The sequence below is a fragment of the Salinisphaera sp. T5B8 genome (assembly GCF_040361255.1).
GTDB lineage: Bacteria > Pseudomonadota > Gammaproteobacteria > Nevskiales > Salinisphaeraceae > Salinisphaera.
Window position 1 is genome coordinate 228,719 of record NZ_APNG01000001.1, and the last position, 57,671, is coordinate 286,389.

Here is a 57,671-nt window from a genome sequence, read left to right on the forward strand (position 1 = left end):
ACAGCTGGCACAGGTCTGGGTGGTCTGCGATACCCAGTCGTTACCGGCCGGCTTGTCGCCGCCCTGGTTTTCTTCGGCGAAGCCGCTGACTGCAAAAACGCACAGCGCCAGACAGATCAACCCGCGTGAAACCGTATGTTTCATCGTTCTATGCCCCCGTGCTTAGCGCTGCAACTGCGACAGGTATGCCGCAATGTCCTTGATGTCCTGATCGCTCAGGCTCGACGCCTGGGCATGCATGGTCGAATGCTTGCGCGCGCCACTGCGATAGGCCTTGAGCGCGGATTCGATATAGGCAGCATGCTGACCAGCCAGCTTGGGCACGTGATAGGTCGGATAGGCATTGTTGTAATCGGGAATGCCGTGACAACCCTCGCAGGTGTAGAAGCGTTCCTTGCCGGCCGCCGCGTCGCCGGCCGTATCGCCGCCCTCGGCCTGGGCGAACGCAGGGCCATACACGAAGGCGCAACAAACCAAGACCGCAAGGGCCTTACGCCAACTTTGAATCATCGAAATCTCCCGAAAACAGCCTGCGCCATGGAGCCCGGCGCAGCGCTATGCTCTTGTAAAACCGCGCGCGAGTCAATTCGCCGGCGGTGTTCAGTCCTGTGAGTCGCCCCGGGTCAGCGGCTCGACCACCTGCGCGATACTGGCGTTGAGATTGAACGCAGAACGCTCACCTTCGCCTTTAGCGCGCCCGAGATCGTGTTCGTCGAGCTGAAGCAGTACCAGCTGGGCCATACCCCCCGCACGCCCCCCAGCCGGCCCCGACCAGACGCCGATACGCGGCTCACCGGTGCCACTACGCGGCAAACCGCCCCCATAGATGCCGCGTAACGGTTCGGGCATGAGCGCCTGCGCGCCACCATCGAGCGGCGAGGTGCTCAATTGCACATCCAGCCAGGTGCGCCAGCGGCGCGTTGCAAGCTGTTCCAGCGGCTGTGCAGGCAAGCGCTCTACCACGCCCCGCGCGAGCGCGGCGGCTGCGTTGCGTGAATAGCGGATCAATCCGCCGCGGTCGTCGCTATCGAGCACCAGACGCTGACGCTCGGCACCCGCGCCCGGCAGGCGCAGCGCCCCATCGACATGGGCGCGCAGACGAAGCGACTGGCCCTGACCACGCGGCGTACGGCTGATCGCCACGGTCGCGGTCAGCCAGGGCGCGCCGCCGTAGGGGTTGGGTAGACGCAATTGCACGGTGGTATCGCGCGGTGAAGCGGCCACGGCGTGGTTCGGTTCGATCAAACGACGCACGCGCCGGCGGATGCGGTTGAACATGATTCGAAGCGCGCCAAATAAATATGGAAGCTATATAATGACGCATTAGGACATCGCCATGAACAACGCACGTCAATTCCTTGTAAGCGGCCGCGTGCAGGGCGTGGGCTTTAGAGCCGCCACGCGCGAACGCGCCAACGAACTCGGCCTGGGCGGCTGGGTTCACAACCTGGCCGACGGCCGGGTCGAAGTACAGGCGGCTGGAAACGACGAAGCGCTCGATGCCCTGGCCCACTGGCTCGCCGACGGCCCGTCCGCGGCGAAAGTGGACCATATCGATGCCCAATCCATCGAATCATCGGATGCGCCCACACCATTCGCCATCCGTTGATTCGGGGCCGCCCGCCGGCCCTTACAAACCGTTGTTGCCGACATGACCATCCGATCGACCGATGCCGTGCTGCCCCGCTGGGCCTGGCTTGGCGTGCCCCTGGGCCTTTATCTGGCCCATTTTATGGCCCGCGCGCTGCTCAGCGAGCCGGTCTACGACGCCTGGCTGCGCCACGAATCGGGACTGACCGAAATCGGTACCGTGGCAACCCTCGCGCTTGCCTTTGTCGCCGGCGTGTCGGTGACGGTCTGGGCCTTTCGCCGCGGCGATCGTGCGCTGACGGTGTTTTTTGCCCTGTTCAGCCTGGGCTGTCTGTATTTCGGGGGCGAAGAAGCCAGCTGGGGCCAGCACTGGTTCGGCTGGAGCACGCCCGAACAGTGGCGCTCGCTCAACAACCAGGGCGAAACCAACCTGCACAATTCGAATTCGGTGGCCGGCTCGCTGCTCGATCAGCTACCGCGTAACTTGCTGGGCGCGGCCATGCTCATTGGCGGCGCGATTCTGCCGATTGCGCGGCGCCTGCGCGGGCGCTTTTATGCGCGTGGCACGTTCGGCTACTGGGTCATGCCGGGCTTCGACTGCGTGGCGATCGGCCTGCTCGCGCCCTTGGCCTCGGTGCCGGAAAAGCTGCTCGAATCCACGCTGGGCGACGTGCCGTTTCCTTTCGATATCGAGGCCGGCGAAGTCAAGGAACTGATGTTCGCGGTGTTTTTGTGTCTGTATATCGTTACGGTATGCCTGCGCATCCGTCGCGACCCGGGCGCCGGCGGACGGACCAGCGCCTGACGCCAGACAAAAGAAAGGCCCGAATCGGGAGGGCAGCCGATCCGGGCCTTGAAGAGCGGCGCCGCTCGGGGGGAAGCGACGCCACCATCACAACGTCATCGCTCGGGTAGGATAGACGCTGCGTTGGCGCAAAAACCGGTGAAGGGGGAACACCGATTCTGCGAAGAGCGGCGAGGTATTGCGCCCCGCCGGCTTCGAAACGAATTATAGGCAATGCACATCGCTATTCATAATTGCATTTCTTAGTACTATGAATAGCGTTGCACTATACACATATTTTTGCCAATCCATACAGCCTTTTATAGTGACCGGGAGCCACCGATGAGCGCGTCACCCGCCCTCGACAACACGCCGACCGCGCGCGAAGCGACCAAGCGTCGGACCTTTGCCATCATCTCGCACCCCGACGCGGGCAAGACCACACTCACCGAAAAGCTGCTGCTGTTCGGCGGTGCCATCCAGCTCGCCGGTACGGTCAAGGGGCGCAAGGCGTCGCGTCATGCCACCTCCGACTGGATGGCGATGGAGCAGTCGCGCGGTATTTCCGTGACCACCTCGGTGATGCAGTTCCCCTATAACGAACGCATCGTCAATCTGCTCGACACCCCGGGCCACGAGGACTTCTCCGAAGACACCTATCGCACGCTCACCGCGGTCGACAGCGCGCTCATGGTCATCGACATCGCCAAGGGCGTCGAGCCGCGTACGATCAAGCTCATGGAGGTCTGTCGGCTGCGTACCACGCCGATTTTCACCTTCATCAACAAGATGGACCGCGAGGGCCGCCCGCCGCTGGAAGTGCTCGACGAGGTCGAAGAAGTGCTCGGCATCGCCTGTGCGCCGATCACCTGGCCCATTGGCATGGGCAGCCAGTTCAAGGGCGTCTATCACCTGCTCGAAGACAAGGTGCATCTCTACGAAGGCACTGACAACGAGGCCGGCGGCAAGACGATCACCCTCGACGGACTCGACGATCCGCGTCTCAAGGAAATCGCCGGCATCTTCTACGACGATCTGCTCGAAGAGATCGAACTGGTCCGCGAGGCCGGCGACGGCTTCGATCTGGACATGTATCTGGCCGGCGAACTCACCCCGGTATTCTTCGGCTCGGCAGTCAACAACTTCGGCATCCGCCCGCTGCTGGATTCCTTCGTGGAATGGGCGCCGGCGCCGCAGCCACGCGAAACCACCTCGCGCGAGGTAGCCCCCGCCGAGGACGGCCTGTCCGGCTTCGTATTCAAGATCCAGGCGAATATGGACCCGCAGCATCGCGACCGGATCGCCTTCATGCGCGTGTGCTCCGGGCACTATGAAAAAGGCATGAAGATGCAGCACCTGCGCGCCGGCAAGGAGATTCGCGTCAACGACGCCATCACCTTCATGGCCAATCGCCGCGAGGCCGCGGAAACCGCCTGGCCGGGCGATATCATCGGCATCCACAACCACGGCACGATCGCCATCGGCGACTGCTTCTCACAAGGCGAGGATCTGCAGTTCACCGGCATCCCCAACTTCGCCCCGGAGCTGTTCCAGCGCGTGGTGTTGCGCGACCCGCTCAAGGCCAAGGCGTTGCACAAGGGCCTCGACCAGCTCTGTGAAGAAGGCGCGACCCAGGTGTTTCGCCCGATCAACAACAACGACGTGATTCTGGGCGCGGTCGGCGTACTGCAGTTCGACGTGGTGGCCGAACGGCTCAAGAACGAATACGGCGTAAAAGCCACCTTCGAACCCATCAACGTGCATACCGCGCGCTGGATCTATGGCGACGAGCGCGAGATCCGGCGCTTTCGCGACCGTATGGACGATGGCGTGGCCGAAGACCACGGCGGCGCGCTGGTATATCTGGCGCCCACCCGGGTCAAACTCCAGCTCACCGAGGAACGCTGGCCGGACATCACCTTCGCGGCTACCCGCGAATACAACGCCAACTAGGGTAGTCCTGACAGATCGACCGCCGCGAGCACGATGTCGTGCTCGCGCGGTTTATCGCGGCTGCGCTGACCGCTTACGCCTCGTCGGCGACGGTATGCAGGGTGATATCGGCGCGGGCGAGCAGTTCCGACTCACGGGCCAGATCGGCCTGGGTGAGCGGACGCTCGTCCAGCCAGTCGGCATCGCAGTGCAGACTCAGCGCGTTCTTTTCGACCGCCAGCCAGGCCGGCGGCGTGATATCCGGATCGCGACCGCGGTGCAGAATCACCGCCAGACGCAACACCAGCGCCAACCGATAGGCCAGCGCGCGCCAGTCCGCGGGTAGCGCATCCACCAGATCGGCCCGAAAACGCCCGCGATGCAGGCGCACGAGCGTGGCCAGCACGGCCTGGTCGGTACGCGAAAACCCCTGCAGATCGGCATTCCGCAGAATGTATTCGCCGTGCTTGTGATAGCCCTTGTGGGAAATGGCCAGCCCGATTTCGTGCAACAACGCCGCCCAGCGCAGCAGCCGGGGTGCCATGCCGGTGGCGCGTTCGTCGTCGTAGTCGCCCAGCAGGGCGATGGCGGTCGCGGCCACCCGCTCGGCCTGGGCATGGTCGACGTCATAGCGTTGACTGGCCGCGAGCACGCCATCCTCGCGGGCATCGTGGTCGTGCAGACGCCCGAGCAGGTCGGCAACCACGCCTTCGCGCAGGGCCTTGTCGGATACCCGCATCGCCTCGATACCCAAGCTTTCGAACAGGCCGGTGAGTACCGCCAGCCCGCCGGGAAAGATCGCGCGCCGCTCATCGGATACGCCGGGCAGGTCCAGCTTGTCGACCTTGCCGGCCTTGAGCAGTGCCCGCGCCAGCGTCTTGAGATCGGCCGGGGTAATGGTTTCGTCGGTCTTTTTGGCGCCGGCGGCCCGCAGAATCGACTTCACACTGCCCGACGCGCCGATAGCCAGATCCCAACCCGCCTTGCGATAGGCGCGTGCGATGGGCTCGACGGTCAACCGCGCATCGGTGACCGCGGCCTGCCAGGCCTTGCGGCTGATCTTGCCGTTGCCGAAAAACCGCTGCATCTGCACGACCGCGCCCAGCGACAGGCTTTCGACCAGTAACGGGCGCGCCAACTCGCCCACGATCACTTCCGTGGAGCCGCCGCCGATATCGATCACCAGCCGCCGCGGGTGATCCGTGCCCAGATCCTGAATCACGCCGCCATAGATCAGACGTGCCTCTTCGGCGCCGTAAATCACTTCCACCGGATGACCGAGTGCGGCGCTGGCTTCGGCCAGAAACGCATCGGAATCGCGCGCACGGCGCAGCGTATTGGTGCCCACCGCGCGTACATGGCCCGCCGGAATACCTTGCAGGCGTTGTCCGAAACGCTCCAGGCAGGCCAGCGCACGCGCGGCGGCATCCGGGTCGAGCCGCCGATCGGCGCTCAGCCCGCCGGCCAGGCGTACCGACTCCTTGAGCCGATCGACCACATGCAACTTGCCGCCATCATCGCGGACCACGATCATGTGAAAACTGTTGGAGCCCAGATCGACCGCCGCAACAGTCTGCGGGCCCGGCGCCGCATCGCCTGTTTCCCTGTTGCGGTTCATTTGTCTATCTTAAGCGGGCCGGCCGGGGCGCCGATAAGGGAATTGATGAACACGGGCAAATACAGGCACGAAGGAATGGCGCAGGCGATTATGTCGCAACAACGCGGGCGCGTGTACCCGCAATGGCTGCTGATGCTGATCGTGGCGGTACTGATCGGCGGCTGTGCGAGCCAACCGAGCTACCGGGGTAGCGCAGGCTATTCGGGCATCGACAAGAGCCGATATCCCGATCACGGCGCGATGGTGGATGCCCTCTACGACTATTATCACCAGTGGCGCGGCGTGCCCTATCGCTATGGCGGCATCGACCGCAACGGCATCGATTGTTCTGCGTTCGTGGCGCGCACCATGAGCGAACTGGAATCGCTGAACCTGCCGCGTACCACCAGCGCCCAGGCCCGGCTGGGCCAGCCGATCAGCGCGGGCGATCTCTCGCCGGGCGATCTGGTGTTCTTCAAGACCGGCTACTCCAGCCGGCATGTCGGCATCTATGTCGGCGCGGGGCGCTTCATGCACGCCTCGACCAGCCAGGGCGTGACCATGTCGCGCCTGGATAATATCTACTGGCGCAGCCATTACTGGCAGTCGCGCCGGCTAACCACGCAGACGTACTGACGCGCTTCGGCGTGATCGCGGCATGAGCGAATCGCAGCCCGCGGATCTGCGCACCCGTGTGCGCGAGATCATCTTCGGTACCGCCACCCCGGCCGGACGCGCCTTCGATATCGCGCTGCTGATCGTCATCGTCGCCAGCGTGCTCAATCTGATGCTGGTATCGGTGGCCGCGATCGAACAACGCATCGGCGGCATTTTGCACGCGTTGGAATGGCTGTTCACCGGCCTGTTCAGTATCGAATACGCCGTGCGTATCTATGCCGCGCGCCGACGCTGGGCCTATATCCGCAGTTTCTACGGCATCATCGACCTGTTATCGATACTGCCGCTGTATCTAGCCCTGATGCTGCCCTCGGCGCATTACTTCGTGGCCGTACGCGCCCTCCGGGTCATGCGAATCTTTCGCGTGCTCAAGCTCGTGCGCTATGCCAACGATGCCAATGTACTCACCCGCTCGCTGCGTCACGCCCAACGCAAGATGCAGATCTTTCTGGGCGTGCTGGCACTGGTGACCGTCATCCTTGGCGCGCTGATGTATGTCGTCGAAGGCCCGACCCACGGCTTTACCAGCATTCCGCGCAGCATGTACTGGGCCGTGGTGACCATCACCACCGTGGGCTACGGCGATATCGCGCCCGGCACGCCCATCGGCCAGGCGATCGCCGGGATCGCCATCATGCTGGGCTATGCCTTGCTGGCGGTCACCGGCGGCATCATCACCGCCGAACTCACCAACGAGATCGCCAACGAACGCCAGCTGCGCCAGTGCCCGCACTGTGAACGCAGCGGCCACGAAATCGATGCCCACTACTGCAAGTTCTGTGGCGGCCACCTCGACAAGAACGACGATCAGGACCCGCCCGCCGACAAGGAACAGGCCGCCGACCGCGACAAGCTCGACTAGCGGGCCGGCCCCGATAAGTCGATACCCGCATCCGGCGGCTTCGTTCCTTGAAGAGCCAGTCCGCAAATGCACGCCAAAAGCGCAAATGAAGAATGGCGGTTCGCCCCTCACGACCCACGCAAACGCGGGCATAGGCTGGATTAGCGCAGCTTAATCCAACACCGGACGTAGCCGCCGGTGTCGATTCGACCGGCGTTGTCAAACCCGGCCATGACGGCCATTGCCCGTCTTGATCAAGTACAAAGCTCAGCGTGCCATGAACATCAGATCATCCGGACTCCGAGCGCTTGGTCTGTCGCCTTATTCGCGCACCTTCGCCTTCATTTGCGGACAACCTGCTTGCTTGAGTGCAGCCAACTAAGCTTCATACAAAATCAAGTTGCTCGTTGGTTTTAAGCCGACGGCCCAGCCGCCCCACACGCCCACTCAACGTGACACGCCAGACATAAAAAAGCCCGTCACGAGGACGGGCTTTCAATCAGCAGGCGGTGCCCAGCGGCATCAGGCCGGAGCCGGCTCCGAGCGCGCCTGTTCGATCAGGCGATGCGATACCGATCGGCGCAGCATTTCGTGCGCCCGCTCGATCGCACGATCCAGGCCTTCGTGGCGGATTTTGAACTTCGCATAGGCCCGCGCCTTGAGCTGTTCGACGCTGGGCAGTTCCGGTAGCTCGATTTCGGCCAGATAGGCTTCGGCGGAATCCCATTTGTCGCGCGCATGGGCACGCAGATCGTCGAGGATATGGCTGCCTTCCCAGCGCGCCCGGATGTTGCGGCTGATGCGATCGGCCGAGAAGCCTTCCGCGATATAGACCGCACATTTGTCGATGATCTTCTGGGTGGGCGCCTTCTCGTTGGCGAGAATGGTCTTGGGCGGCTGACGCAGATCCCAAACCAGGCCCAGCTTCTCGAAGCCGAGCAACAGGTAGTAGGTGGTATCGATTTCCCACCAGAAGAAACCGTTGCGCGCGGCCGACGGGTAATAGTGATGGTTGTTGTGCCAACCCTCGCCCATGGTCAGCAGCGCCAGGAACCAGTTGTTACGCGAATCGTCGCCGGTGAGATAGCGCTGCTTGCCGATGACATGGTTGAGCGAGTTGATGGTGAAGGTGGCGTGATAGACCAGCACGGTCGAGAGCACGAAGCCCGACACCAGACCGGCCCAGCCGCCCACGACAAAGCACAGGCTGGCGACGATGATGGCCGGCAGGAACTGATGCCGTTCGATCCAGCGCATTTCCGGATATTTGGAGAAATCCTTGATCAGGTCCATCTCGGCATGGGAGCGCGCTTCACGATAGACCCAGCCCACATGGGCATCCAGAAAGCCGTACTGGCGCGGCGAGTGCGAATCGGCCGGCATATCGGAATCGCGATGGTGCTCGCGGTGCTTGGCCGCCCACCAGAGCGGGCCGCGCTGCAACGCAGCCGAGCCGACAAAGGCCAGCACGAACTGAAACACGCGGCTGGTCTTGTAGCCACGATGGGAAAAATAGCGATGATAGCCGGCCGTAATGGCGAACACGCGCGCAAAATACAGCCCAACGCACAGCGCAATCGAGGTGGCAGTAAAACCGGTCCACCAGATGCCGATCAAGGCCACATGCAACAGCGCGAACGGTATGAATTCAACCCAATTGAACTTGTCGTCCAGGTGGGGGTTGGCGGGATATTTCCTTTCTGCGGACATCGCCTGATTCGCCTCACGATTTGCGGTAATTTCGTTGCAGTGCACAACTGTTCACTGCAGTCAAAGTATGCGGTAGATAGGAACGATTTTCAATAAAACCGTGTTTCGAATACGAGCAAGGAATGTGCCCATTTCCACGCTTCAGCCGGGGCCTGCCCCGAAAACAGACCGCTGGCAACAGCTGGCATGCTTGCCCGTAAACACCCTCGACAAGCACCAACGTGACTTGTCGGCCGACCATACCGAGACAGTGCCGCCGCGCTTTTGTTCTGGATCAATCCAGCGCGGCGAAATCGAACAGCTCGCGATCGGCCATCTGCGAGGGCGCGATGCGCGTCATGGAACGAAAGATACGTTCACTGCGGCCGGGGTCGATGCGCTCCCAGTCGGCCAGCATCGCCTTGATGTTCTGGCGCTGCAGATTGGCCTGCGAACCACACAGATTGCAGGGAATGATCGGGTACTGATTCAGCCGTGCATAGCGTTCGATATCGCGCTCGCTGCAATAGGCCAGCGGGCGGATGACCACATTCTCGCCGTCGTCGGACCTGAGCTTGGGCGGCATCCCGGCCATACGTGCGCCATGGAACATGTTCAGAAACATGGTTTCGACGATGTCGTCGCGATGGTGGCCAAGGGCGATCCGGTTGAAGCCGTTTTCGCGCGCATAACGATAGAGAATGCCGCGGCGCAGCCGCGAGCACAGTCCGCACATGGTCGCGCCTTCGGGCACCTTTTCGGTGACGACACTATAAGTATCACGCTCGAGAATTTCGTAATCCACGCCGAGCCCGTCCAGATAGGCCGGCAGTATATGTTCCGGAAAACCGGGCTGCTTCTGGTCGAGATTGACCGCGCGCAGCTCGAAGCGCACGGGTGCGACTTCCTGCAGATAGCGCAGCATGTCCAACATGGTGTAGCTGTCCTTGCCACCGGACAGGCAAACCATGATGCGATCGCCATCGCGGATCATGTCGTAGTCGGTCACGGCCTGACCAGTCAGACGCTTGAGTCGCTTGGCGAGCTTGTTCGCCGCAACCGAGCCCGGCGTCAGGCCGGCCGGCGGGCGGGTGTCGAGTACCGGAATATCGGACATGGCGGCGTACGCAGGCGTTGGCGTGAATCGAAGACGATGCGCGTCATTGTACGCATGCGCTGAGCGGCGACCAGCATGGCCGCGCTCAGGCGTTGGCCAGCAGCTGCTGCATCACGCGCCGGCTTTCGGCCACGTAATGGCCACCGAACAGCCGGGCATGATTGAGCAGATGATAGAGCTGGTAGAGCGGACGCCGGACATGCCGATAGCCCTCGCTCATCGGCCACGCGCCCCAGTAGGCTTCGAAGAACAACGGCGAAAAGCCGCCGAACAGCTCGGCCATGGCGAGATCGGTTTCGCGATCGCCATAATAGACGGCCGGGTCGAACAATACGGGCGCGCCGTGTTCGTCCATCCCGACATTGCCGCCCCACAGATCGCCATGCACCAGCGACGGCTCGGGACGATGACCGGCCAGCAGCGTATCGAGCACGGCCAGTAGGGCATCGCCATCGCGTGCCAGGCCCGGATGCCGGGGTGCCAGCGCATCGAGCATCACGGCCAGACGATTCTCGCGCCAAAATTCGAGCCACTCGGCATGCCAGGCATTGGGCTGCATGCTCGAACCGATAGTGTTGTCGCGATCGAAGCCGTAGCGTATGGCCACGATACCGTGCATATCGGCCAATCCCTCGCCGAGCCGGGTCATTGCCGCCGGCGTGAGCACATCGAGAGCGATATGTTCGAGCACCAGATACGCATGGGCGTCCGTCTGGCCGAGGGTAATCACCCGCGGTACACGCAGCCCCACCGCCTGGCTCAGCTCGGCCAGCCCGGCGGCTTCAGCGGCGAACATGAGACTGCATTCGCGTCGGTTGAGCTTGACGAAATAAGCCTGCACGGCGTTTTCAATCCGGTAGGCGATATTGATGGAACCGCCGCCCAAGCGGGTACGCCGCTCGGCCACGAACGGCCGCCCGCTTGTACTGGCAATGGCGGTATCGATGGCCGCCCAGTCGATCACGAGGCGACGACCCCGAGGCGCTTGCGCAAGCGCTCGCCCACGCCGAGCCGATCGCAGATCGCGGCCAGCGTCGGATAATCCGGCGCGCGCCGGCGAATATCGCGCTGGTCGGCATCGAGTTCGATATCGGTGACGATAGTGGCCAGCCGATAAGACAGCCGGATCTGGTCCGCGTGGGTTTCGAGCTTCGCCGCCAGCGATTTCGCCCCGCGCAGGCCGCTGGCGGCCACGCCGTCGAGATCGTCCAGCAGCGCCTCGATACCGTCGAAGCGCTGCAAAAGCGATGCCGCGGTCTTGGCGCCGATGCCGGGCACGCCTGGGATGTTGTCGACACTATCGCCCACCAGCGCCAGATAATCGGCGATCCGCGCACAGCGCACGCCGAACTTGGCTTCGATCGCGGCCTCGTCGTAACGGATTTCGCGAGCGTAGTCCCAGAGAATATCGTGCGCGCTCATGATTTGCGCCAGGTCCTTGTCCGAGGTGACGATCTTGACCGGGGTGTCGCTGGCAGCGGCCAGCGTGCCGATCAGATCGTCGGCCTCGTAGACCGGACTGGAGAGCGTGGCCACGCCCAACGCCTCGGTGATTTCGCGACAGGCGCCGATCTGGGCCTCGAGTGCCGCGGGCGGCAGTTCGCGATTGGCCTTGTAATCGGCATAGAATTCGTTGCGAAACGAGCTCGTGAGCGATTCGTCGAACGCCGCCGCGACCTGGCGATCGTCATCGGCTTCGAGCAGTTGCACGAGAAAGGTCGTATAACCATAGACCGCGTTCAGCGGCTGGTCATCGCGTCCGGTCAAACTCGAGGGTAGCGAGTGAAACGCCCGGAATATATAGACACTGGCATCCACGAGCAGCATGACGCTAGTGTACTGCACCCATCATCTGTTGTGCCCGTGTGCCAAGGCACGCGGCATGGCATCGATTCGCCGATCTCTTTGAAAGGACCATGCCCATGATTCGAATCCGCCGTACGGCCGCCGCTTTCGTGCTGGCCGGCCTGAGCGCTGTCGCGGCCATCGCCCACGCCGATACCACCTTGACCTATCAGGGCGCCAGCGGTGCCTTTACCGTGGACATGCGCCCGGGTGCGGTGCGTATCGATGACGCCAGCCCCCAGTGGCAGCTCTATCGCGAAAACGACAAGGCGATCTTCTCGATCGATCCGAAAGAGCGCACCTACACCCGCCTGGACAGCGACTCGGCGAGCGTGATCCGCCAGCGCGTCGATGCGCTGCGCGCCCAGATCGAAAACCGCGTTCAACAGCTACCCGAAGATCAACAGGCCACGGCCCGTGCGGCCATGCTGCAATCCGTGCCCGGCCTGGATACCCGCAATCAGAAGATCGGCCTGGACCGCACCGGCCGCGAAGACCGCGTGGCCGGCGTGAAATGCGAGGTCGTACAGGTGGTACGCGACGGCCAGCCGGCCGAAACCCTGTGTGTGGCCACGCCCAAGGCACTGGGTATTTCCAAGGATACGTTTGCCAGCGTCACCTCCATGTTTTCGCTCATGCAGACGCTGCTCGCCGGCACCGGCTTCGAAACCGCGGGCCTGCCATATCTGAGCCTGTCCGGCATGCCGGTTCGCTTTACCGATACCAACACCGGCGAGCGCCGCCAGCTGGTGGACGTCAGTCACAAACGCGTGTCCGAGCGGCGATTGAGCATCCCCGAGGACTATGTCGAGACGAAAGTGACCCAGCCGGCCAATTGATCGCCTCGACCCCCGTCCATGCTACGAAAGCCTAATAGTTTGGGTTAGACTGATTTCGGGGTTGATCCGGCCTGCGGCCTGACGAGCGCAGCACGCGTCATATCAGTGTGTTCACACGCGCCGATTCGCCGCGCCGGATATTCATTAGAACAAATCAAGGGAAGACATGAGCGTAACTATCGCAGTCCCGAAAGAAACGGCCAGTGGCGAAACCCGTGTCGCCATGGTGCCGAAAGTGGCCGACAAACTGGCCAAGTTGAACGTCGATATCAAGATCGCCAAAGGCGCCGGCGAAGGCAGCCGCATTCCGGACGAATCCTTCAAGGAGCCGGTCCAGATCACCGACAACGCCGACGATGTATTCGGCGCCGATGTGGTGCTGGCGGTCAACGCGCCCGATGCCCAGTCGATCGGCAAGATGAAAAAGGGCGCGGTACTCATCAGCTTCGTCCAGGCCCACAACAACCCGGACACGGTCAAGGCGCTCAACGACGCCGGCGTGACCAGTTTCGCCATGGAACTGGTGCCGCGTATCACCCGTGCCCAGTCGATGGACGCGCTGTCCTCGCAGGCCTCCGCAGCCGGCTACAAGGCCGCGCTCATGGCTGCCAACTCGCTGGAACGCTTCCTGCCGATGCTGACCACCGCGGCCGGCACCATCCGCCCGGCCAAGGTGCTGGTGATCGGCGCGGGCGTGGCCGGCCTGCAGGCCATCGCCACATCCAAGCGTCTGGGCGCCAAGGTATTCGCCTATGACGTGCGTACCGACACCAAGGAACAGGTCGAGTCCCTCGGCGCGGACTTCCTCATGGCCGAAGGCGTGAAAGCCGAAGCCGAAGGCGGCTACGCACGTGAGCTGACCGACGAGGAAAAGAAGAAACAGCAGCAGATGCTGGAAAAGAACATGGCCGATGCGGACGCCGTGATCACCACCGCCGCGGTGCCCGGCAAGCCGGCGCCCAAGATCATCTCCAAGGCGATGGTCGATGCCATGAAGCCCGGCTCGGTGCTCATCGACCTGGGCGCCTCCGGCGGCGGCAACTGCGAGCTCACCCAGCCCGATGAAGTGGTCACCCACGGCAGCGTGACCATCTACGGGCCGTCCAACGTACCGGCGCTGCTGGCCGAGCATGCCAGCGAGATGTATGCCCAGAACCTGTTCAACTTCCTGCAGCTGATCGTGATCGAGGAAGAAGGCCAGGAAGACGCCAAGCCGGCGGACAAGACGCGCAAGCTCGAAATCAACTGGGACGACGAAATCCTGGCCAAGTCCGCGCTCACCCACGACGGCGAAACCGTCAACGAAGCCGCCAAGAAAGCCCTCGAAGGCAACGGCTAGCCCTTCGGCGACCGGCTCATCAATTTCTGGGAGAAAAGACAGTGATTACAGGTTTTGTCGCACTCTATATCTTCATGCTCGCGGCCTTCACCGGCTACGAGATCATCGGCCGTGTACCGGCCATTCTGCATACCCCGCTCATGTCGGGTTCCAACTTCGTGCACGGGATCGTGCTCGTCGGCGCCATGGTCGCTTTGGGCCATGCCGACGGTTTCTGGGAGACGCTGATCGGCTTTATCGGCGTGATTCTGGCGGCCGGCAACGCGGTCGGCGGTTATGTCGTGACCGAGCGCATGCTCGAAATGTTCAAGTCCTCCAAGGACTGATCCTCGCTGATCCCATTACAAGAACGAGCACACGAAAAGGTTACCGAATATGAGTTTCTGGGAATTTACCGTAGACGCGAGTTATTTCATCGCGGCCGTACTGTTCATCATCGGCCTCAAGCGCATGGGCTCGCCCAAGACCGCGAAGAGCGGCATCAAGTGGGCCGGCATCGGCATGGCACTGGCCACCGTGGTCACGCTCTGGCATCCGGCCATGGAAGCGGGCTTCTTCCGCTACGTGCTGATGATCCTCGCGATCGCCATCGGCGGCGCGGGCGCCTGGTATACCGGCAAGAAGGTCGAAATGACCGCCATGCCGCAGATGGTCGCACTCTATAACGGCATGGGCGGCGGCGCGGCCGCGGCCATCGCGCTGGTGGAGATGTATTCCGGCAGCGCCTTCGACCACGGCGCGACCGTGCTCACGCTGGCCGTGATCGGCGCGCTTATTGGTGGCGTGTCCTTCTCCGGTTCGCTGATTGCCTGGGCCAAGCTCGAAGGCAAGATGAAAAAGACCATCCGCCTGCCTGGCCAGCAGCTGATCAACGGCAGCGTTGCCGCGATCACCGTGATCCTGGGCATTGCCATCATTGCCTCCGATGGCAGCGCGCCCGTGCTGGTCACGCTGTTCTTCCTGCTGTCGCTGGCCTTTGGCGTGCTGCTGACCAACCCGATCGGCGGCGCCGACATGCCGGTGGTCATCTCCATGTACAACGCCTTCACCGGCCTGGCCGTGGCGTTCGAAGGCTTCGTGCTCGGCAACGCGGCGATGATCATCGCCGGTACCGTGGTAGGCGCGGCCGGTACGCTGCTCACGCTGCTCATGGCCAACGGCATGAACCGTTCGATCTCGAACGTGCTGTTCGCCGGCTTCGGCGTGGACGACGGCGCCCAGGCCGACGGCCCGGAAGGCGAGATGAAATCGGTCGAGGCTTTCGACGCCGCTGCTTCGTTCGCCTATTCCGACAGCCTGATCATCGTGCCCGGCTACGGTCTCGCCGTGGCCCAGGCCCAGCACAAGCTCTGGGAATTCGTGCAGATGCTGGAAAAAGAGCACGACGTGGACGTGAAGTTCGCCATCCATCCGGTGGCAGGCCGCATGCCCGGCCACATGAACGTGCTGCTGGCCGAGGCCGGCGTGCCCTACGACAAGATCTTCGATCTGGAAGAGATCAACGCCGAGTTCCCGAACGCGGACGCGGCGCTGGTCATCGGCGCCAACGACGTGGTCAACCCGGCCGCGCGTACCGACGAATCCAGCCCGATCTACGGCATGCCGATTCTCGATGTCGACAAGGCCCGCGAGGTCTACGTCGTCAAGCGCGGCAAGGGCACCGGTTTCTCCGGCGTACAGAACGCCCTGTTCTTCGGCGACAACACCCGCATGGTGTTCGGCGACGCAAAGCAGGTCTGTACGGATCTGGCCAACGGCCTCAAGCAGCTCTAGAAGCGCTGCCCGGGTCGCAGGAAAAAGCCGCCTCCGGGCGGCTTTTTTCATGGCCACGATCCGCAGCGGTTAAGCTTGTCGCATGCACGAACTCGCCCCTCTCGCCCACGCACTGGCCGGCTACACGCCACGCCGTCTGCGTTTTCGCCGCCGGCTCAAGCGCGCTGCGGTCGCCGTGATCCTGCGCGAACGCCGGCAGGGTGTGGACGTATTGCTTGCCGTGCGTGCGCAACGCGAAGGCGACCCCTGGTCGGGCGATATGGCTTTTCCCGGTGGACGCGTCGACGGCGTGGACGAAGCCAGCGCCTCGCGCGCGGCCTGTCGCGAAACCGCCGAGGAAGTGGGACTGACCATCGGCCGCGACGACGGAATCGGCCGCCTGAACGACCGCCTCACACTCGATCACCGCCGGCGCGCGCCGATGGTGGTGTCGCCGTTCGTCTACCGGCTGGCCCACCCGGACGAGCCAGTCCTCAACCACGAAATCGCCGCCACGCGCTGGCTCGCGCTCGCCTGGCTCGACGAGCCGTCCAATCGCCAGACGATGCACTGGCCGATCGGACATGTGCGCATCCCCATGCCCTGCTACCACTGCGGCGACGGCCAACGCCTTTGGGGCCTGACCCTGGCCATGCTCGACGAACTGCGCACGCTCACGCGATGAGCGCGATCTTCTCCACAGCCCGCGCCTTGCGCAGCCGGCCCGTGCACGCTGGCCTGGCCGCTGCCGAAAAAGGTTTATCCACATATACACAGGACGCAAAAGATCGCGTAATTGATTTTGCTGCAGCGCACATTGACTCGGAATTTCCCCAAACCACTGATATAGAACGAATTAATATCGAAATCTGGGCCGGAACTCGGTATTTGTATAACCTGCGCGCATCCGTTCGAAAAATTCATCCACGATTTTATCCACAGGCTGTAAACCCTTGATGGCCGGCCAGGAAATCGCGCCGATCCTGCGGGTTGCGGTGCCCGTCCCTTTATACGGGGGCTTCGATTATCTCGATCTCGACGCCGACGCCACGACGCCAGTCGGCAGTCGCGTGCTGGTTCGTTTCGGCCGCCGGCGACTGGTCGGCGTGGTCCTCGAAAGCGGGGTGGACAGCGACCTGCCCCGCGCGCGCCTGCGCCCGATCGACGCCCGCCTGGACGACGCGCCCGTGTTCGATGCGTCATTGTTGGGCCTGCTGCGCTGGGCTGCGCGCTATTACCATCACCCGATCGGCGAAGCCCTGGCGACGGCACTGCCGGTCGCGCTGCGGCGGGCCAGAACCGACCAGACGCCCAACCGTCATCGCGGCTGGCAGGCCCTCGCCGCGACGGATGAAAACGCGCCGCCGGCCCATGCCAGACGCCAGCACGAACTGCTTGCGGTCATCCGTGCCAGCGGGCATCCGGTGGCACATTCGCGTCTGCTCGCGCGCTTCGGCGCGATTCATGCGCCGCTCAAGGCCCTCGAACGCCGCGGACTGATACTCGCCGTGGATCTGCCCGGCGCCCTCGAACAAGGCAGCGCCGGTCCTGCACCGGCATTGACCGCGCTACAGCAGCAGGCCATCGAACGGCTCAACGAACGCAGCCACGGCTTTAATCCGACCCTGCTGGAAGGCGTGACCGGTAGCGGCAAGACCGAAGTCTATTGCCGCCAGATGGCCGATGCCCTGGCTGCCGGCCGGCAGGTGCTGTTTCTTGCCCCCGAGATCGGGCTCACCCCGCAGCTGATCGAGCGCCTGCGCACGCGCTTCGATGCCCGCATTGGCGTGCTGCACTCGCAGCGCAGCGATGGCGAACGCGCCGATGTCTGGCGCGCTGCGCGCGCGGGCGATGCCGATATCGTCATCGGCACGCGCTCGGCGGTATTCACACCCATGCCACGGCTGGGCCTGATCGTGGTCGATGAAGAACACGACGGCTCCTACAAGCAACAGGACGGCTTTCGTTATCACGCCCGCGATGTCGCTCTGCGCCGTGCCCAGCAGGCCGATATTCCGATCGTGCTCGGCAGCGCCACACCCGCGCTGGAAAGCCTGTACAACGCCGATCAGGGCCGGTTCGGCCACGTCACGCTGCCCGAGCGCGCCACCGGCGCGGCGCTACCGCCCGTGCGGGTGATCGATATCCGCTCGCGACCGCTGCTGGGCGGATTGTCCGACCCGATGCTCGCGCATATCGAACGCCACCTCACCGCGGGCAACCAGGTGATGGTGTTCATCAACCGCCGCGGCTATGCGCCGGCGTTGTCCTGCCACGACTGCGGCTGGATTGCGCCCTGTGCGCGCTGCGATGCGCCGCTGACGCTGCATGGCGGCGGCGCGCGCCTGCAATGCCACCACTGCGGTGCCCACGAAAGCACGCCCGCGTGCTGCCCGAGCTGTGGCTCGAAACAGCTGGTCGCGCTCGGCGCGGGTACCGAACGCGTGGCCGGCGCGCTGCGCAGCCGTTTCCCCGACGTGCGCCTGGCCCGCTTCGATCGCGACAGCGTGGCCCGCAAGGGCCAGCTGGAAAGCCAGCTCGCCGACGTTGCCAGTGGCACCACGCAACTGCTGGTGGGCACCCAGATGCTCGCCAAGGGCCACGACTTCGCCCGTCTGACCTGTGTCGCGGTACTCGATGTCGACGGCGGGCTGTTTTCGGCGGATTTCCGAGCCGCCGAGCATATGGCCCAGTTGGTGACCCAGGTCGCCGGGCGCGCCGGACGCGCCGATCTGGCCGGTGAGGTCTGGTTACAGACCCGCCATCCCGAGCATCCGCTGCTGCATCGCCTGCTCACCGACGGTTACGACGGCTTTGCCCGGGCAGCCCTGGCCGAACGCCGCGAAGCCGCGCTGCCGCCATTCGGCCATCTTGCCCTGCTGCGCGCCGAGGCCCACGACATGCAGTCCCCGCAGGCGTTTCTGGAACAGGCCGCGGCCACCATCCGCGTCGACGACCAGATCGCCTGCTGGGGCCCAGTGCCCGCCCCCATGCAACGTCGTGCCGGACGCTTTCGTGCCCACTTGCTACTGCATTCCAGCACCCGTGCACGTTTGCATCCGGCGCTGGACCACTGGCAACGCGTGCTCGCCGAGCTACCCGGGGCGCGGCGCGTGCGCTGGTCGATCGATGTCGATCCGCAGGATCTGCTCTGACCGGCACCGCGGGCGATATGCGAAAGTTCATACGATCGGGCCGATACGACAGCGACATGAACCACGCCAAACACCCCAGCGCCGGCAACCCCCGCGTATCGCTGACCGGCTATGCCACGGCCAGCGCCTGGGCGCATTTCGGCTTCGAATATGCCGACTGGTTCGACAGCCGGCGCGGACGGGCGTTGTTCTTGCCCATGCACTACGGCTGTCGCGCCCTGCGTCCGATCGCGCCGGCCGCAGGAGCGTTCAGCGAAAGCCTGTACTGGCGTCATCGCTGGTTTTCGGCCTGGGCCGAAGCCCAGGCGCCGAATCTGGCGATCGAGATCGGCGCCGGCCTGTCCACACGCGGTATCGCCCACGCACGCAAGCATCCCGACATGCACTGGGTCGACTACGACCTGGCCGATATGGTGGCCGCGCGTCGCGCTCGTCTGGCCAAGCACGACGTGCCGGGCAACTACACACTCGAGGTGGGCGACCTGCTCGGCCCTGGGCTGGGTGGTGCGCTGCGCACGAGCGCCGATGCCCGGGTGATCGCGATGACCGAAGGGGTGACCGATTATCTCGATCACGCCGAAAAACGCCGCGCCTGGCGCGCGATCGCCGAACTGCTTGCGCGCCTGGGCGGCGGACGCTATCTGCTGGAGGTGCATCCGCGCGAGCGCATCGACACATTCGGCATGCCGGGCCGGCTGCTGTTCGATGCGCTACGACGTATCAGCGGGCGCGATCTGCGCGAACAGCTGTGTGCGAATACAGACGAAGCCATCGCCATGCTCGAAGACTGCGGGTTTACCCGCGTACGCGTGCTACCCGAAGACGAGCTGGTGGATGCGGCGCACGCGCCCGCACCCGCGCATCGGGCCTTCGTGCTGATCGAAGCGTGTATCCAACCGGGGCCAGACGTGGCCCGGCGTGAGCGCGCGCGTTAGACTGCGCGGTCATTCTCGCGACCGCTATCGAAAACACCGTGAAACGTCTCGTTCAGGACCTGCTTGCCGACGCCGTTGCCCGCGCCTGGCCCGATATCGACACCCCCGATACGCCCCATGTGGAGCGTACCCGCGACGCCGCCCACGGCGATTTCGCCAGCAATATCGCGATGACGCTCACCAAGACGCTGCGCCGCAACCCGCGCGAGATCGCCCAGACCATCGTCGACACCCTGGCCGATGACGCGCGCATCGCCCAGGTCGAGATCGCCGGCCCCGGGTTCATCAACTTCTTTATTGCCTCGGCGGCGTTTCGGGCGGTCATCGACGACGTACTGGCCGCCGGCGAACACTACGGCCACAGCGAAACCGGCGCCGGCCAGCAGGTATTGCTCGAGTTCGTTTCCGCCAACCCCACCGGGCCGCTGCATGTCGGCCATGGTCGCCAGGCGGCGATCGGCGATTGCCTTGCGCGGCTGTACGAGGCCTCGGGCTGGCAGGTCACGCGCGAGTTCTATTACAACGACGCCGGCAACCAGATCGAAATGCTGGCCCGCTCGGTCGCGGCCCGCTGTGCCGGGCTGAGTCCGGATGATGCCGACTGGCCCGAGGGCGGTTATCGCGGCGAATACCTGGCAGACCTGGCGGCGGCCTATCTGCGCGGCGATACCGTGGTCGCCGACGACCGCGAAGTCACCGGCGCCGCCGACCCGCAGGATATGGCCGCGATGCGCGAATTCGCCGTGGCCTATCTGCGCCGCGAGCAGGATCAGGACCTGCGGGCCTTTGGCGTGGTGTTCGACAACTATGCGCTGGAATCGGCGCTGTATGCCGACGGCCGGGTCGAGGCCACGGTCCAGGCCCTGATCGATGCCGGCCATACCTATGAAGCCGATGGCGCGCTGTGGCTCAAGACCACCGACTACGGTGACGACAAAGACCGCGTGATGCGCAAAAGCGAGGGCGGCTACACGTATTTCGTGCCCGATGTCGCCTATCACCGAGGCAAATGGGAACGCGGCTTTCGGCATGCCATCAATATCCAGGGCGCCGATCACCACGGCACAATCGCACGTGTACGGGCAGGCCTGCAGGCGCTGAATATCGGCATCCCGCAGGGCTGGCCCTCCTATGTGCTGCATCAGATGGTCGCGGTCATGCGCGGCGGCGAAGAGGTCAAACTCTCCAAGCGCGCCGGTTCCTATGTCACGGTCCGCGATCTGATCGACGAAGTCGGCCGTGATGCCACACGCTACTTCCTGGTTGCGCGCAAGCCGGATGCCCAGCAGACCTTCGATATCGACCTGGCCCGCAGCCAGTCCGAAGACAACCCGGTCTACTACATTCAGTACGCCCATGCGCGTATCTGCAGCGTCAACGGCCAGCTGGCCGAGCGCGGCCTGGCCTACCGCCGCGACGAAGCCGACTTTGCACGCCTGGATAGCCCCCACGAACAACGCCTGATCACCGCGATTTCGCGCTTTCCCGAGCTCATCGAAAACGCCGCTGCGGATTTCGCGCCGCAGGCCGTGGCTCATTATCTGCGCGATCTGGCCGATGCCTTTCATAGTTACTACAACGCCCAGCAGTTCCTCGTCGACGACGCGGCCCTGCGCAATGCCCGCCTGGCGCTGGTGTTCGCCACCCGTCAGGTGCTGGTCAACGGGCTCAAGCTGTTGGGCGTGAGCGCTCCGGAGCAGATGTAATGGCACGCGATTATTCCGGCCGCCCCGGCAACTCCTCGTCGAACGGTGGCAAGCGCAAACCCACCCGTCGCAAGCCGGCCGCCCGGCCGACGCCGACCAAGCGCGCCAAAAGCGGTGGGCCGCCCGGCTGGGTGTGGATGATCTGCGGGCTGTGTATCGGCCTGACCGTCGCTGCGGTGTTCTATATCTTCGCCCGCCCCGGCGGCGATCTCGCCCGCGAACAGATCCAGATCGCCACGCCCGAAAAAGCCCGCAACGAAGACGCATCGAAACAGACCAAGGCCGCCGAAGCGGCCGCGAGCGAACCCGAGGCCGAAGAGGAAGAACCGCGGTTTTCCTTCTACAAGATGCTGCCGAACTACGAGGTGGTGATTCCGGAAGAAGAATATCCGGAGAAGAAAAAACACGCGGGCTCCTCGGGCCATGGTTCACATAGCGCGGCCGAGGCCGAACAGCCGGCGTCCAAACCGCAGCCCACCACGCCCAAGGTCGAGGAACCGGGCCGTTACATTATCCAGGCCGGCTCGTTCTCGACGCCGGCCGATGCCGAACGACGCAAGGCCGAGCTGGGCCTGCTGGGGCTGGCCGCCAAGACGGTCGAAGTCGACCTGCCCTCGGGCAAGACGGTCTATCGCGTTCAGAGCAATACCATCAGTTCGTCGAGCGAACTCAACAACATGCTCAAACGCCTGCGCGAAAACCGTATCGATACGCTGGTCATGCGCGCCAAGGACTGAATCGCGCGGGCTGGTGCCCTAGGGCTGCTGGCCCAGATATTCGGTCAGGGTGTCTCGCCAGGCATCCGTGGCCAGATATTCGAGAATCGCACGGTTGATCGGCTCGCGCAGATCGCTGCCCTGGGGCAGGGCAAAGGCATAACCCTGGCGATCGAAGATGGATTCGAGCACGGTCAGCGTGCCGGCATATTCGTTCATCACCCGATAGTTGAGCAGCGGCGCGTCGTAGACCACGGCGTCGATCTGCCCGTCGGCCAGCGCGGCCAGGCCGTCTTCGAGTTCGGTTCGCGTGCTGAAAGCGATGCCACGATCACGCAGGGCATCGGCCGCAGCAGAATTGGCCACCGTGACCACGCGCGCATTGGCCAGATCCTGAACGCTTTTGATGCCCGACGATAGGCGATCCACGGTCAACGAGGTCGCGATCGCAGCCGTGAAGCTGGAAATGATGATAATCGCGGCGAACATCCAGACCAGACCGACCAGCCGGCCGCCGAGCGTTTTTGGCGCCTTGTCGCCATAGCCGACCGTGGTCATGGTGACCGCCGCCCACCAGAAGCCGCTGCCCAGGCCCTGGGCGGTACTGCCACCGAATTCCTCGGCATTGGCCCGGCGCTCGAACAGCCAGATGATCACGCCCACCGCCAACAACACGATGGCCAGACCGGCAAGCGCGGTGAAGAACTGCCAGGAAAAGAAGCGTCGCATGGTCGCCCAAACGGCGCTGCCGTCGCTGGCCGGCACCGCGATCGCCAGGCCCGTGGAATAGAACGGATAGGAGAAATCGATATGGGCTTCGCGGGGCGCGGTGACCGTGAGCGCGGCCACCGACAGATCCAGCCCGCCATCCTCCAACCCCGTAAACAAGCTCGCCAGATCGCTGGGTACATAGCCGTATTCGATACCCAGGCGCTCGGCGACCGCTTCCCAGAGCACGATACTCACGCCGGAAAAACGCCCGTCGCCACGTTCCACCACGAACGGCGGCGCGGCCTTGGTACCCACGCGCAGGCGCACGCCGCGCTCGGCGGCCGGCATGGCCGCGGCCGCCAGGTCAGCATCGGCGGACGGCGCATCGGCCGGCTGGGCGAGCGCCGGCGAGGCGGCCAGAAAAAGCCCGACAACACCCAGCCAGACCAGCGCCCGCCACGCCGAAAAATAACGATTATTCATCAATTCCCCACTTGCCGGGGGCGCATCAGAAGGCGTGGCGCAGCCCCAGCAGAAAACTGACATCCGGCGACGCGCCAGTGTTCAGGTCTTCGATAATCGCAAATTCCAGCTGCGAGCGCTCGCTCAGGCGCCAGTCGAAACCCAGTGCACCGGACACGGCGGTGCCGTCGAGGGCCTCGATATCGGTATCGTCATAGAACGCGCTATGGGCATAGGCCTGGACTTCGACCACGAAGGTCGGCGCCAGCGCATAACCGAGCGTGGCCCAGCCGAAGGCAACTTCCTGGACGCGCTGGTCTTCGAGCACGTCGCCTTTGCCCGAATACAGCCCGCCCGCGCCAGCCAGCATGCGCCAACGCGAGGTTCCGTTCTGGTTATTGCCCACGGTGGCCCACAACGACAGGTCGGCCGCGCCGCTGCCGGTCAAGCGGTCGGCATCACCCGTGGGCAGCTTGAGCTCGCCGGCCACGGCCATGCCCCAGTCGCCCATGCCGGCCAAGCGTTTTTTCAGGCCGAGACGGACATCACCGATGCCCGAAGGCGAATCGCTGACATCGAGTGCGACACGGCCATCCCGCTGGTAGCGAAACGTCTGGCGATCGTGCTGGGCACCGGAACGCCCGCCATCGGCAAAGCCGAAGACATCATGGAAATCGTCGATGAAGCCGTCGGCGAAGCCGCCGCTGTGATCGACGAAGGGAATTTCGACCGTCGCCTGCCAGTCGTTGGCCAGCCCTCGCTCGAAAACGACGGCCGCGCGCGTGGTTTCGCCATCGAACAACAGGCTTTCGTTACCGCTTTGCTGCTCGCTGAAGTGGCTGGTGTAGTCGATGCGCAGCCCGGCATGCCAGGCCCCGGGCTCGGCTACGGTATAGCCGTCGGCACGCGGCAGACCATAAACCGCCACCGTGGGCGATTGATCGGAAAACGCCAGCGGCTGCGGCGCAAACCGGTCGTTATCCTGCGCCATGCCGGGCACAGCCCATGCCGCTGCCGAAGCAGCCATCAGCCAGCCAGCCGCCACGCCCCCAATACGACAACCCCCCATCGCGTTCCCCTATTTATTACACGATTTGTTACACGCTTCGATGCGTGTCTTTTGTTCAGTCCGACCGATTTCCGATCATACCGGGTCGAGTTTGGCATAGCCGGCGATCAGCCACTTGCTACCCACATCGTCGAAATTCACCTGAATACGCGCACGCGCGCCATCGCCCTCGAAGGCCAGCACCGTGCCCTGGCCGAATTTCTTGTGGGATACCCGCTGGCCGAGCGACAGCCCGGCCGCGCGCTGTTCGGATTTGGCAATGCTGCCCGGGCGAAACACCGGCTGGCTGATGCCGGCCTGCGGGCGCACTTCGCGCAGGAAATCCGCCGGAATCTCACGCAGAAAACGCGACGGCGCACACAGATTTTCCGAGCCGTGCAGGCGGCGTACCTCGGCATGCGAGATATGCAGTTTCTCCATGGCACGGGTCATACCGACATAGCACAGGCGGCGTTCTTCCTCGAGGCCGTTATCGTCGTCGACCGAGCGCTGGTGTGGAAACAGCCCTTCTTCGAGGCCGACCATGAACACCAGCGGAAACTCCAGGCCCTTGGCCGAGTGCAGCGTCATCAACTGCACGGATTCGTCCCACTCGCCGGCCTGGTTCTCGCCGGCTTCCAGCGAGGCATAGGCCAGAAACTGGGTGACCTCGTCCATGGTGTCGTCGTCATCGGCCGTATAGGCCCGGGCGGCGGATACCAGTTCGTCGAGGTTTTCCTTGCGACCTTCGGCTTTTTCGTCGCCGCCCTTGCCATGGTGCGCCTTGAGGTCGGTGGCCGTAATCACCTTTTCGGCGATTTCGTGCAGGGCCATGCCTTCGATCTCGGCGTCCAGCGTATCGATGAGTTCGATGAACGCCATCACCATCTTGCCGGCACGGGCCGGCAGCCCGTTCTCTGCCAGATCGAACGCGGCCTGCCACAGACTCATCGCCCCCGCGCGCGCATGGTTGCGAATCTTGTCGACCGTGGTCGCACCAATGCCACGCGTCGGCGTGTTGACGATACGCTCGAAGGCGGCATCGTCGGCTCGGGACTGCAGCAGCCGCATATAGGCCAGCGCATCTTTGATCTCGGCACGCTCGAAGAACTTCTGGCCGCCGTAGATGCGATAGGAAATCTCGGCCGCAATCAGCCGTTCCTCGAGCACGCGCGACTGGGCATTGGAGCGATACAGAATCGCGATATCCGAGCGCTTGCCGCCGTCGGCGATCCAGTTCTGGATGCGGGTGACGACATGCTGGGCCTCGTCGTACTCGTTGAAGGCCGCATAGACGTCGATTGGCTCGCCGTCGGCGCCGGCGGTCCACAGCTCCTTGCCCAGACGGGTGAGATTGTGGCCAATCAGACCGTTGGCCGCACCCAGGATCGTGCCGGTGGAGCGATAGTTCTGCTCCAGGCGCACGGTAGCGGTGTCCTTGAAGTCTTCCTCGAAGCGCAGGATGTTATCCACCCGTGCGCCGCGCCAGGAATAGATGGACTGATCGTCGTCGCCGACGATGAACACCTTGCCGCTGTCGCCGGCCAGCAGGCAAATCCACGCATATTGCAGCGCGTTCGTATCCTGGAATTCGTCGACCAGGATATGGCTGAAACGCCGCCGGTAGTGCGCCAGCAGGTCGGCGTTGTCGCGACAGGTCTCATAGGCGCGCAGCAGCAGCTCGGGAAAATCGACCAGGCCGGCGGATTCGCGCGCGTTTTCATAGGCCTGATAGACCCGAATCATCTGGCTACGTGCGTAGTCGCCGGTATCGGCCAGATCGCGCGGGCGCTCGGCGGCCTCCTTGCAGCTGTTGATGAAGCCCTGCATCTGGCGCGGCGGCCAGCGCTGTTCGTCCATTTCCAGATTCTTGAGCGTACGCCGTACCAGACGGTACTGGTCGTCCGAATCGATGATCTGAAACGCCTGCGGCAGCTTGGCTTCCTTGAAATGCAGCCGCAGCAACCGATGAGCGATGCCGTGAAACGTGCCTACCCACAGCGCGCGCGCAGGTACGCGCAGCATCGGCTCGAGCCGGGCGCGCATTTCGCCGGCGGCCTTGTTGGTAAAAGTTACCGCCAGTATCGACTGCGGGGATACGCCCTCGACGCCGATCAGCCAGGCGATACGGTGAATCAGTACCCGGGTCTTGCCGGACCCCGCGCCGGCAAGTACGCGCATATGCCCCGGCGGCGCGCCTACGGCTTCACGCTGGGCTTCGTTGAGAGAGTCGAGAATCGTCGATACATCGTCCATGGCGCGCATTGTAACCAATGCACCGGTGCGCCCGGCCCGGTATTCATGGACGCGCAAGCTCGTCGCGATAGAATCGTCATCTACGGGACACGAGTCATTGGCGCTTTCACGCGCCGCCTTCGGGAGAAAGTCGATCATGCGTCGAATCTACGTCGCTTCACTGCTGCTATTGCTCGCCGCCTGTGCGACATCGCCAACCGGGCGCAACCAGCTCAAGCTCTTTTCGGAAGAAAAGATCGCGCAAATGGGCGTTCAGAGCTACCAGCAGATGAAGCAGGAAGAACCGATCGACACCAGCACCGCCGATAATCGCTATGTGAAATGCGTAGCCAACGCGATCACCCGCGTAACCGGCGGCGACTGGGAAGTCACCGTGTTCAAGGACGACCAGGTCAACGCCTTCGCGCTGCCCGGCGGCAAGATCGGTGTCTATTCCGGCCTGCTCGATGTCGCCAAGACCGACGATCAGCTTGCCGCGGTCATCGGCCATGAAGTCGGCCATGTGCTGGCCGACCACGGTAACGAGCGCGTCTCGCAACAGGCTGCCACCCAGGGCGGTCTGCAGGTGGTATCGGCTTTTCTCGGCGGCTCCGGCAGCGGCGGCAACCAGGCAGTGATGTCCGCGCTCGGCCTGGGCGCCCAGGTCGGTATTCTGCTGCCGTTTTCACGCACCCAGGAAAGCGAGGCCGACACCATCGGGCTGGAACTCATGGCCCGGGCCGGCTTCGATCCACGCGAGTCGGTCGCGCTATGGCAGAACATGGCCGCCGCCGGCGGCGAAAAGCCGGCCGAGTTCATGTCGACCCATCCCTCCAACCAGAGCCGGATCAACAATCTGCAGAGCCATATGAACCAGGCCATGCAGCTGTATCGTCAGGCGCCGAACAAGCCGAATTGCAGCTAAGTCAGCGCACTTTTACAGTGCGGCCACAGCGCTTGAATTTTTTTTCCGCTTGAGCTATTGCAAGCGGCGAAAAATATGTAGACTCGGAGTTCATACGGCTTTGGCCGTTCTCCGTTGGTCTTAGTTTGGTGTCGTTGACGAGTCCGTACGGTTTTTCAGAAATAATGACACGGTATCGCTAGGATCAGTCGAGATGAATATTTACGTGGGCAATCTGTCGTGGAACACCAATGATGACGAACTGCGGGGCGCTTTCGAAGCGTTCGGCGAAGTTTCGTCGGCCAAGGTGATCATGGACCGCGAGACGGGCCGTTCGCGCGGCTTCGGTTTCGTGGAAATGCCGGACGACAACGATGCCAAACAGGCCATCGAAGGCATGAACAACAAGGATCTCGGTGGTCGCACCCTGCGTGTGAACGAAGCGCGTCCGCGCGACGATCGCCCCCGCGGTCCGCGTCGCTTCTAGGCCTTAACGCCGCGAACGACAAGAAAAAAGCCGCCTCTATGGGCGGCTTTTTTTTGACCGGTCGTCGGGCCGCCCGGTCGCGGGTTACGCCGACGCAAACGCAGTCTGTGGTGAAGCTTCGCGAACCACGGGCTCGAGGGCGTCGTTGCGTGCCTCGGCGGTACCGATACTTTGCGCCAGATCTGCGGTCGCGGTTTCGCCGGTGCTGGCCGTGCGCTGTTCCTGCAGGCGATTGTCGCCGCTGACGGTCACGAAAGAAGTCGCAAAGCGCTCGCTGGCGTCGCGCTCGGCGATGGTATTTACATACCAGAATTCGCCTTGCAGCCGTTCGGCCGTGATATCGAGCAGTACATAGCCATGATTGGCCAGATCCACATATTTCATATGCGGATTGAGCAGCCGCAACGAATCGCGCAGCGGCTGTAGCTCGGGTAAACCAGAAGACGTTACCGACGGCGACACGAACTCCACGGCCCGCGCGCCTTCGCCCGTGATCGGGTTGTAGACGAGCGGATTGTTCGGATCTTCGCTGACATCCTGGGCCCAGGATGTATGGATATCCCCGGCCAGCACCGCCACATTGTTGAGCCCCTGAATACGAATCTGGTCGATCACCCGGCCACGCGCGGCGGGATAGCCGTCCCATTGATCCACATTGAGCGCGATACCGCCCTCGGTGAGCAGCGACAGCTTGGCGTTGAGCGCGGGCAGTAATTCCAGGTCGATCAGCCTGGGCAAACCCAGGCGTAACGGCATGAACATGACCTGCTGGCCGATGAGCTTCCATTGCGCCACCGAACGGGTGAGTTCGGTCGTCAGCCACGCCTCCTGTTCAAAGCCCAGCAGCGTGCGCCGCTCGTCGTAGATAGTCGAACTGTCGAGCGGGCTCGATGCCTGCTGATCGCGACCGATCAAACGCGTATCGAGCATGATCAAATCGACCAGATTGCCCCAGCTAAAGCGTCGATAGATCCGCTCGGGGCGTTCCGGCTCGACCGCGCGTATCGGCAGCCATTCGTAATACGCCTGGATCGAACGCGCCTTGCGCGACACCCAGTCCCCCTCCGTATCGGGCTGGTGGTTTTCGGCCCCGTCTTTCCAGCTGTCGTTGGTCGATTCGTGATCGTCCCAGACCACGATCATCGGATGCGCGCCGTGCAACGCCTGCAGGTCCGGGTCGCGCTTGTACTGGGCATGGCGCATGCGGTAGTCAGCGAGCGTCACGATCTCGTGATCCGGCGCGTGCGCCCGACCCAGCTCGCCGGCACTGCCGTATTCGTAAATATAGTCGCCCAGGTGCAGTACGAGATCGATGTCCGCGTGCGTGGCCATGGCCGCGTAGACGTTGAAATATCCGTCCGGATACTGCGAACAGGAGGTAAAGGCGATTCGGGCGCGTTCGATCGGGCCGGCCGGCGCGGTGCGGGTACGCCCGACCGGAGACGCCGTACCGTTGGCGATAAAACGATAGAAATAGGTCGTGCCCGGCACGAGTCCGTTGCGATCGATCTTGACCGTATAATCGCGGCGGGCGTCGGTTCGGAAGTCGTCTTCAACGACGATATCGGAAAGCGATTCATCACGGGCCACGACATAACGCCCGCCAATCGGCAGGTTATCGCTTTTGTCTTGCGGCGTCACCCGGGTCCAGAGTACGACCGCATCGGTGAGCGGATCGCCGCTGGCCACGCCATGTTCGAAACGAACCACCGCGTCGCTGATCGCCGGCATACCGGGATCGGCGCTGCCCTCATCGTTCGTGTCGTCCTTGTCGTCGCTTGTGTTGCGCAGATCGACGCTGCCGTCGTCGTGGCAAGCGGCCAGCCACGGCGTAATCGCCAGGCTGGAACCGGCCAGGCCGGCCCGGCGCAGAAACCCACGGCGCGACGCCGAATGCCCGGCGGGCTTGCGTGGGCCACTCATGTCGAGGTCTGCGGGTCGAAAAAACGCTGGCCGTCGATGCCGCGTATTTCGTAGGTGATACCAAAACCGCCATCGCTATCGTCGCCATCGACATTACGACGCCCGCGCTGGCTGGAAAAATACAAACGACTGCCATCGGGCGAGAAAGCCGGCCCGGTGATCTCGGAATCCGGCTGATTGACCACTTGCACCAGCGGCAGAATGTCGCGCTCGGCGGTAATCGCCACGATCTGCATATCGCCGCCATCTTCGGCAACCAGAATATCGCCAAGCGGCGAAATGGTGACGTTATCCACCCCCGTGAGCACGGGCTCGTCGAACAGGGCGTCGTCGTAGATGATTTCGATGAAACCGTCGGCCGTATCGTAGGCCCAGACACGGTTATCACCCTTGGTGGTGAAGAACACGATCCCGTCGTGATACCAGATGCCTTCGCCGCCATCGAAGACACTGGCCTGTTCGACCTGCTGGCGGGTCGGCGTATTGCCCGGAATGATCGTGAAGGCGGTATTGACCACGGCATCGATCAGCCCGCCAACGAGCGGCAGCTCGCCCAGCTCGCCAGCCAGGTTTTCGACTTCGGTGAGCAGCGCGGTCGGTGGATTGGGTTGTGGCACGTCGTGCCACACGATCGCACGGCGGGTCATGGGGTCATCGCCCACGAGTTCCGCGATCTGTAGCGTGCCTGAATCCAGCGACGGATAGGCATCGCAGACGAACCGATAGAAACCGCCCTGCGGATCGTCCTCGGTCATGTAGACGATGCCGGCGTTGGGGTCGATGGTCGCGGCTTCATGATTGAACGTACCCAGCGCCGGTTTCTTGTTGGACAGTGCATCGGTCGCGCCCGCCCCGGTTGGGTCGCATTCATAGACACTGCCGGCTTCGTACTCCTCGCAGGTCAGCCATGTGCCCCAGGGCGTCGGACCGCCGGCGCAATTGAGGATGGTGCCGGTCTGGATCGCATAGGCATCCACGATCTCGCCATTGGCATCGAAACGAAGCGCCCCCACGCCGCCCGGCACGAACTCGCTGTTGGAGACATAAACCCAGCCGCCATCGTCCATGCGAAAGGTCGCACCGCCGTCGGGATAGGTATGCCAGAGATAGGGCGAACCGGCATAGGGGCGTTGTCCCGCCGTGGCGACCACCCGGGAAACAAAGCCCGGTGGCAGGCGTACCCCGTTTTCGTCAGCCGCGCCGAGCGCCCCAAGCCGACTGATCGGCGAGCCCGTGCTATCGCCGCCGTCCGGCATGCCGGGGCGCACGGTTCCCCCACCGCCCGAGCCCTGGCCGGAACTGAGAGAAACCGACGCATCGCCGTCGTTACACCCACTCAACAAGCTCCCGGTGACCAGTAATCCGGCACCGCTGAGGCTTTGCAACAACAATCGCCGACGCACGGGATCGTGCGCGCGCGGCGCAGAACGCTTGACCATGTCGTACCCCCAACAAACGCAAGAGTGCGTTCTCGAAGGCTAGTCTCGAACCATGACCGTATTGTGAAACACGATCTTTTCCCGCCGGCGACCGGTTGCGCAGCGATTAGCCGGTGGCCACCGCCGCTTGTGGGTCTTGCGGCGCCAGCGTCGGCGCGTCTGCGACGGGCTGACTTTGGCCGCTGGCGGCCACGACATGATTTTCGCCCGCACGTACCTGCCAGGCGCTGGCAAAGCGCTGCTGGTTGTTACGGCTTTTGATGTCGTCGACATACCACCATTCGGCCTGCATGCGCTCGCGGGTGATATCCAGCAGCAGATAGCCGCGCTGGGTCAGCTCGGCATATTTCATATGCGGGTTCTGGCTGAGAATCGTATCGCGCAGATCGTTGCTGTCGAAGCCCGGTGAGGTCACCGACGTGGCCACGAATTCCACGCCCATCGAGCCCAGGCCGGTGGCCGGGTCGTAGGCTGCGGCATTGTTCGGATCCTCGGTGATATCCATGGCCCAGGAGGTATGAATATCGCCGGTGAGTACCACCACGTTGTCGATCGCCACATTCGGCGCGGCCTGGCCGCCACGAATGATCTCCCACACCCGTTCGCGGGCCCGCGGATAGCCATCCCACTGATCGGAATTGAAAAAAACGCCGCCCTGGCCGCCCGGGTTGGTGGCGTTGCTGGCATTGGGCGCGCCCACGGACTTGAGCTGGCCAAACATGACCTGCTGACCGATGAGTTTCCAGATCGCCGGCGATTGTTCGAGCCGGTCGGCCAGCCATTGCCGTTGATTGTCGTCGATCAGGGTCCGATCGGCGTTCGCATAATCGCCGGTATCGGTAAACCCCTGCTCGGCATTGTTTTCGAGCTGCTGGTCGCGCCCGATCAGGCGCGTATCCAGCATCGACAGCGACACCAGGTCGCCGATCTCGAAGCCGCGATAGATCCGCTCGCGATTATCCGGTTCGGTTTCACGGATCGGCAGCCATTCGTAATAGGCCTGGATCGAAACCGCTTCGCGCTTGCTCCACGGCCCCTCGCCGCGATCGGGGTCGTGGTTCTGGGCGCCACCGCGCCAGCTGTCATTGGTCGATTCGTGGTCGTCCACCAGACCATCCGATCAGCTCCGCAGCGGTCCGCGCCAGCGCCTTTGTGCTCGACTGGCAAGGAATGAGGAGGGCCGTGTGCTGTTTGCACACAACCGACGAATGACGCCGCCAGCCGAGCACAAAGGCCTGGCCCAACGGGTTTGGCCCAAACCGCCCGTCTGCGGCGTTGCTCGCCTAGATCGTGAGTACCCACGATGCGGCGGCGCGCGCCTTGCAGCCGAACGGTTTGGGACTCAAACGCGGATCGCTGCGGAGCTGATCGGATGGTCCCAGATCATCGGATGCTGACGATGCAGCTCCTGCAGGTCGACATCGGTCTTGTAACAGGCATGGCGGGTCCGGTAGTCGTCGAGGCTGACGATTTCGTAGGGCGGTTCAGGGGCACGGCCGAGCGGTCGCCCGTCGCCGTATTCATCCGGATTCTCGGCCTCGGATACGCCGCGCCCCGGGTATTCGTAGATGTAATCGCCCAGATGCAACACCAGATCCAGATCGGCGCGCTCGGCGACCCGACCATAGACATTGAAGAAGCCGAAGGGATAATTCGAGCAGGACAGCACGGCGATCCGCAGCCGCTCGACGCCGCTCGTGGGCAGGGTTTTCGTGCGCCCGACCGGCGAGCGCTCGGTGGCGGTCTCAAAACAGTAGTAATAGGTCGTGTTGGCGGCCAGGCCGGTGGCATCCACCTTGACGGTGTAGTCACGCGCCGCGCCGGTAATCACGGTGCCGCTACGCAGCACGTTGCGCATGTCCGGCGATTCGGACAGAAACCAGTTGACGCTGATATCGCCCTCGATCGCCGGCGTCACCCGGCTCCAGAGCATGACGCGATCGGTCAACGGGTCGCCGCTGGCCACGCCATGGACGAACTGCGCGGCACTGCTGCCCGGCGCACGCGACACCCGTACCGAACTGCCGCCATCGTCGCTGCAACCGGCCAGGCCGACCAGCGATAACGCGGCGCCGCCGGCGAATCCGGCCCGACGCAGAAAAGAACGACGTGTCTGTGGCGCGAGCACGCTGCGATGATGCCGGGTGGGCTGACCCATAGGTTTGTTCCGAACGACAGATCCAATGCCGCGGAGCCTGGGACAATGGTGTTAAGTCTTCATGACTCCGCCCGGCACGCAAACACGCGAGCCGGCAGCTTCAGACCGGTCGTAGGCAAGCGGACCTGGCGCAGGGTCACGAACATGAACAGCAACGGATTGACATCGTAGATGGCCCGCAGCGGCGCAATTAGCGCCGGGTCGAGAAAGCCGTCATCCGCCAGCGCTTCGAGATCGATCGCGCCCGCGATCGCCGAATGCGGATAGCCACTGGCATAGCACAACCGATCGAAAAACTGCGGATGCTGTAACAGCGGCGCGAGCACCGATTGATCCCGCCGGCCGGCCAGAACGCCGTCGAGCGCGATACGCAGCCGCGCCCGGTAGGCCGGCTGCCGCAACAACGCGAACAGCGATTCCATGACCTCGCGCGCATCGTCTGCGGGCTCGTCGATGGAAACCGTGACCGCGACGCCCGCCTCAAGGGCGTCGCGTAACGCCCGCGCATCGATCATCGCCTGGCCTGTTTCGCTGTCGCGCCCCGGCCCAATCCGGGTATGCAGGCGCATATCGTGTGCGGCCATCACCGCATAGGCGGCTTGGGCAGATGCACCGGCAAGATCGATCTGCTGTTGCGCCGGCCACCAGGCCACATCGCGCACACCGCGCTCGGCCCAGCGCCTGAGCACTGCGACAGCATCCGGTCGCGCCGGGTGCACCGACACCACGGGAATGAGGTGCCCATCGCTACGTGCGGCAAGCGCTACGACATCGGCATTGGCCACGAAGGCCGTGGTAGCGCCGGCATCGAGCGCACCCGCCCGGCTATAGACCGCGTCCCGGGCGAATACATAGGCTCGATAGTCGCCCGGCATGGCATCGATCTGGCGCAGCAACCGCGAGGCCTGAAGCTCGAAGGCCTGCAAGACATCGTCCACGCCGGCGGCATGACGTAGAAACTGCCATTCGAGCCAGGCCCGCGGGGCCGTCGGCACGGATACATTGACCCGCGGCTGATCCGGTTCGCCGGGCGCGCGCGCACCGATAGCGCGACTCGACAGCAGCGCGACCTGATGATCGACGATACCGGCGTCGAGATCCGCCATGCTGTCGGCGATCAGTTGCCTTGCGCTATCGGCCAGCAGCCAGTCGGCGTCCTCGGGCTGGTGCGACCAGGCGCCGGCATAGGTGTTGAGTAGCGTATGCCAACCGGCCACGCCGGCCACCACCACCAGGGCGACGAACAACGCGAGTACGCCGAGGCGGTTGAACAGGCGCTCGTAGCTCACGCGTCAGCCGGTCGCGGCGAGCCGATCCCTGGCAACGGCTTCGGCATGCAGGCAGGCCACATGGCTCTCGCCGCCAAATGCCCGCAGCGCGGGCGTTTGTGCCGCGCAATCCGCCTGTGCCCAGGGGCAGCGGGTACGAAACACGCAGCCGGAGGGCGGATCGGCCGGCGACGGCAACTCGCCGGACAAGGCGATTCGACGCCGACGACGTTCGAGTTCCGGATCCGGGCGCGGTACGGCCGACAACAACGCCCGCGTATACGGATGTGCCGGGCGCTCGAACAGCGTGTTCGACGGCGCGCGTTCCATGACCCGGCCCAGATACATCACCATCACTTCATCGCTGATCTGGCGTACCACGGCCAGGTCGTGAGCGATGAACAGAATGGCGATGCCGAACTCGGCCTGGAGCTGTTGCAGCAGTTCCACGATCTTCGCCTGGATCGAGACATCCAGCGCCGATACCGGCTCGTCGCAGATCAGCACCTTCGGCTCGACCACCAGCGCGCGCGCGATACCGATCCGCTGGCACTGCCCACCCGAGAATTCGTGTGGATAACGATTGATCTGGCTCTGCGACAACCCGACCCGCTCGATCATCGCCGCCACGCGCCGGCGTCGATCCGCGCGACCCAGGTCGGGGCGTAGATGCCGCAACGGCTCGGCCACGATCTGGCCCACGGTCATGCGCGGATCGAGACTGGCGAGTGGGTCCTGGAAGATCATCTGCACATCACGCCGCAGGGCTTTCCAGCTGGCTGCCCGGTCGTGACGTATCGTGTTGTCTTCGAACACAATCTCGCCCGATGTGACGGACACCATGCCGGTCAGCGCACGCGCCAGCGTCGACTTGCCACAGCCGGATTCGCCCACCAGCCCGAGCGTGCGCCCAGGGGCCAGGTTCAGGCTCACGCCGTCAACCGCCTTGAGCACGCCCGCGTCGGCGGCGAACAGACCACCGCCCAGCGGAAAATGCACCTTGAGATTGTCTACCCGTAGCAACGTTTCGCTCATCGACTGGCCGTTTTCGTAAGGCATCACTCATCCGGTAACGATGGTACGCTGACCCTGTGAATTCGCCCACTGCACCCGGCGCTCTGACGCGTCCCAGCCAAGCGGGGCCGAGCCTGTCGTTGTTGAGTTTCAACATGCAGGTCGGCGTCGGCACCAAGCGTTATCGCGAATACATAACCCGCGGCTGGCGCCATCTGCTGCCCAGCCAGCAGGTACGCGACAACCTCGACCGTATCGGCGAACTGCTGGTCGGCCACGACATCATCGGCCTGCAGGAAATCGATGCCGGCAGCCGGCGCAGCCAGTACCGCAACCAGATCGAGCATCTGGCCGAAGCCGCCGGCTTCGAATACTGGCGGGTCCAGGTCAATCGCGATCTCGGGCGCGTCGCCCAGCACGGGCTCGGGCTGATCAGCCGCTATACGCCGTTCGCGGTGAGCGAACACAAGCTGCCGGGGCGCCTGCCCGGGCGCGGCGCGTTGATCGCGCGCTTCGGCACGCCGGAAGACCCGCTTGCCGTGGTGATCACGCACCTGGCACTCGGCGCCGGTAGCCGGGCACGCCAGCTGGCCGCGATCTGCGACCTCGTGGCCCGGGATCGCCATGTGGTGATCATGGGCGATACCAACTGCACGGCTTCGGCGCTGATCGCCGACCCGGCGCTGGCGGCCAGCGGGCTGCGTGTCTACGACCGGCCGCTGCCGACCTTTCCCAGCTGGCGTCCGCGGCGCGGCATCGATCATATCCTCACCTCGCCGACGCTCAATATCGGCGAAGCGCGTGTGATCGATACCGTGCTCTCCGACCATCTGCCGGTGCATATGCGTATCGAGATGCCCGCTACCCTGGCTCATTCGCTCGACGCCAGCCACCGGCAACGATAGTCCTAGAGATAAGGCGAGAATAACCAGAAAAAGGAATCGCGCAGGCGCGTCGGCCAGCGCCGGCTGTGCAGCTCGGTCAGCGAATAGGCCCGACTCATGGCAATGCTCTCGCGAATATGCGTGGCCAGGCTTTCCACGCCGGCCGGGTCGAATATCTCGACGGCCAGCTCGAAGTTCAGGCGCAGACTGCGCGGGTCGAGATTGGGCGAGCCGACCAGCGCATAGTCCTCGTCGAGCACGAGCAGTTTGGTATGGGCAAACGGCGGCGGCTGATAGTAGATATGCACGCCGCGCATCATCAGTTCGCCCAGCGCATGCCGCGATGCCCAGTGCACAAACGGCAGATTGTTCTTGGCCGGCAGCACGATCTTGACTTCCAGCCCCCGTAACGCGGCCGATTGCAGCGCGCCTACCAGCGCCGGTCCGGGCAGAAAATACGGTGTCATGATCAGCACACTGCGCCGGGCACTGGCGATTGCGGTCTGAATGAGTGTGGTCAGGCGCTCGGTGTCGCGGGTCGGCCCGTTCTCGATACTGCGACAGGCCGCGTCACCCGCCGGCGCGATCTCACCGCGCGACACGCCGGTCTGACGTCCGGTGGCAAACGCCCAGTCGGACAGAAACACGGCCTCGATCTGGCGCACCACCGGGCCGGCAAAACGAAAATGCAGATCCGACACGCCACGGCTGCCCTCCACCAGATGCCGGTCGCCAATATTCATGCCGCCGGTAAACGCCACGCCGGCATCGGTCACCAGGATCTTGCGGTGGTTGCGCAGGTTGAGCTGCAGCGAGGGCGGAATCAGCCGTGGCGGCAGAAAACGCGCCGACTTGACCCCCTGTTTGTGCAACAGACGCACGGCGCGCCGGCCCGGCCAGGCATAGTATTCGCCCACCCCGTCGATGAGCACGCGTACATCCACGCCGCGTTCGGCGGCGCGCGCCAGGGCATCGATAAAGCGCTTGCCGGTACGGTTGGTCTCGAAGATATAGGTGGTCAGATAGACGAAACGACGGGCTTTTTCGATCGCCTTGAGCATCGGCGGATAGGCCTGCTCGCCGTCGTGCAACACCTCCACGCCATTCTCGGCGACCACCGGCCAGGCCGACAGCCGGTCGCCGGCCGCGGCCAGGCCCAGCCGGCGGCGATCGAGTATGTCGCTGTAGTCGCGCAACTCGGCGTTGGCGCCGGGCTGATGCGCGCCCAGGCCGTGGCGCGACTGGCGGTCCAGGCGGCGCGCCCGAATGCGTACGCGATTGACGCCGAACATGTAATACAACAGCGGGCCGATCGGTGGAAACAATACCGACACGCCGATCCAGCCAAAGGCGCTGCTGGGTGTTTCGCGGGTGAGCAGCGCATGCACGCTGGCCGCGATCGCGCTGCCGGCCAGTACGACGATCGTGGTCCAGAACTTGAGCAGTGCGATCAGCTCGGGATCGGTCAGGTAATCCGGTAGATTCATGGCCGCTCGCGTGTGCGATGCGGCGTTTCCAGACGCGGTACGGCCGCCAGCAACGCACGGGTATAGTCGTGCGCTGGGGCAGCAAAGATGTCGTCGATCGCACCGCGCTCCACCACTTCGCCGGCACGCATGACCAGCAACCGCTCGCACTGGCCGGCGACCACGCCCAGATCGTGGGTGATGAGCAGCAACGCGACCTGCGTGCGCTCGCGCAGCTCGGCCATCAGATCGAGAATATCGGCCTGTACGGTCACATCGAGGGCAGTGGTGGGTTCGTCGGCAATCAGGATATCCGGTTCGCAAGCCAGCGCCATGGCAATCATCACCCGCTGGCGCATACCACCGGAAAACTGGTGCGGGTAATAGCGAATCCGACGCGCGGCATCGGGAATCTTGACCGCCTCGAGCATCTCGATCGCGGCCTTCGTCGCGGCCCGCCCGCGCAAACCGCGATGGCGCGTGATCACTTCCTTGATCTGGGTGGCGATGCGCAGATGCGGGTTGAGCGTGGTCATCGGATCCTGAAAGATCATGGCGATCCGCGCGCCGCGAATCCGTTCGAGCGTGCGCCGTTTCGCGCCGATCAGCTCCAGCCGGCCGCGATCGGTTTGCAGGCTCGCGCTGCCCGAGACACGCGCGTTGTCCGCCAGCAGCCCCATGAGGGCCAGCACGCTCTGACTCTTGCCCGAGCCGGATTCGCCCACGATGCCGACCGATTCACCGGCGGTGAGCTGCAGATCGAGCCCGCGTACGGCCTCCACCACGCCGTCGGGCGTGTCGAAACGTACTTTCAGATCGCGAACGTCGAGCAGCATGCACCCAGTGTAAGCCACCAACCGGCCAAACGAAGCCCGCGGCGTCGATTCGACCTGCGTCGTTCCTGCCCGACACAGGGGCTCGTTCCTTGGAAAGACATCCGCAAATACATGCCAAAAGCGCAAATCCGCAACTGCGCATGTACAAAGCTCAGCTCGAAGCGTAAAGGGCCGACGCCTCGCCGCTCGACCGATCGTCTTTTTGCCTTATTCGCGTTTCTTCGCGTTCATTGGCGGACAAAATACTTGCCTGATCGCAGCGCGTAGAACGCGATCCGCGGTGCCGATTTAATGCGCGTCGTTTGACACCGCCACGATCAGATACACGACCCGCTTGATTTCGGGCGTCATGCTGACTCGCGAGCCTAGCGATCCTTGGGATCGAGCGCGTCGCGCAAACCGTCGCCGATGAAGTTAAAGCAGAATAGCGTGGCAGCGAGAAACACCGCCGGCACGATCAACAGCCAGGGCGCGCGATTCATTTCATCGGCGCCGTCCTTGATGAGCGCGCCCCAGGACGTAGCGGGTTCGGCCACGCCGAGGCCGAGAAAGCTCAGAAACGATTCGAACAGGATGACCTGCGGAATGGTGAGGGTGATATACACCGCCACCACGCCGAGCAGGTTGGGCACGATATGGCGGGCGATGATCGACACCGCCGGCGCGCCGGACATGCGCGCGGCTTCGATAAAGGGCTGCTGTTTGAGCGCGAGTGTTTGCCCGCGCACGATACGCGCCATATCCAGCCAGTTGATGGCCCCGATGGCCACGAATATCAGCAGGATATTACGGCCGAAAAACACCATCAGCAGGATCACGAAGAACAGAAACGGCATCGCATAGAGAATATCGACGATGCGCATCATCACCGCGTCCACGCGCCCGCCCGCATAGCCGGCCGTCGCGCCATAGGCCACGCCAATAACCAGGCTGACCAGCGTGGCGACGAAACCGATCATCAGCGAAATCCGCCCGCCTTCGAGCGCGCGCACGAACAGATCGCGCCCCACCGAGTCGGTACCGAACCAGTGGGCATCCGTCAGGGTCGGCGCCACCCAGATCGCCCCGTAGTCCTGGTCGAAGTAGTTATGCGGTGACAGCCACGGCCCCACCACGACCGCGACGACGATGACGCCCAATACGCCCATCGAGGTCAGCGCGGCCTTGTTGGCACGCAGCCGCCGCAACGCATCGGAGAACAGGCTGCGCCCATGCGCGGCCTGCTGCATGTGTTTTCGACGTCCGAAGATCATGCAGTGCCCACCACCGCGACGGCGAAACGAACGGGCTGGCGCCTGACTTGCCGCATCAATAGCTCACCCTAGGGTCGAGCCAGCCGTAGAGCAGGTCCACGACGAGATTGAAAGCCACAATGAGGATGCCGTAGAACAGCACCACGCCCATCACCAGCGTGTAGTCGCGGTTGAGCGCCCCCTGGACGAAAAACTGCCCCAGCCCGGGAATGCCGAAAATCGTCTCGATGACCACCGAACCGGTAATGATGCCGGCCGCCGCCGGGCCCAGATAAGACACGATCGGCGTAAGCGCGGCCGGCAGCGCATGCACCCAGACCACGCGCGCAGCGGACAGCCCCTTGGCACGGGCGGTGCGTACATAGTTCGAGCGCATGACCTCGATGGTCGAGGCGCGGGCCAGGCGCGCGACATAGGCCATCATCGCGGTACCCAGTGCGAGCACCGGCATCACATAGTTCTGCCAACCATCCAGACCACCGGCCGGCAGCCAGTCGTTATAGACCGCGAACATCAGAATCATCAGCGGCGCGAGCACGAAATTGGGGATGGAGATACCCAGCATGGCGAGCGTCATCGCGCCGTAGTCGGCTGGGCGGTTCTGGCGCAGCGCAGCGAGCATGCCCAACGGCACACCCAAGAGCAGCGCGAACGCCAGCGAGGCCGCACCGAGCTTGAGCGATACCGGAAAGCCCGAGGCGATGAGGTCGTTGACACTGGTATCGCGATACTGGAAAGACGGGCCGAAATCGAAGTGGGCGATATCCCACAGATAACGCCCGTACTGCTGATAGATCGGTTCGTCGAGGTGATACTTGGCTTCGAGGTTGGCCCGGACCTGGGCCGGCAGTTCGCGATCGGCATCGAATGGCCCGCCCGGGGCCGCGCGCATCATCACGAACGCCAGGGTCAGCAGAATGAACAGCGTCGGGATCGCGCCCAGCAGCCGGCGCAGCGCATAGGCCAGCATGGCTAGGCGTCGCCCGTTCGCAAACGTCTGATCAGGGCGCTCACGGTTCGATCGACAGATCCTTGCTGTAGTAGGAGTCCAGCGGGTTGCCCTCGAAGCCCTTCACATAATCCTTGATCAGGTATTTGCTGACATAGAAATAGATCGGAATGATCGGACTGTCGGCCAGCAATACGGACTCGGCCTTCTTCATGATCTTCATGCGCTCGGGGCCGTCCGGCATATGCGCCTGTTTTTCCTGCAGGCGGTCGTATTCGGCGCTGGCATAACCGGTGCCGTTGAGGCCGAACTTGGAATTCATCAGTTCGAAGAAGGTGTTCGGGTCGTCGTAGTCGCCAATCCAGGCCAGCCGGTAGGCCTCGGTATTACCCTGGCGCACGTTGTCGAGAAAGACCTTCCATTCCTCGTTGCGCAAGGTGACATCGGCACCGAGCACGCTGCGCCACATCGCAGCGATCACCGAGGCGATCTTCTTGTTGCCCTCGCCGCTGTTGTAGCGGATTTCGATCTGTAACGGCTTGCTCTCGGAATAGCCGGCTTTTTCGTATAGCTCGCGCGCCTTGGCCTCGCGCTTGCTGTCCGAGAGCTTGGTCCACGAGAACTGCGCGCCTGCATAGCCTTCTACCACCGGCGGAATCCAGCCATAGGCGGGGATTTCGTCGCCCCGGGTAATCTTGTCGACGATGGTGCGCCGGTCGATCGCCATCGACAAGGCACGCCGCAACTCGGGCGCATCCTTGAACGGCGGGCGTTTGACGTTCAGGCCGTAGTAGTAGACGCCCAGCGTGGGCTGGGTATGCAGCTGTGCGGGAATATATTTCTTGATGGCCTCCAGGCGCGGGATCGGCACCGAGGTGGCCCAATCCAGCTCACCGGCCTGATAGCGCGACAACGCCGAGTTCTGGTTGGTGATCGGGTAGTACTCGACGCGGCCGATCGCGGTCTGGGCATCGTCCCAGTATTGGCGATTGCGCTCGAGCGCAATCATCGAATTCACCCGCCAGCTTTCGATCTTGTAAGCGCCGTTGGTCACCGCGTTGCCGGGCTGACTGAAGGCCGCGCCGTGGGCCTCGACCGCCGGCTTGTAGACCGGATAGCTGATGCTGTGCGCCAGCGTGCCCAGAAAATACGGCGTGGGCGCGGTGAGCGTGATTTCGAGGCTGTGATCGTCGAGCGCACGTACGCCCAGGGCTGCGGGCGGTTTGTCACCCGCGATGATCGCCTTGGCATTGGCGATCGGCGCATGCAGCTGGGCATAAGGCGAGCCGGTGGCCGGATCGACACTGCGCCGCAGGCTGTACACATAGTCCTGCGCGGTCAGCGGTTCGCCGTTGGACCAGTGCAGATCCTTGCGCAGTTTGAAGGTATAGACGAGCCCGTTATCGGTCATTTCCCAGGACTCGGCGTCGGCGGGCTCGATTTCGCCAGCCGGCGAAATCTGAACCAGGCCCGAATACAGATCGCGCAGGATATTGGCCGCCGGCACGCTACGGGCCTGATGCGGATCCAGGCTTTCCGGCTCGGCGCCGTTACCCCGGCGCAGCACCGTGGTGCCGTCGTCCCGAATCTCGGGCGTGTTCTCGACCGGGAACTTGGCCGACTCCTCGCTACTGCAGGCTGCCAGCAGCAGTGCAGCAAACAGGACACACCCTAGCGCTCGAAGCTTGTTCAATTTGGCCCCGCGAAACCGCAACTATTCGAAAATACTAGGTTACACGAATGTTTTGCGCGCGATGCAAGCCTGTCGCCCCACCCGTCGCGGTTCACGGGTGACTCGGCGGGCGCGGTTATCGACCGGTGCTCAGGCGGTTTTTGCCAGTTTCAGTCCGAGTTTCTTCAAGTGCACCAGCAATAACGAGATTGCGGCCGGGGTCATGCCCGGAATACGCGACGCCTGCCCGATACTCGTCGGGCGTACGTCCTCGAGCTTGCCACGCAGTTCGTTGGACAGCCCGGATACCGCCGCGTAATCCAGATCGGCCGGCAGGGCGGTGGCCTCGTGCTGGCGCGTCTTTTCGATCTCGGCGCTCTGCCGGGTGATATAGCCCGCGTACTTGGCCTGGATTTCGACCTGCTCGCCGACCGCCTCCGCAGCCTCGGCGTTGAGCTGCGACAGATCGGGCGCGCCCACGCTTTCGATGGCCACCAAGCAGGCATGATCCACGCCCGGACGCTTGAGCAGTTCGGCCACGGGCGTGGCCTGCTTGAGCACGCTGCCCAGAACGCGTTCGCCGCGATCGGCGCCGAAGTCTTCCGGCTTGACCACGATCGCCGATAATCGCGCCTGTTCGGCGGCCACCGCGTCGCGCGCCGCCTCGAACGCCGCCCAGCGCGTATCGTCAACCAGCCCCAGCGCCCGGCCGATGGGCGTCAGGCGCGTATCGGCATTGTCTTCGCGCAGCAGCAGGCGATGCTCGGCGCGCGAGGTGAACATGCGATAGGGCTCGATCGTGCCGCGGGTGATCAGATCGTCCACGAGCACGCCCAGATAGGCTTCGTCGCGGCGCGGCCACCAGGCGCTTTCGCCGGCCACCGCACGCGCGGCGTTGAGCCCGGCCAGAAGGCCCTGGGCGGCGGCTTCTTCATAGCCGGTGGTGCCGTTGATCTGGCCGGCGAAATACAGCCCGGCAATGGCCTTGGTTTCCAGCGTGTAGGAAAGCGCCCGCGGATCGAAATAATCGTATTCGATGGCATAGCCCGGCCGCGTGATATGCGCGTTCTCGAAGCCGGCGATCGAGCGTACGACCTTCTGCTGGGTTTCGAACGACAGGCTGGTGGAAATACCGTTGGGGTAGACCTCGGCCGAGGTCAAGCCCTCCGGCTCGATGAAGATCTGATGCGAGGCCTTGTCGGCGAAGCGCACCACCTTGTCCTCGATCGAGGGGCAATAGCGCGGGCCCACCGAATCGATCTGGCCGGAATACATGGCCGATTCGCCGATATTGTCGGCAATGATCCGATGGGTCGTTTCGTTGGTATAGGTGATATGACAGCTCACCTGGCGCGGATGCTCGCCGCGCTCACCCATGAACGAAAACACCGGCGCGGGCTCGTCGCCCGGCTGTTCGGCCAGCTGCGAGTAGTCGATGCTCTTGGCATCGATACGCGGCGGCGTGCCGGTCTTGAGCCGGCCCACCGGCAGATTTAGCGCGCGCAGGCGCTCGGATAACGCATTCGAGGGCGCATCCCCCGCCCGACCGCCGCCGAAGCGCTTGTGGCCGATATGAATGGTGCCGCCCAGAAACGTGCCTACCGTCAGCACTACCGTGGGTGCATGAAAGGCCAGGCCCATGGTGGTCATCACGCCGGCCACGCGATCGCCGTCGACGATCAGATCGGCCACCGACTGCTGGAACAGGGCCAGATTGGGTGTGTTCTCGACCATCGAACGCACGGCGGCTTTGTAGAGCGCCCGATCGGCCTGGGCACGGGTGGCGCGTACCGCCGGGCCCTTGCGGGCGTTGAGCGTACGAAACTGAATGCCACCGCGATCGGCCGCCCGGGCCATGACGCCGCCCAGCGCATCGATCTCGCGCACCAGATGACCCTTGCCGATACCGCCAATGGCCGGATTGCAGGACATCTGGCCGATGGTTTCGATGTTGTCGGTCAAAAGCAGCGTACGCGCGCCCATACGGGCAGCGGCGGTGGCCGCTTCAGTGCCGGCATGGCCGCCACCGACCACGATGACGTCGAAATCGGTCTGGGTATTCATTGCGCGCTCCCGCGATATGGCCGCGGTCGAATTCAAAAACACGGCATTTTAACGTGTTTGCGGTTGCATTTGCGCCATGCGCAGAGTTTGCCGCCGCACAGACGAAGCCGACACGTAGCCAGGAACTCGGTCAGGTCCGCTGATCGCCACGCCGGCGCGAGCGCCGCGACAGGTCGGCCACCGCCAACCCCATCAGGCGACGAAAGGTGGAGCACTCCAGGTGGCTGGGCGCACTACAGACCGCCGCGTGGCGCAAACCGTCGCGCATGGCCGTGAGCTCGCGGATTCTGCGATCCAGTTCGTCGGCCTTGTCGCTCAACGCCTGACGATCGATTTTAGGCGGGCCCGAATCGCCCAGCATCGGCCGAATCTGTGCGAGCGAAAACCCGGCCGACCGCCCCAGCGCGATGAGCGCCAGCCGCTCGAGAACCCGAGGGCTGAATTGGCGCCGCAACCCGCGCCGACCGATCGAGCGAATCAGCCCTTTTTCCTCGTAAAAACGCAGCGTGGACGCAGGCACAGCTGCGCGTTTGGCGACCTCGGCAATATCCATTGACCGCGCTTTACTTCACTTGAACTTGAAGTAATAACCTAACTCGCCTCTCTCACCAGCGCTACGCATTGACCATGAAAATCCTGCTACTGACCCTCGTGACCGGCCTCGGCGCCACCGTCGCGATGGATGCCTGGGGACTGCTAGGCAAGCTACTGTTCGGCCTGTCGGCGCCGCGCTTCGACTGGGTGGGGCGCTGGCTGGGGCATATGCGACATGGCCGGTTTTGGCACATCCGTATTGCCGATGCTGCGCCGATCCGTGGCGAACAGGCGCTGGGCTGGACTGCGCATTACCTGATCGGAATCCTTTTCGCCGGTCTGTTGCCACTGCTTGCCGGCCCCGGCTGGCTCGACCGGCCGACCCTCGGACCGGCGCTGCTGATCGGTGTGGCAACGGTGGCCGCGCCTTTTCTGATCATGCAGCCCGCCATGGGCGCCGGCCTGGCCGCGCGCCACACCGCCCATCCCGGGAACGCACGCTGGCAGAGCTTGCTGAACCACACGGTATTCGGCATTGGCTTGTTCGTATCGGCCTGGATCGCGAAGACGCTGACCGGTTATTAACCCGGCACACATAGATGAATTATCGGGTTAATAACGCGAGTGCGCGACAGCGTACTCGCCGCGGCCGACGGCCGCGAAGCTATTGAAAACGGCTGACAGAGTCAGCTGTTTTGGTGCCGGGTTAGTAGCCGGCGGCGCTCAAAGCCGCTCGCGTGCCGCTTCGAACTGGTCGATCATGGCTTTCCAGCCGATCTGATTACGCCCGTTGAGCGTGAGCCGTCCGGCCTCGATCGTGAGCCGCAAACGATAGGCCGCGCCGTCGTCGACCGATTCGATCAGGTTCTGTTGCACCAGTTCGGCCAGCGCCTGATCGATATCGCGTTCTTCGATGGCATAGGGCGAGCGACCGCTGGCGAGCATGACCTGTACGGTCAGATCGCGGGCGAGATCTGCGGGCAGTCGGGCTTCGAAGTTCATATCGAGCTGCGAAACCACATCCGCCAGCAGACGCGCCTCGTGCATTGTTTGCGGCGCCTGGATATGCAGTTTCAGGCGAACATCGCCCTGCGGCGTGGTGAGCTGCAGGCGGGGCACATCGATACGCGGAGCACCGGCGAGCAAGGCGGGCAGTGTTTCACTGTAGAGCGTCGCCCGCGCGCTGTCGTCGAGCTTGCCGGTTTCGATATCGCGCAACAGCCCAAGCTGGGCGAACAACGCCCGCCAGGCGCGGATATCCAGATCCGCGGTTTCGGCCTCGACCCATAACGGGCCGTACGCATTGTTGTTGATCACTGCGCGGGCGATACGCCCATCCACACGGGCGCTGATCCGCGCCGGCGCGCTCGGCAGCATCTGCCATTGCCAGGCCAGAGACTGCAATAGTGCTGACTGGCCCAGCCCATCAGCGATACGCAACGAATGCGCGCGCAGCGAACCGCCCTCGCCGGCTGCGCCCAGACGCGCCTCGAGTTCGCGCCAGGCGAGCTGACCACCGTCGGCACCGACGATCTCGAACTGTGGCGACGCCATATCAAGCGCGATCGGCCCGCCCGCCAGCGGAATACGGGCATCGGCTGAAATCGGCGCGGTTTCGATATGAGCCACGACGCGATCACGGGCAATATCCAGCGCGCGCCCGTCGAAGTGCAGATGCGACCGTGCCAGGCCGTCGAAACCCACCCGCGTGATCACGCGCAGTGGCGCAAGGCTCGGCTCGAACACATGTCGCGGCCACAGCGAGGCGGCATCGATTCGGGTCACGCCGACGCCGAGCCCGGGCTCGAAGCCTTCGCTGTTCTCGGGCGGTGCACCGAACGGCAACGGGCCGTGATAGACGGTGGTATCCAGCGTGGTGCCGACACAGGGCGGCGCACCGCATATCGGCGCGGCAAGCTCGACGCGAATCGTGGCATGCGAGCTGAACCAGCCGCGCTCGAAATGCGCATGGGTCACCTGCGTCAGGCCCGGTCGCGCCAGCCGGGCGACCATGTCGTCGAACTCGCGCTCGAGATAGAAGCCCACCAGCGCCGGCGCGGCCACGGCCAGCCCGATCAGGGTCAAAACGCCCCAGAACAGCGTCTTGCGGATCATACCGGCGTCAACCGCCGGTCTCGGATCGTGCCCCGTCAAAGCAGACGACATCCGCTGACGGCGGCCACCAGCACGGCGTTTCGGCAACGAACGCCTGGCTTGCGATACGCGCATGCACCGGCGCGTCGAGCGTGCCCGCACGCACCCGCACGGCATCGGGGGCGTCGTCGCGACGGCTGATCAACGGCGAACCGCAACGACCGCAGAACAGCCGATGCTTGCCGGGCGAGGATTCATAATCGCGAATCTGGGCCTGGCCGCGGCGCCATTCGAAACAATCACGGGCGACCGGGATATTGGTTGCAAACGCCGTGCCCTGAGCCTTCTGGCAACTTCGACAGTGGCAGACCTGGATATCGGCCAGCGCGCCGGCAATCGCATAGCGCACCGCACCGCAAAGACAGCCGCCTTCGATCATGACCACGCCTCGCGCTCGTTTCGAACCCGGCGCCAATCATAGAACCGATACCGGCATAATGCATGCTGGCACAAACCTTGTTTCTGCAAACGCATGCCTGATGCAAGCTCTCCCCAGCCGGCGCCGCGCCAGACCCTGATCGACTGGCTCGATCCGCTCTACGGCCAAGCCGCCGCCCGCGACTGTCTGGACCGTGCAGCCGATGCCGCCACGCGCCACGGCCTGCCGATCGAGTCCACCACGCCGATCGACCAGGCCTTCAACGTGATGATCACGTATGGCGATATCGTCCAGCGCCCGGGCGAGGCGCCGCTGGCCACGCTGAAGGCGTTCATGGCCGATCATCTGGCCGATTCGATCGCGGCGATCCATATCCTGCCATTCTATCCGCACAGTTCGGATGACGGCTTCTCGGTGATGGACTACCGCGCGGTGGATCCGCAGCTGGGCAACTGGGACGACGTGGCGGCGCTTGGCGACGATCACCCGCTGATGTTCGATCTCGTGCTCAACCACGCTTCGCGCAAGGGCCAGTGGTTTGCGAACTATCTGGGCGATGTCGATCCCGGCCGTGACTACTTCATCGAAGTCGACCCGGCCACCGACCTGCGCGCGGTGGTACGCCCGCGCAGCACGCCGCTGCTTGCCGAGGTGGCCACCGCCCGCGGCACCCGCCATCTGTGGGCGACGTTTTCCGAAGACCAGATCGATCTGAACTTCGCCAATCCGGACGTGTTGTCGGAATTCATCGACATTATCTTCGAGTATGTCGCCCGCGGCGCGCGGCTGTTGCGCCTGGATGCGGTGGCGTTTTTATGGAAGGAAATCGGCGGGCCCTGTATTCATCTGCCCCAGACCCATCGTCTGATCAAGTTCCTGCGCGCGCTACTGGTCTACTACGCGCCGGGCGTACAGCTGATCACCGAAACCAATGTCCCGCATGTGGAGAACATCTCCTATCTCGTCGACGGCGACGAGGCCCATGTGGCCTATCAGTTCGCCCTGCCGCCGTTGGTTGCCGACGCGCTGCTGACCGGCGATGCCAGCACGCTCAGCCACTGGGCACGCAGCCTGCCGGCGCTGCCCGAGGGCTGTCATTTTCTGAATTTCACCGCCAGCCATGACGGCATCGGCCTGCGCGCGGTGGAATCGATTCTGGATGGCGAGGCGATCGAACATCTGGTGGATACCGTACGGACGCGCGGCGGTTTCGTGTCCACGCGCGCGGTGGCCGATGGCTCGCACAAGCCCTACGAACTCAATATTTCCTATTACGATCTGCTGGCGGCAGCCGAAGAGCGCGATACGCCGCTGCATATCGAACGCTTTATCTGTAGCCAGGCGATCGCCATGGCCCTGGCCGGCATTCCGGCTTTGTATTTTCATAGCCTGACCGCGACCCACAACGATCTGTCCCGGGTCGAGCAAAGCGGGCGCTATCGCACCATCAATCGCCGTAAATGGGATGTCGGCGAGCTGGAATATCAGCTCGCCAGCCAGAGCCACCATGCCACGGTATTCGCCCGGCTCAAGCATCTGCTGGCCGTGCGTGCGCGCCAGCCCGCCCTGCACCCGGATGCCGCCCAGACCCTGGTCGACCTGGGACCGCATCTGTTCGCGATCCAGCGCCGTGGCGGCGGCCAGACGCTGTTGGCACTGCATAACGTCACCGACCGGCCGGTCAAGGTGGCCGCCCATGTCCTGCCCGAGGCACGCCTGCGCCGCAACGTGGTCGCGGCTACCGAAATCAGTGGTTCGAGCCGTTCGATTACGCTCGCGCCCTACGAAGTCGCCTGGATCAGCGGTTAGCCGGCGGCCTGAGCGCGCCGCGCGTGCGGTTGCGCATCGGCGGCATTGCGATCGAATCGCCCGATGGCGACCCGATTGCGGCCCGCGGCCTTGGCCTCGTAGAGCAGGGCATCGGCACAGGCGAGCACTGCCGACAGCGAATCATGTTCCTGCGGCTGTTTGACGTGGCATAGACCGATACTCACGGTGACCACCGAAGCCACCTTCGAGGTGGCGTGGGCAATCGCGGCATCCTCGATCGCGGCGCGCAGCGCTTCGGCATGGTCCTCGATCTCGTTTTCGCGCCCTTCGATCCAGAACACCACGAATTCCTCACCGCCGTAGCGCCCGCACACATCCAGCGGCCGCCGGGCGTGGGCTTCGATCACGCTGGCGACCTGACGCAATGCTTCATCGCCGGCCGGATGGCCGTAATGATTGTTGTAAGCGCCGAACTGGTCGATATCCACCATCGCCAGACCGTAGTTGCTGCGCTGGCGCACGGCGTGGCCATGGGCGGTGGCCAGCGCATTTTCCAGCGCGTGTCGATTAAGCAGGCCAGTCAGGCCATCGTGGCGCGCCACCAGCTGCAACAGCTTGCGGTCGAGCCAGCTGCGCCGCAGCACATACTCGTTCGCGGCCTGCAGGTAGATCGCGAACAGCGCCAGCACGCCCGCTGCGGCGAGATGGTAGTAATCGGTCGGACTGGCGTTCACGAGCCAGATTTCCGTGATGAGTGTCAGCAGCGCAATCAGTACGCCAATCGGCAGTATCAGCCAGGAGCGCACGCGCCCGAGCGCGACCACGGCGACCATCGACACGCCGACGAATTCCACCGGGAATTCCGCGCCATACCGATTGAGCAGAATGTGATTGAACAGCAGCCCGAAGCTGACGATCGTGAACTGGCCGGCGATGACGTACTCGGTCGCGGATGAGGCACCACAACGAGCGCACCATATTAGTGCAACGACGGTTACCGGCCCGAGCACACCGATCAGCAGAACCCGCGACCACCAGGCCGCCATCGGCGGCACACCGAAAAAGGCGGTATCGAACAGCGGGCTGATCAGTAGCACGGTCAATGCGATGGCCAGCAACGCAATACGATTGGCTACACCGGCAGCATCGTTATGGGCACGAAACTCGCGTTCGAGCACCGGTTCGAAACGCAGCCAGCGAAAGCCGGCGTCCAGCTGCTGGCGGATCAGACCGACCATTTCCGGCGCCGATTGCGCCTTTTCGATCTCGCGGGCGTCTTCGTAGGCGTTGGTATTCGACGGCTTCGCCATACGATGCATCCTCGTACACTGCTTGCGAGCCTTCATAACATGGCCGGGCATTCAGCGGCTGAACGGGCGCATCGCAAACGCCCCCGCCTGCGGCGCTAGTTTTTTGCGGCCTGGGCCTGTTCGTGGTCCGCCTCGACCGCCGCATGAAAATCCGCAAGGAAATTGGGGAAGGCAGCGCGTACGCGATTCCAGGTGGGGATGAAGGGCACCTCCATGGGGTTGGCCACGTACTGCTCACCCGCCTTGATGATCGCCTCGACGAAGACTTCCACGGTTTTTTCTTCTTTGTGCCGATCATAGCCCAGGCCATTGATCTGCGCATCGAAATAGAATCGCTCCACGCTATCGAGCGCATTGCGAAGATAGACCGCCTTGATGGTACGAATGGTTTCCGGCGGCAGCACCACACCGTAGGTGGCCAGCTTGCGATACAGCGCCTTGGCGATATCGGCGCTCATCTTGGCCAGGCCGGTATCGGCTTCGTGATCGGAGACGGGCTGATGCTTGTGGTCGTAGGCATCGGCGATATCGACCTGGCAGATCGCGTTGGGCGTGTAGTTTCGATGCACCTCGGCGAGAATGCCGATCTCCAGCCCCCAGTCGCTGGGAATACGAATGGATTCGGCCACCGAGGCGCTCATGGCGCATTCGCCGGATAAGGGATAGCGAAAGCTGTCCATATAGCGCAGATATTCCATATCGCCGACCACGGTCATCAGCGCGCGCACCAGCGGGGTGACGAACAGCCGCGCCACACGGCCGTTGATACCGCCATCGGCCACCCGGGCGTAGTAGCCCTTGGCGAACTTGTAGCTGAAGTTCGGGTGCACCATCGGGTAGAACAGGCGGGCCAGCAGGTCGCGACCGTAGGTCTTGATATCGCAATCGTGCATGGCCAGCACACGCCCGCGCCCCGAGGCCAGGAAGTAGCCCATGCAGTTCCAGACGTTGGCGCCCTTGCCGGGGCGTTCAGGGGCCAGGCCTTCGGCGTCGAGCTGATCGTAGAGTGCCTGCAAACGCGGACCATCGTTCCACAGTAGCCGGTAACGCTGACCCAGGCGTTCGAAGAACGCATGGGCATGGAGAAACTGCTGCTCGTTGGCGGCGTCCAGGCCGATGATGATCTCGTCGAGATAATCGACCTTGGCGATTTCTTCGACGATATGCGGCAACGCATCGCCTTCGAGCTCGGAATACAGGCAGGGCAGGATCAACGACATCGGCCGGCGCTCGCCGAAGGCGCGCAGCTCGGACTCGAGCGCCTCGATCGACCGATGGCCCAGCCGATGCAACGTCGTGATCAGGCCGTTCTGATGAAAATCCGCCATGCCGTGTCCTCTTGTTCTAGATTTCGTGATTGGCGATCAACGCCTCGATGGCATCGGCCCAGCCGGCCGGGCCGATACCGCGCGCATGCCGGATATGCCCGGTTGCAGCGCCGTAATAGCTGCCATCGGGGCGCGCGACCCAGTAACCGATATCGGCCGCGTCGAGCATATCGGTGTCGTTGCCGCTGTCGCCCAACGCTATAGCAAGAATCGGACCGTGCGCACGCTCATAGCGCGCACGCAGCCAGTTGAGGGCATCGCCCTTGTGCGCGTTGCCCAGCACATGCACGAACCGCCCGCCCACACGTACGCACAGACCCTCGTCTTCGACGGCCTCGCGAAAGGCCTCGAGCGCGGCCTCGCTGTCCTGCCAGAGCAGCGGCTCCGACGCCTGGCGCTCCAGCGCCTGGGCCGCGTCGTCGCGATCCAGACCGGTGGCATCGACCACATCCGCGATATCCATATCGCCGAAACCGGTAAAGCGAAAACCATGCTGCGCGCGCAGGCGTTCGACCAGCGCGCGCAAGCGCGCGCGCTCGGCGCCGAGCGTGACCAGCTCCAGCGGCGTATCGGCATCGCAACGCGCGCCCTCGAAATAGCCGCGCGGCAGCGCGACCGCGCCGCCGTTTTCCACCGCGAAGGGATGGCCGTTGCCCAGTTCGACACGCAGGCTCGCGACCTCGGCCGCGGTCTTGCTGGTAACGATACAAACCGGCACATCGTGGGCGGCCAGCATCGCCAGCGCCTGCGCGGCGGGCTGCCAGTCGTAGTCGTGGTGATCGAGCAGCGTGGCATCGAGATCGGTGAACACCACCGCCGAGGAGCGCGCCATTCTCATAGCCCACCCCGCGAGCGCGTCCCGCTGCGACGGGCCGCTACAAACGCATCGGTCGTTGTCATGAACAAATCCGGCAGACAAGGTGCCACGGCAGGTACGCGCCGCCGCGGGGCACGCCAGTGTATGCGAGCATGCGTCACACCGGAGCGCGTGCGAATACGGATAAAATGCCCCGGGCGATACGCGCGGCATTCAGCACGCGGGCCTTTCGACAACACGAGGCGGGCGGGCCATTCGACTATGCGCATACTGGTGATCGAGGACAATGAAGATCTCGCGGCCAATATCATCGATTTTCTGTGCGCTCGCCAGCATGTCATGGACAGCGCCAGTGACGGTGTGACCGGCCTGCATCTGGCCGTGGTCAACGACTACGATGCCATCGTGCTGGATCTGATGCTGCCGGGCATCGACGGCTTCGACCTGTGTGCGCGCCTGCGCGGCGAAGCCGATCGCCAGACGCCGATTCTCATGCTCACCGCCCGCGATACGCTCGACGACAAGCTCGCCGGGTTTGCCTGCGGCGCCGACGATTACCTGATCAAGCCCTTTTCGTTGCTCGAACTCGATGCCCGCCTGACCGCTCTTGGCAGCCGCGGCCCGCGCCAGAGCCAACATGTATTGCGGGTGGCCGATCTGGTGCTCAACCTGGACACTTGGCAGGTCGCGCGCGACGACCAGCGCGTGAATCTCACGCCCACCGCGCTGCGCCTGCTGGAAGTGCTCATGCGGGCGTCCCCCCGGCTGGTGCGCCGCGGCGAGCTGGAAACCGCCATCTGGGGCGATCACCCGCCGGACTCGGAAGCCTTGCGCACGCATATCCATGCCCTGCGCGCCGCCATCGACAAACCCTTCGGCACGCCGTTGCTGCATACGGTCCCCACCATGGGTTATCGCCTGATCGCGCCTGAATAGCACGCCGTGTTGCGTCCGCTCGACAGCCTGCAGTTCCGGGTCACCGCCGCCCTGGCCCTGTTCGTGGCCGTGATGGCCGTACTCATGGTGCTTGCGTTGTTCGCCATCAACGAACGCCTGGAGCACGACCTGCTGGACGGTATCGTCGCCCACGAACTCGGCGAACTGGAAACCGAATATCCCGTGGATGGCCCGGCCGCGCTGCCCAACTCGGCCACGATCAAGGCCTTCGTGGTCGCGCCCGACGAACTGGAACGCCTGCCCGCCGCGCTGCGCCCGCTGCCGCGCCACACCAGCGGGGTGAATTTGAGCTACGCCGGGCGCAATTATCGCGTGGCCACCACCATGATCGAGGGCAAACGCGCCTTTCTGACCTACGACATCACGGCCATCGAGGCGCGCGAGTCGGTGTTTCGTATCGCCCTGATCGTGGCCGTCATCATCGTCTTCGCGCTGGCGTTGCCGCTGGGGGTGTGGATCGCGCGTATCAGCCTCAAGCCGATCAATCGGCTGGCCGAGCATGTCGCACGGCTGGAGCCCGGCGCGCCCGGTCAGGCCATGGCCGAGCGTTTCGACGGCTATGAAGTGGGCACGATCGCCCGCGCCTTCGATCGCTTCATGCAGCGCCTGGACGGCTTCGTCGAGCGCGAACGCAGCTTCACCGCCGATGCCAGCCACGAACTGCGTACCCCCCTGGCGGTGATCCAGGGCGCGCTTGAAGTCCTGCGCCAGGACCCGCGCTTTGCCGACAGCGCACCACTCACCCGTGTCGAGCGGGCCTCGCGCCAGATGGCGGATCTGATCGAATCGCTGCTGTTTCTGGCCCGCGACGAACATCGCAATATCTCCAGCGAACAGCACTGCCGAGCCGATATCGTGGTCGGCGAACTGCTCGATGCCTACAAACCAATGCTCGGTGCCAGTCGCGTTCAGGTGCCCGCTCTGGATGTATCGCCAGTCGCCGCGCCGCGGATCGCGCTGGTCATTGTCTTTGGTAACCTGCTGCGCAATGCCCTGCGCCACGGCGGGCCGAATATCCGGGTAACCCTGGCCGATGGCGTACTCAGCGTTGCCGACGACGGCCCCGGCATGACCGCCAAACAGCGCCGTCGGGCATTCGAGCGCGGTTACCGGCACGGCCGCGGCGCCGGGCTCGGGCTCGGCCTGTATCTGGTCCAACGCGTAGCCCAGCGTTACGACTGGCAACTGCGGCTCACCAGCCGGCCGGGCGAAGGTACGCGTGTAGAAGTCCGGTTCGCGCCGTTGCAGGCATTTGCCGACTAGCTCGGCACGACCTGCCCGGTGCGATTCGCGGGCCCGCTCTTAACGTCATCTTGATATCGAGTTGACGGATTACGCAGCCCGATATCGGCATGATGAGTCCGGTTTTTTTGCAATGCAGGAGCCTCCGTGGCCCGAAGCAAGCAAGTCAACGCGACGGGCTTCAAGGCCTGGATCAAACGCCTGCGGCGCGGCAACCGCCAGCGCTTCAATCGTTTGCTGACCCGGCTGTTCGGCACCGCCGAGCCGCGCCGGCGCGCGCTGGCGGCCGATACCCGCCGTATTCTCGTGGTGCGCCTGAACAAACGCCTGGGCAATATCCTGTTTCTTACGCCCATGCTGCGCAGCCTGGCCGCGTCGCTGCCGGCGGCAACCATCGATGTCGTCATCCAGGACCCTCGCCAGAAGCCGCTGCTCGAAGGCCTGCCCGGCATTGGCCAGGTCTGGGTACAGGAAAAATCGATCCGCGCGAGCCTGCGCCTGCTACGCCGACTGCGGGCGATACGTTACGACCTGGCGATCGATCCCAGCGGCAACTCCACCAGCAACCGGCTGGCGCTGGCCTTCGCCCGGGCCAAGCAGCGCATGGGGTTTGCCGCGCGCGATCAGTGGCTCGCGCTCACCCATGCCGCCCCACGTCCGGTCAGTCGCCACCAGGCGATCCAGGGGGTCGAACTGCTGACCACGAGCGTCGACGATTTCCACTGGACCACCTTCGAGTCGCTGGCCGTGTTTCCGGGCGAAGCCTCGCATGCAGCCGCGCAACGCCACTGGCAGGCCGCGTTTACTGCGCCGGTGCGCGCAAATACGCCGATCGTCGGCTTTTTCACCCGCGCAACCGGACGCAAGCAACTCGATCACGCCTGGTGGCAGGCCTTTGTTGAATTGTTCCAGCAACGCCTGCCCAATGCCCGGCTGCTGCAGGTGCGCGCCCCGGATCAGCCCGAACCGATCGCCGCCGATATCGCCAGCGTCGCGATCGCGGAACTCGACGTGCTCGCCGCTCTGTTGAGCCGGCTCGACGGCTTCGTCGCCGCCGACAGCGGGCCGATGCATCTAGCCGCCGCCGCGGGCGTGCCCGTGGTGGGGCTGTTCAAGGCCACGGCCCCGGCTTCGTATGCGCCGCTCGGGCCCGGCTGCACTGCCCTCGAAGCATCCGAACTGGCCGCCGAACGGGTGCTCGCCGCGGTCGCCGAGCGCGCCTGTAACACAGAAACACGCGTGGCCTGAGTTTTGTGGGCGGCTGCCTCGCCGGGCTAAACTGCCGGCTCGTTCGACCGCCCTGCGATCTCTATGCCCGACGCGCCCACTCCGGTGGCCACGGTACGCTGGCGCGCCCACCTCGGCAGTGACGCGCCCCGCGAACCCGGCCTGATCCATGTCCGCCATGCGGCCGAGGCCAATGTCTTTGCCTGCCCATTGCCCTCGCTGGGCGGTGACTTCGACCGCGAAAGCTGGCGGATCACCGGCCCGCTCGAACAGGGTCACGCCGAAGGCTGGGATTATGTCGCCGGACGCGGCATGGCCTTTGCCGCCCTGCATATCGATGACGGCGAGCACATCGACCGGCCCGAGCAGATCCAGCAGGCCGCGTTCGATACCTACAACCAGCTGTTTCGTCTGCAACGCAGCCTCGGCCTGGGTCAGGTGCAGCGTATCTGGCACTGGCTGTCCAACGTTACCGCCGGCGAAGGCGATGACGAGCGCTATCGGCGTTTCTGCCGCGGCCGGGCCGAGGCCCTGGACGGCCACGATCACGGCATGCCGGTGTTGCCGCCGGCGACGCTGGTAAGCAGCCACCGCCGCGGGCTGCGTATGCACGCGCTACTGGCCGACACCGCCGTCGTGCCGATCGAAAACCCGCGCCAGGTCAG

General features: G+C 64.0%; 53 protein-coding genes (2 of these 53 running past the window's edge). 24 read left to right on the plus strand and 29 right to left on the minus strand.

Translation table 11 applies throughout. The features are described from left to right. The 3 genes from T5B8_RS01070 to T5B8_RS01080 form a co-directional block, all read right to left on the minus strand. Positions 1-144, minus strand: partial view of a c-type cytochrome gene (locus T5B8_RS01070; RefSeq protein WP_353175455.1) — the start only. The gene continues 219 nt to the left of window position 1, outside the view; only the first 144 of its 363 coding nucleotides appear in the window; it begins with the start codon at positions 142-144; the stop codon falls past the left edge of the window. An 18-nt stretch (positions 145-162) separates the two neighbouring features. After that, positions 163-510 carry a c-type cytochrome gene (locus tag T5B8_RS01075; protein WP_353175457.1) on the minus strand — a complete coding sequence of 116 codons (348 nt, stop codon included), beginning with the start codon at positions 508-510 and terminating at the stop codon, positions 163-165. Between the two features lie 90 nt (positions 511-600). Continuing rightward, positions 601-1,224 (minus strand): hypothetical protein, encoded by a 624-nt coding sequence (locus tag T5B8_RS01080; protein ID WP_353175458.1) that lies wholly within the window; start codon positions 1,222-1,224, stop codon positions 601-603. Between the two features lie 112 nt (positions 1,225-1,336). On the opposite strand from T5B8_RS01080, the gene T5B8_RS01085 reads away from it, so the two are divergent. The 3 genes from T5B8_RS01085 (at position 1,337) to T5B8_RS01095 (ending at position 4,327) form a co-directional block, all read left to right on the plus strand. Further along, positions 1,337-1,609, plus strand: a complete 273-nt coding sequence (locus tag T5B8_RS01085) for an acylphosphatase (RefSeq protein ID WP_353175460.1) — start codon at positions 1,337-1,339, stop codon at positions 1,607-1,609. Positions 1,610-1,651: 42 nt separating this feature from the next. Continuing rightward, positions 1,652-2,395 (plus strand): hypothetical protein, encoded by a 744-nt coding sequence (locus tag T5B8_RS01090; RefSeq protein ID WP_353175462.1) that lies wholly within the window; start codon positions 1,652-1,654, stop codon positions 2,393-2,395. Positions 2,396-2,716: 321 nt separating this feature from the next. Further along, the gene (locus T5B8_RS01095; protein ID WP_353175464.1) at positions 2,717-4,327 is read left to right on the plus strand and encodes a peptide chain release factor 3; all 1,611 of its coding nucleotides are present in this window, start codon (positions 2,717-2,719) and stop codon (positions 4,325-4,327) included. Positions 4,328-4,400: 73 nt separating this feature from the next. Here T5B8_RS01095 and T5B8_RS01100 read toward each other — a convergent pair whose 3' ends face one another. Continuing rightward, complete coding sequence (locus T5B8_RS01100) at positions 4,401-5,924, minus strand: Ppx/GppA phosphatase family protein (protein WP_353175465.1); 1,524 nt, start codon at positions 5,922-5,924, stop codon at positions 4,401-4,403. A 75-nt stretch (positions 5,925-5,999) separates the two neighbouring features. On the opposite strand from T5B8_RS01100, the gene T5B8_RS01105 reads away from it, so the two are divergent. Together T5B8_RS01105 and T5B8_RS01110 are read left to right on the plus strand one after the other, a co-directional pair. Next, positions 6,000-6,539: an NlpC/P60 family protein gene (locus T5B8_RS01105; RefSeq protein WP_353175467.1), complete on the plus strand. Its 540-nt coding sequence runs from the start codon at positions 6,000-6,002 to the stop codon at positions 6,537-6,539. A gap of 22 nt (positions 6,540-6,561) precedes the next feature. Next, positions 6,562-7,443, plus strand: a complete 882-nt coding sequence (locus T5B8_RS01110; RefSeq protein ID WP_353175469.1) for an ion transporter — start codon at positions 6,562-6,564, stop codon at positions 7,441-7,443. Positions 7,444-7,944: 501 nt separating this feature from the next. Here the strand turns inward: T5B8_RS01110 and T5B8_RS01115 are convergent. The 4 genes from T5B8_RS01115 to T5B8_RS01130 all read right to left on the minus strand — a co-directional run bounded on the left by T5B8_RS01115 (position 7,945) and on the right by T5B8_RS01130 (position 12,055). Next, positions 7,945-9,132 (minus strand): acyl-CoA desaturase, encoded by a 1,188-nt coding sequence (locus tag T5B8_RS01115; RefSeq protein ID WP_353175471.1) that lies wholly within the window; start codon positions 9,130-9,132, stop codon positions 7,945-7,947. A 274-nt stretch (positions 9,133-9,406) separates the two neighbouring features. Further along, positions 9,407-10,228 (minus strand): tRNA 2-thiocytidine(32) synthetase TtcA, encoded by an 822-nt coding sequence (gene ttcA / locus T5B8_RS01120; RefSeq protein ID WP_353175473.1) that lies wholly within the window; start codon positions 10,226-10,228, stop codon positions 9,407-9,409. 85 nt (positions 10,229-10,313) lie between these two features. Beyond that, on the minus strand, positions 10,314-11,192 hold the full coding sequence (locus T5B8_RS01125) for a fructosamine kinase family protein (RefSeq protein ID WP_353175475.1): 879 nt from the start codon (positions 11,190-11,192) through the stop codon (positions 10,314-10,316). Next, the gene (locus T5B8_RS01130) at positions 11,189-12,055 is read right to left on the minus strand and encodes a 5'-3' exonuclease (RefSeq protein WP_353175477.1); all 867 of its coding nucleotides are present in this window, start codon (positions 12,053-12,055) and stop codon (positions 11,189-11,191) included. The genes T5B8_RS01125 and T5B8_RS01130 overlap by 4 nt, the downstream gene beginning before the upstream one ends. A 95-nt stretch (positions 12,056-12,150) precedes the next feature. On the opposite strand from T5B8_RS01130, the gene T5B8_RS01135 reads away from it, so the two are divergent. The 10 genes from T5B8_RS01135 (at position 12,151) to T5B8_RS01180 (ending at position 22,536) form a co-directional block, all read left to right on the plus strand. Beyond that, a complete protein-coding gene (locus T5B8_RS01135; protein WP_353175479.1) occupies positions 12,151-12,912 on the plus strand; it encodes a DUF4412 domain-containing protein in 762 nt (253 codons plus the stop codon). Positions 12,913-13,078: 166 nt separating this feature from the next. After that, on the plus strand, positions 13,079-14,251 hold the full coding sequence (locus T5B8_RS01140) for an NAD(P) transhydrogenase subunit alpha (RefSeq protein ID WP_353175481.1): 1,173 nt from the start codon (positions 13,079-13,081) through the stop codon (positions 14,249-14,251). Positions 14,252-14,292: 41 nt separating this feature from the next. Then, positions 14,293-14,577, plus strand: coding sequence for an NAD(P) transhydrogenase subunit alpha part 2 (locus T5B8_RS01145; protein WP_006914082.1), 285 nt, complete (start codon positions 14,293-14,295; stop codon positions 14,575-14,577). 49 nt (positions 14,578-14,626) lie between these two features. Then, positions 14,627-16,024: an NAD(P)(+) transhydrogenase (Re/Si-specific) subunit beta gene (locus T5B8_RS01150; RefSeq protein WP_353175483.1), complete on the plus strand. Its 1,398-nt coding sequence runs from the start codon at positions 14,627-14,629 to the stop codon at positions 16,022-16,024. Between the two features lie 82 nt (positions 16,025-16,106). Continuing rightward, complete coding sequence (locus tag T5B8_RS01155; RefSeq protein WP_353175485.1) at positions 16,107-16,688, plus strand: NUDIX hydrolase; 582 nt, start codon at positions 16,107-16,109, stop codon at positions 16,686-16,688. Beyond that, positions 16,685-16,960: a hypothetical protein gene (locus T5B8_RS01160; protein WP_353175486.1), complete on the plus strand. Its 276-nt coding sequence runs from the start codon at positions 16,685-16,687 to the stop codon at positions 16,958-16,960. The genes T5B8_RS01155 and T5B8_RS01160 overlap by 4 nt, the downstream gene beginning before the upstream one ends. Beyond that, a complete protein-coding gene (locus tag T5B8_RS01165) occupies positions 16,960-19,158 on the plus strand; it encodes a primosomal protein N' (RefSeq protein WP_353175488.1) in 2,199 nt (732 codons plus the stop codon). Before T5B8_RS01160 ends, T5B8_RS01165 begins: the two co-directional genes overlap by 1 nt. A 56-nt stretch (positions 19,159-19,214) precedes the next feature. Next, positions 19,215-20,093: a hypothetical protein gene (locus T5B8_RS01170; protein ID WP_353175490.1), complete on the plus strand. Its 879-nt coding sequence runs from the start codon at positions 19,215-19,217 to the stop codon at positions 20,091-20,093. 38 nt (positions 20,094-20,131) lie between these two features. Then, a complete protein-coding gene (gene argS, locus T5B8_RS01175; RefSeq protein WP_502950767.1) occupies positions 20,132-21,799 on the plus strand; it encodes an arginine--tRNA ligase in 1,668 nt (555 codons plus the stop codon). Continuing rightward, on the plus strand, positions 21,799-22,536 hold the full coding sequence (locus T5B8_RS01180) for an SPOR domain-containing protein (RefSeq protein ID WP_353175492.1): 738 nt from the start codon (positions 21,799-21,801) through the stop codon (positions 22,534-22,536). The genes argS and T5B8_RS01180 overlap by 1 nt, the downstream gene beginning before the upstream one ends. Positions 22,537-22,554: 18 nt before the next feature. On the opposite strand, the gene T5B8_RS01185 is transcribed toward T5B8_RS01180, so the two are convergent. The 3 genes from T5B8_RS01185 to uvrD all read right to left on the minus strand — a co-directional run bounded on the left by T5B8_RS01185 (position 22,555) and on the right by uvrD (position 26,992). After that, positions 22,555-23,709: a transporter substrate-binding domain-containing protein gene (locus tag T5B8_RS01185; RefSeq protein WP_353175494.1), complete on the minus strand. Its 1,155-nt coding sequence runs from the start codon at positions 23,707-23,709 to the stop codon at positions 22,555-22,557. Positions 23,710-23,734: 25 nt separating this feature from the next. After that, positions 23,735-24,715, minus strand: a complete 981-nt coding sequence (locus tag T5B8_RS01190; RefSeq protein ID WP_353175496.1) for a DUF3187 family protein — start codon at positions 24,713-24,715, stop codon at positions 23,735-23,737. A gap of 117 nt (positions 24,716-24,832) precedes the next feature. Continuing rightward, positions 24,833-26,992 (minus strand): DNA helicase II, encoded by a 2,160-nt coding sequence (gene uvrD, locus T5B8_RS01195; RefSeq protein WP_353175498.1) that lies wholly within the window; start codon positions 26,990-26,992, stop codon positions 24,833-24,835. Positions 26,993-27,128: 136 nt separating this feature from the next. Here uvrD and T5B8_RS01200 point away from each other — a divergent pair, with 136 nt between their 5' ends. After that, the gene (locus tag T5B8_RS01200) at positions 27,129-27,896 is read left to right on the plus strand and encodes a M48 family metallopeptidase (protein ID WP_353175499.1); all 768 of its coding nucleotides are present in this window, start codon (positions 27,129-27,131) and stop codon (positions 27,894-27,896) included. A gap of 193 nt (positions 27,897-28,089) precedes the next feature. Next, a complete protein-coding gene (gene rbp, locus T5B8_RS01205; RefSeq protein ID WP_006914093.1) occupies positions 28,090-28,362 on the plus strand; it encodes an RNA-binding regulator in 273 nt (90 codons plus the stop codon). Positions 28,363-28,446: 84 nt separating this feature from the next. Here rbp and T5B8_RS01210 read toward each other — a convergent pair whose 3' ends face one another. The 6 genes from T5B8_RS01210 to T5B8_RS01235 form a co-directional block, all read right to left on the minus strand. Continuing rightward, entirely contained in the window at positions 28,447-30,285 is a 1,839-nt protein-coding gene (locus T5B8_RS01210) for an alkaline phosphatase D family protein (protein ID WP_353175500.1), read from the minus strand. Beyond that, positions 30,282-31,724, minus strand: coding sequence for an alkaline phosphatase PhoX (locus T5B8_RS01215; RefSeq protein ID WP_353175501.1), 1,443 nt, complete (start codon positions 31,722-31,724; stop codon positions 30,282-30,284). Before T5B8_RS01215 ends, T5B8_RS01210 begins: the two co-directional genes overlap by 4 nt. 106 nt (positions 31,725-31,830) lie before the next feature. Continuing rightward, a complete protein-coding gene (locus T5B8_RS01220) occupies positions 31,831-32,832 on the minus strand; it encodes an alkaline phosphatase D family protein (RefSeq protein WP_353175502.1) in 1,002 nt (333 codons plus the stop codon). 234 nt (positions 32,833-33,066) lie between these two features. Then, the gene (locus T5B8_RS01225; protein ID WP_353175504.1) at positions 33,067-33,882 is read right to left on the minus strand and encodes an alkaline phosphatase D family protein; all 816 of its coding nucleotides are present in this window, start codon (positions 33,880-33,882) and stop codon (positions 33,067-33,069) included. A gap of 59 nt (positions 33,883-33,941) precedes the next feature. After that, positions 33,942-35,171: a hypothetical protein gene (locus tag T5B8_RS01230; RefSeq protein WP_353175506.1), complete on the minus strand. Its 1,230-nt coding sequence runs from the start codon at positions 35,169-35,171 to the stop codon at positions 33,942-33,944. A 3-nt stretch (positions 35,172-35,174) separates the two neighbouring features. Continuing rightward, positions 35,175-36,185, minus strand: a complete 1,011-nt coding sequence (locus T5B8_RS01235) for an ABC transporter ATP-binding protein (protein ID WP_353175507.1) — start codon at positions 36,183-36,185, stop codon at positions 35,175-35,177. 56 nt (positions 36,186-36,241) lie between these two features. On the opposite strand from T5B8_RS01235, the gene T5B8_RS01240 reads away from it, so the two are divergent. Continuing rightward, positions 36,242-37,069: an endonuclease/exonuclease/phosphatase family protein gene (locus T5B8_RS01240; protein WP_353175509.1), complete on the plus strand. Its 828-nt coding sequence runs from the start codon at positions 36,242-36,244 to the stop codon at positions 37,067-37,069. Between the two features lie 2 nt (positions 37,070-37,071). Here the strand turns inward: T5B8_RS01240 and cls are convergent, their stop codons facing one another. From cls to T5B8_RS01275, 7 genes are all read right to left on the minus strand, one after another. Further along, positions 37,072-38,535 carry a cardiolipin synthase gene (gene cls, locus T5B8_RS01245; protein ID WP_353175510.1) on the minus strand — a complete coding sequence of 488 codons (1,464 nt, stop codon included), beginning with the start codon at positions 38,533-38,535 and terminating at the stop codon, positions 37,072-37,074. Further along, positions 38,532-39,350, minus strand: coding sequence for an ABC transporter ATP-binding protein (locus tag T5B8_RS01250; protein ID WP_353175512.1), 819 nt, complete (start codon positions 39,348-39,350; stop codon positions 38,532-38,534). Before T5B8_RS01250 ends, cls begins: the two co-directional genes overlap by 4 nt. A gap of 365 nt (positions 39,351-39,715) precedes the next feature. Continuing rightward, positions 39,716-40,579 (minus strand): ABC transporter permease subunit, encoded by an 864-nt coding sequence (locus tag T5B8_RS01255; RefSeq protein WP_353175514.1) that lies wholly within the window; start codon positions 40,577-40,579, stop codon positions 39,716-39,718. A gap of 79 nt (positions 40,580-40,658) precedes the next feature. Further along, positions 40,659-41,573, minus strand: coding sequence for an oligopeptide ABC transporter permease OppB (gene oppB / locus T5B8_RS01260; RefSeq protein WP_353175515.1), 915 nt, complete (start codon positions 41,571-41,573; stop codon positions 40,659-40,661). A 40-nt stretch (positions 41,574-41,613) separates the two neighbouring features. Then, positions 41,614-43,245 carry a peptide ABC transporter substrate-binding protein gene (locus T5B8_RS01265; RefSeq protein WP_353175517.1) on the minus strand — a complete coding sequence of 544 codons (1,632 nt, stop codon included), beginning with the start codon at positions 43,243-43,245 and terminating at the stop codon, positions 41,614-41,616. A gap of 129 nt (positions 43,246-43,374) precedes the next feature. Next, entirely contained in the window at positions 43,375-45,288 is a 1,914-nt protein-coding gene (gene mnmG / locus T5B8_RS01270) for a tRNA uridine-5-carboxymethylaminomethyl(34) synthesis enzyme MnmG (protein WP_353175518.1), read from the minus strand. Between the two features lie 130 nt (positions 45,289-45,418). Continuing rightward, a complete protein-coding gene (locus T5B8_RS01275) occupies positions 45,419-45,841 on the minus strand; it encodes a helix-turn-helix domain-containing protein (protein ID WP_353175519.1) in 423 nt (140 codons plus the stop codon). 74 nt (positions 45,842-45,915) lie between these two features. On the opposite strand from T5B8_RS01275, the gene T5B8_RS01280 reads away from it, so the two are divergent. Next, entirely contained in the window at positions 45,916-46,407 is a 492-nt protein-coding gene (locus T5B8_RS01280) for a DUF2938 domain-containing protein (RefSeq protein ID WP_353175521.1), read from the plus strand. Between the two features lie 138 nt (positions 46,408-46,545). Here T5B8_RS01280 and T5B8_RS01285 read toward each other — a convergent pair whose 3' ends face one another. Next, complete coding sequence (locus tag T5B8_RS01285) at positions 46,546-47,937, minus strand: DUF945 family protein (RefSeq protein WP_353175523.1); 1,392 nt, start codon at positions 47,935-47,937, stop codon at positions 46,546-46,548. Between the two features lie 7 nt (positions 47,938-47,944). Next, the gene (locus T5B8_RS01290; protein ID WP_353175685.1) at positions 47,945-48,355 is read right to left on the minus strand and encodes a GFA family protein; all 411 of its coding nucleotides are present in this window, start codon (positions 48,353-48,355) and stop codon (positions 47,945-47,947) included. A 93-nt stretch (positions 48,356-48,448) separates the two neighbouring features. On the opposite strand from T5B8_RS01290, the gene T5B8_RS01295 reads away from it, so the two are divergent. After that, complete coding sequence (locus T5B8_RS01295) at positions 48,449-50,164, plus strand: sugar phosphorylase (RefSeq protein WP_353175525.1); 1,716 nt, start codon at positions 48,449-48,451, stop codon at positions 50,162-50,164. Here T5B8_RS01295 and T5B8_RS01300 read toward each other — a convergent pair. From T5B8_RS01300 to T5B8_RS01310, 3 genes are all read right to left on the minus strand, one after another. Continuing rightward, positions 50,161-51,435 carry a GGDEF domain-containing protein gene (locus T5B8_RS01300; protein WP_353175526.1) on the minus strand — a complete coding sequence of 425 codons (1,275 nt, stop codon included), beginning with the start codon at positions 51,433-51,435 and terminating at the stop codon, positions 50,161-50,163. The genes T5B8_RS01295 and T5B8_RS01300 overlap by 4 nt on opposite strands. A 95-nt stretch (positions 51,436-51,530) precedes the next feature. After that, the gene (locus tag T5B8_RS01305) at positions 51,531-52,763 is read right to left on the minus strand and encodes a glycosyltransferase family protein (protein ID WP_353175528.1); all 1,233 of its coding nucleotides are present in this window, start codon (positions 52,761-52,763) and stop codon (positions 51,531-51,533) included. Positions 52,764-52,779: 16 nt separating this feature from the next. Continuing rightward, on the minus strand, positions 52,780-53,595 hold the full coding sequence (locus T5B8_RS01310) for an HAD-IIB family hydrolase (protein ID WP_353175529.1): 816 nt from the start codon (positions 53,593-53,595) through the stop codon (positions 52,780-52,782). 246 nt (positions 53,596-53,841) lie between these two features. On the opposite strand from T5B8_RS01310, the gene T5B8_RS01315 reads away from it, so the two are divergent. The 4 genes from T5B8_RS01315 to T5B8_RS01330 all read left to right on the plus strand — a co-directional run. Then, positions 53,842-54,516 (plus strand): response regulator transcription factor, encoded by a 675-nt coding sequence (locus T5B8_RS01315; RefSeq protein ID WP_353175530.1) that lies wholly within the window; start codon positions 53,842-53,844, stop codon positions 54,514-54,516. A 6-nt stretch (positions 54,517-54,522) separates the two neighbouring features. Further along, entirely contained in the window at positions 54,523-55,800 is a 1,278-nt protein-coding gene (locus T5B8_RS01320) for a sensor histidine kinase (protein WP_353175532.1), read from the plus strand. Positions 55,801-55,926: 126 nt separating this feature from the next. Next, on the plus strand, positions 55,927-57,027 hold the full coding sequence (locus T5B8_RS01325) for a glycosyltransferase family 9 protein (RefSeq protein WP_353175534.1): 1,101 nt from the start codon (positions 55,927-55,929) through the stop codon (positions 57,025-57,027). Between the two features lie 63 nt (positions 57,028-57,090). Then, positions 57,091-57,671: the 5' portion of a chorismate transformation FkbO/Hyg5 family protein gene (locus T5B8_RS01330; protein ID WP_353175536.1), read on the plus strand. It continues 394 nt past the right edge of the window; only the first 581 of its 975 coding nucleotides appear in the window; the start codon lies at positions 57,091-57,093; its stop codon lies off the right edge, out of view.

Bases quoted from the DNA above. Each gene is read 5' to 3' on its own strand.
- T5B8_RS01075 (WP_353175457.1), bottom strand. From the start codon at position 510: ATGATTCAAAGTTGGCGTAAGGCCCTTGCGGTCTTGGTTTGTTGCGCC.
- T5B8_RS01085 (WP_353175460.1), top strand. From the start codon at position 1,337: ATGAACAACGCACGTCAATTCCTTGTAAGCGGCCGCGTGCAGGGCGTG.
- T5B8_RS01090 (WP_353175462.1), top strand. From the start codon at position 1,652: ATGACCATCCGATCGACCGATGCCGTGCTGCCCCGCTGGGCCTGGCTT.
- T5B8_RS01095 (WP_353175464.1), top strand. From the start codon at position 2,717: ATGAGCGCGTCACCCGCCCTCGACAACACGCCGACCGCGCGCGAAGCG.
- T5B8_RS01100 (WP_353175465.1), bottom strand. From the start codon at position 5,924: ATGAACCGCAACAGGGAAACAGGCGATGCGGCGCCGGGCCCGCAGACT.
- T5B8_RS01105 (WP_353175467.1), top strand. From the start codon at position 6,000: ATGGCGCAGGCGATTATGTCGCAACAACGCGGGCGCGTGTACCCGCAA.
- T5B8_RS01110 (WP_353175469.1), top strand. From the start codon at position 6,562: ATGAGCGAATCGCAGCCCGCGGATCTGCGCACCCGTGTGCGCGAGATC.
- T5B8_RS01115 (WP_353175471.1), bottom strand. From the start codon at position 9,132: ATGTCCGCAGAAAGGAAATATCCCGCCAACCCCCACCTGGACGACAAG.
- ttcA (WP_353175473.1), bottom strand. From the start codon at position 10,228: ATGTCCGATATTCCGGTACTCGACACCCGCCCGCCGGCCGGCCTGACG.
- T5B8_RS01130 (WP_353175477.1), bottom strand. From the start codon at position 12,055: ATGCTGCTCGTGGATGCCAGTGTCTATATATTCCGGGCGTTTCACTCG.
- T5B8_RS01135 (WP_353175479.1), top strand. From the start codon at position 12,151: ATGATTCGAATCCGCCGTACGGCCGCCGCTTTCGTGCTGGCCGGCCTG.
- T5B8_RS01140 (WP_353175481.1), top strand. From the start codon at position 13,079: ATGAGCGTAACTATCGCAGTCCCGAAAGAAACGGCCAGTGGCGAAACC.
- T5B8_RS01150 (WP_353175483.1), top strand. From the start codon at position 14,627: ATGAGTTTCTGGGAATTTACCGTAGACGCGAGTTATTTCATCGCGGCC.
- T5B8_RS01155 (WP_353175485.1), top strand. From the start codon at position 16,107: ATGCACGAACTCGCCCCTCTCGCCCACGCACTGGCCGGCTACACGCCA.
- T5B8_RS01160 (WP_353175486.1), top strand. From the start codon at position 16,685: ATGAGCGCGATCTTCTCCACAGCCCGCGCCTTGCGCAGCCGGCCCGTG.
- T5B8_RS01165 (WP_353175488.1), top strand. From the start codon at position 16,960: ATGGCCGGCCAGGAAATCGCGCCGATCCTGCGGGTTGCGGTGCCCGTC.
- T5B8_RS01170 (WP_353175490.1), top strand. From the start codon at position 19,215: ATGAACCACGCCAAACACCCCAGCGCCGGCAACCCCCGCGTATCGCTG.
- T5B8_RS01180 (WP_353175492.1), top strand. From the start codon at position 21,799: ATGGCACGCGATTATTCCGGCCGCCCCGGCAACTCCTCGTCGAACGGT.
- T5B8_RS01185 (WP_353175494.1), bottom strand. From the start codon at position 23,709: ATGAATAATCGTTATTTTTCGGCGTGGCGGGCGCTGGTCTGGCTGGGT.
- T5B8_RS01190 (WP_353175496.1), bottom strand. From the start codon at position 24,715: ATGGCTGCTTCGGCAGCGGCATGGGCTGTGCCCGGCATGGCGCAGGAT.
- uvrD (WP_353175498.1), bottom strand. From the start codon at position 26,992: ATGGACGATGTATCGACGATTCTCGACTCTCTCAACGAAGCCCAGCGT.
- T5B8_RS01200 (WP_353175499.1), top strand. From the start codon at position 27,129: ATGCGTCGAATCTACGTCGCTTCACTGCTGCTATTGCTCGCCGCCTGT.
- rbp (WP_006914093.1), top strand. From the start codon at position 28,090: ATGAATATTTACGTGGGCAATCTGTCGTGGAACACCAATGATGACGAA.
- T5B8_RS01210 (WP_353175500.1), bottom strand. From the start codon at position 30,285: ATGAGTGGCCCACGCAAGCCCGCCGGGCATTCGGCGTCGCGCCGTGGG.
- T5B8_RS01215 (WP_353175501.1), bottom strand. From the start codon at position 31,724: ATGGTCAAGCGTTCTGCGCCGCGCGCGCACGATCCCGTGCGTCGGCGA.
- T5B8_RS01225 (WP_353175504.1), bottom strand. From the start codon at position 33,882: ATGGGTCAGCCCACCCGGCATCATCGCAGCGTGCTCGCGCCACAGACA.
- T5B8_RS01235 (WP_353175507.1), bottom strand. From the start codon at position 36,185: ATGAGCGAAACGTTGCTACGGGTAGACAATCTCAAGGTGCATTTTCCG.
- cls (WP_353175510.1), bottom strand. From the start codon at position 38,535: ATGAATCTACCGGATTACCTGACCGATCCCGAGCTGATCGCACTGCTC.
- T5B8_RS01250 (WP_353175512.1), bottom strand. From the start codon at position 39,350: ATGCTGCTCGACGTTCGCGATCTGAAAGTACGTTTCGACACGCCCGAC.
- T5B8_RS01255 (WP_353175514.1), bottom strand. From the start codon at position 40,579: ATGCAGCAGGCCGCGCATGGGCGCAGCCTGTTCTCCGATGCGTTGCGG.
- oppB (WP_353175515.1), bottom strand. From the start codon at position 41,573: ATGCTGGCCTATGCGCTGCGCCGGCTGCTGGGCGCGATCCCGACGCTG.
- mnmG (WP_353175518.1), bottom strand. From the start codon at position 45,288: ATGAATACCCAGACCGATTTCGACGTCATCGTGGTCGGTGGCGGCCAT.
- T5B8_RS01275 (WP_353175519.1), bottom strand. From the start codon at position 45,841: ATGGATATTGCCGAGGTCGCCAAACGCGCAGCTGTGCCTGCGTCCACG.
- T5B8_RS01280 (WP_353175521.1), top strand. From the start codon at position 45,916: ATGAAAATCCTGCTACTGACCCTCGTGACCGGCCTCGGCGCCACCGTC.
- T5B8_RS01285 (WP_353175523.1), bottom strand. From the start codon at position 47,937: ATGATCCGCAAGACGCTGTTCTGGGGCGTTTTGACCCTGATCGGGCTG.
- T5B8_RS01290 (WP_353175685.1), bottom strand. From the start codon at position 48,355: ATGATCGAAGGCGGCTGTCTTTGCGGTGCGGTGCGCTATGCGATTGCC.
- T5B8_RS01295 (WP_353175525.1), top strand. From the start codon at position 48,449: ATGCCTGATGCAAGCTCTCCCCAGCCGGCGCCGCGCCAGACCCTGATC.
- T5B8_RS01300 (WP_353175526.1), bottom strand. From the start codon at position 51,435: ATGGCGAAGCCGTCGAATACCAACGCCTACGAAGACGCCCGCGAGATC.
- T5B8_RS01305 (WP_353175528.1), bottom strand. From the start codon at position 52,763: ATGGCGGATTTTCATCAGAACGGCCTGATCACGACGTTGCATCGGCTG.
- T5B8_RS01310 (WP_353175529.1), bottom strand. From the start codon at position 53,595: ATGGCGCGCTCCTCGGCGGTGGTGTTCACCGATCTCGATGCCACGCTG.
- T5B8_RS01315 (WP_353175530.1), top strand. From the start codon at position 53,842: ATGCGCATACTGGTGATCGAGGACAATGAAGATCTCGCGGCCAATATC.